This window comes from Paraburkholderia fungorum, assembly GCF_900099835.1.
In the GTDB taxonomy this organism is placed as follows: domain Bacteria; phylum Pseudomonadota; class Gammaproteobacteria; order Burkholderiales; family Burkholderiaceae; genus Paraburkholderia; species Paraburkholderia fungorum_A.
Genome location: NZ_FNKP01000001.1, coordinates 2,993,889 through 3,051,559 on the forward strand (window position 1 = coordinate 2,993,889; position 57,671 = coordinate 3,051,559).

50 protein-coding genes and 1 tRNA gene (2 of these 51 cut by a window edge) are annotated in these 57,671 nt (G+C 63.5%); 22 read left to right on the top strand and 29 right to left on the bottom strand.

All coding sequences use genetic code 11. The features are described from left to right. Together fdhF and BLS41_RS13220 are read left to right on the top strand one after the other, a co-directional pair. Positions 1-1,867: the 3' portion of a formate dehydrogenase subunit alpha gene (gene fdhF / locus BLS41_RS13215; RefSeq protein WP_074765135.1), read on the top strand. It extends 1,097 nt beyond the left edge of the window; the window shows 1,867 of its 2,964 coding nt (coding positions 1,098-2,964); its start codon lies off the left edge, out of view; its stop codon occupies positions 1,865-1,867. An 8-nt stretch (positions 1,868-1,875) separates the two neighbouring features. Further along, entirely contained in the window at positions 1,876-2,127 is a 252-nt protein-coding gene (locus BLS41_RS13220; RefSeq protein ID WP_074765137.1) for a formate dehydrogenase subunit delta, read from the top strand. A 31-nt stretch (positions 2,128-2,158) separates the two neighbouring features. Here BLS41_RS13220 and BLS41_RS13225 read toward each other — a convergent pair whose 3' ends face one another. Continuing rightward, on the bottom strand, positions 2,159-3,883 hold the full coding sequence (locus tag BLS41_RS13225) for an FAD-dependent monooxygenase (RefSeq protein ID WP_074765139.1): 1,725 nt from the start codon (positions 3,881-3,883) through the stop codon (positions 2,159-2,161). Positions 3,884-4,068: 185 nt separating this feature from the next. Here BLS41_RS13225 and BLS41_RS13230 point away from each other — a divergent pair, with 185 nt between their 5' ends. Beyond that, positions 4,069-5,916 carry a tetratricopeptide repeat protein gene (locus BLS41_RS13230; RefSeq protein ID WP_074765141.1) on the top strand — a complete coding sequence of 616 codons (1,848 nt, stop codon included), beginning with the start codon at positions 4,069-4,071 and terminating at the stop codon, positions 5,914-5,916. A 102-nt stretch (positions 5,917-6,018) separates the two neighbouring features. On the opposite strand, the gene BLS41_RS13235 is transcribed toward BLS41_RS13230, so the two are convergent. After that, positions 6,019-7,320 (bottom strand): MFS transporter, encoded by a 1,302-nt coding sequence (locus BLS41_RS13235; protein ID WP_074765143.1) that lies wholly within the window; start codon positions 7,318-7,320, stop codon positions 6,019-6,021. Positions 7,321-7,623: 303 nt separating this feature from the next. On the opposite strand from BLS41_RS13235, the gene BLS41_RS13240 reads away from it, so the two are divergent. Both BLS41_RS13240 and BLS41_RS13245 read left to right on the top strand, forming a co-directional pair. Continuing rightward, positions 7,624-8,154 (top strand): GNAT family N-acetyltransferase, encoded by a 531-nt coding sequence (locus BLS41_RS13240; protein WP_074766521.1) that lies wholly within the window; start codon positions 7,624-7,626, stop codon positions 8,152-8,154. Between the two features lie 334 nt (positions 8,155-8,488). Further along, positions 8,489-9,571 carry a hypothetical protein gene (locus tag BLS41_RS13245; protein WP_074765145.1) on the top strand — a complete coding sequence of 361 codons (1,083 nt, stop codon included), beginning with the start codon at positions 8,489-8,491 and terminating at the stop codon, positions 9,569-9,571. 82 nt (positions 9,572-9,653) lie between these two features. Here BLS41_RS13245 and BLS41_RS13250 read toward each other — a convergent pair whose 3' ends face one another. The 3 genes from BLS41_RS13250 to BLS41_RS13260 form a co-directional block, all read right to left on the bottom strand. Then, positions 9,654-10,376 (bottom strand): DUF2968 domain-containing protein, encoded by a 723-nt coding sequence (locus tag BLS41_RS13250; RefSeq protein ID WP_074765147.1) that lies wholly within the window; start codon positions 10,374-10,376, stop codon positions 9,654-9,656. Positions 10,377-10,814: 438 nt separating this feature from the next. Then, positions 10,815-12,470, bottom strand: coding sequence for a gamma-glutamyl-gamma-aminobutyrate hydrolase family protein (locus tag BLS41_RS13255; RefSeq protein ID WP_074765149.1), 1,656 nt, complete (start codon positions 12,468-12,470; stop codon positions 10,815-10,817). Positions 12,471-12,666: 196 nt separating this feature from the next. Continuing rightward, the gene (locus tag BLS41_RS13260) at positions 12,667-14,424 is read right to left on the bottom strand and encodes a cation:proton antiporter (RefSeq protein ID WP_074765151.1); all 1,758 of its coding nucleotides are present in this window, start codon (positions 14,422-14,424) and stop codon (positions 12,667-12,669) included. Positions 14,425-14,645: 221 nt separating this feature from the next. Between BLS41_RS13260 and BLS41_RS13265 the strand changes: the two genes are divergently transcribed. From BLS41_RS13265 to guaD, 8 genes are all read left to right on the top strand, one after another. Continuing rightward, positions 14,646-15,317, top strand: a complete 672-nt coding sequence (locus tag BLS41_RS13265; RefSeq protein ID WP_074765153.1) for a GntR family transcriptional regulator — start codon at positions 14,646-14,648, stop codon at positions 15,315-15,317. A 111-nt stretch (positions 15,318-15,428) separates the two neighbouring features. Beyond that, complete coding sequence (locus BLS41_RS13270; protein WP_074765155.1) at positions 15,429-16,808, top strand: amidase; 1,380 nt, start codon at positions 15,429-15,431, stop codon at positions 16,806-16,808. A 111-nt stretch (positions 16,809-16,919) separates the two neighbouring features. Next, positions 16,920-17,429: a disulfide bond formation protein B gene (locus tag BLS41_RS13275; RefSeq protein ID WP_074765157.1), complete on the top strand. Its 510-nt coding sequence runs from the start codon at positions 16,920-16,922 to the stop codon at positions 17,427-17,429. A 402-nt stretch (positions 17,430-17,831) separates the two neighbouring features. Continuing rightward, positions 17,832-19,379, top strand: a complete 1,548-nt coding sequence (gene xdhA, locus BLS41_RS13280) for a xanthine dehydrogenase small subunit (protein WP_074766523.1) — start codon at positions 17,832-17,834, stop codon at positions 19,377-19,379. After that, a complete protein-coding gene (gene xdhB, locus BLS41_RS13285) occupies positions 19,379-21,781 on the top strand; it encodes a xanthine dehydrogenase molybdopterin binding subunit (protein WP_074765159.1) in 2,403 nt (800 codons plus the stop codon). The genes xdhA and xdhB overlap by 1 nt, the downstream gene beginning before the upstream one ends. A 145-nt stretch (positions 21,782-21,926) precedes the next feature. Continuing rightward, positions 21,927-22,946, top strand: a complete 1,020-nt coding sequence (gene xdhC / locus BLS41_RS13290) for a xanthine dehydrogenase accessory protein XdhC (RefSeq protein ID WP_074765161.1) — start codon at positions 21,927-21,929, stop codon at positions 22,944-22,946. Positions 22,947-23,035: 89 nt separating this feature from the next. After that, on the top strand, positions 23,036-24,088 hold the full coding sequence (locus tag BLS41_RS13295; RefSeq protein ID WP_074765163.1) for an adenosine deaminase: 1,053 nt from the start codon (positions 23,036-23,038) through the stop codon (positions 24,086-24,088). A 103-nt stretch (positions 24,089-24,191) separates the two neighbouring features. Continuing rightward, positions 24,192-25,574 carry a guanine deaminase gene (gene guaD, locus BLS41_RS13300; RefSeq protein WP_074765165.1) on the top strand — a complete coding sequence of 461 codons (1,383 nt, stop codon included), beginning with the start codon at positions 24,192-24,194 and terminating at the stop codon, positions 25,572-25,574. 90 nt (positions 25,575-25,664) lie between these two features. Here the strand turns inward: guaD and BLS41_RS13305 are convergent, their stop codons facing one another. Then, positions 25,665-26,891, bottom strand: a complete 1,227-nt coding sequence (locus tag BLS41_RS13305; protein ID WP_074765167.1) for an NAD(P)/FAD-dependent oxidoreductase — start codon at positions 26,889-26,891, stop codon at positions 25,665-25,667. 129 nt (positions 26,892-27,020) lie between these two features. Here BLS41_RS13305 and BLS41_RS13310 point away from each other — a divergent pair, with 129 nt between their 5' ends. Continuing rightward, positions 27,021-27,749 carry a class I SAM-dependent methyltransferase gene (locus tag BLS41_RS13310; protein WP_074765169.1) on the top strand — a complete coding sequence of 243 codons (729 nt, stop codon included), beginning with the start codon at positions 27,021-27,023 and terminating at the stop codon, positions 27,747-27,749. An 81-nt stretch (positions 27,750-27,830) separates the two neighbouring features. On the opposite strand, the gene BLS41_RS13315 is transcribed toward BLS41_RS13310, so the two are convergent. The 19 genes from BLS41_RS13315 to BLS41_RS13405 all read right to left on the bottom strand — a co-directional run bounded on the left by BLS41_RS13315 (position 27,831) and on the right by BLS41_RS13405 (position 46,234). Beyond that, positions 27,831-28,274 (bottom strand): excinuclease ABC subunit A, encoded by a 444-nt coding sequence (locus BLS41_RS13315; RefSeq protein WP_074765171.1) that lies wholly within the window; start codon positions 28,272-28,274, stop codon positions 27,831-27,833. A 52-nt stretch (positions 28,275-28,326) separates the two neighbouring features. Beyond that, positions 28,327-28,761: a signal peptidase gene (locus BLS41_RS13320; protein ID WP_074766525.1), complete on the bottom strand. Its 435-nt coding sequence runs from the start codon at positions 28,759-28,761 to the stop codon at positions 28,327-28,329. A gap of 39 nt (positions 28,762-28,800) precedes the next feature. Then, complete coding sequence (locus tag BLS41_RS13325) at positions 28,801-30,042, bottom strand: beta-ketoacyl synthase N-terminal-like domain-containing protein (protein WP_074765173.1); 1,242 nt, start codon at positions 30,040-30,042, stop codon at positions 28,801-28,803. Next, the gene (locus BLS41_RS13330; RefSeq protein WP_074765175.1) at positions 30,039-31,265 is read right to left on the bottom strand and encodes a beta-ketoacyl-ACP synthase; all 1,227 of its coding nucleotides are present in this window, start codon (positions 31,263-31,265) and stop codon (positions 30,039-30,041) included. Before BLS41_RS13330 ends, BLS41_RS13325 begins: the two co-directional genes overlap by 4 nt. Then, positions 31,265-31,990, bottom strand: a complete 726-nt coding sequence (locus BLS41_RS13335) for a 3-ketoacyl-ACP reductase FabG2 (protein ID WP_074765177.1) — start codon at positions 31,988-31,990, stop codon at positions 31,265-31,267. The genes BLS41_RS13330 and BLS41_RS13335 overlap by 1 nt, the downstream gene beginning before the upstream one ends. Beyond that, positions 31,987-32,490, bottom strand: coding sequence for a hotdog family protein (locus BLS41_RS13340; protein ID WP_074765179.1), 504 nt, complete (start codon positions 32,488-32,490; stop codon positions 31,987-31,989). Before BLS41_RS13340 ends, BLS41_RS13335 begins: the two co-directional genes overlap by 4 nt. Positions 32,491-32,495: 5 nt before the next feature. Next, a complete protein-coding gene (locus BLS41_RS13345) occupies positions 32,496-33,680 on the bottom strand; it encodes a beta-ketoacyl-[acyl-carrier-protein] synthase family protein (protein ID WP_074765181.1) in 1,185 nt (394 codons plus the stop codon). Continuing rightward, a complete protein-coding gene (locus BLS41_RS13350) occupies positions 33,677-36,130 on the bottom strand; it encodes an MMPL family transporter (protein WP_074765183.1) in 2,454 nt (817 codons plus the stop codon). Before BLS41_RS13350 ends, BLS41_RS13345 begins: the two co-directional genes overlap by 4 nt. Further along, positions 36,130-36,810: a LolA family protein gene (locus BLS41_RS13355; protein ID WP_074765185.1), complete on the bottom strand. Its 681-nt coding sequence runs from the start codon at positions 36,808-36,810 to the stop codon at positions 36,130-36,132. The genes BLS41_RS13350 and BLS41_RS13355 overlap by 1 nt, the downstream gene beginning before the upstream one ends. Then, positions 36,798-37,229 (bottom strand): acyl-CoA thioesterase, encoded by a 432-nt coding sequence (locus BLS41_RS13360; protein WP_074765187.1) that lies wholly within the window; start codon positions 37,227-37,229, stop codon positions 36,798-36,800. The genes BLS41_RS13355 and BLS41_RS13360 overlap by 13 nt, the downstream gene beginning before the upstream one ends. Continuing rightward, the gene (locus BLS41_RS13365; protein ID WP_074765189.1) at positions 37,226-38,827 is read right to left on the bottom strand and encodes an HAL/PAL/TAL family ammonia-lyase; all 1,602 of its coding nucleotides are present in this window, start codon (positions 38,825-38,827) and stop codon (positions 37,226-37,228) included. Before BLS41_RS13365 ends, BLS41_RS13360 begins: the two co-directional genes overlap by 4 nt. Further along, positions 38,814-40,550, bottom strand: a complete 1,737-nt coding sequence (locus tag BLS41_RS13370; protein WP_436971981.1) for a glycosyltransferase family 2 protein — start codon at positions 40,548-40,550, stop codon at positions 38,814-38,816. The genes BLS41_RS13365 and BLS41_RS13370 overlap by 14 nt, the downstream gene beginning before the upstream one ends. Then, positions 40,547-42,253, bottom strand: coding sequence for an ApeI family dehydratase (locus BLS41_RS13375; protein ID WP_074765193.1), 1,707 nt, complete (start codon positions 42,251-42,253; stop codon positions 40,547-40,549). Before BLS41_RS13375 ends, BLS41_RS13370 begins: the two co-directional genes overlap by 4 nt. Continuing rightward, positions 42,250-42,924, bottom strand: coding sequence for a COG4648 family protein (locus tag BLS41_RS13380; protein ID WP_074765196.1), 675 nt, complete (start codon positions 42,922-42,924; stop codon positions 42,250-42,252). The genes BLS41_RS13375 and BLS41_RS13380 overlap by 4 nt, the downstream gene beginning before the upstream one ends. Further along, positions 42,924-43,175 (bottom strand): acyl carrier protein, encoded by a 252-nt coding sequence (locus tag BLS41_RS13385; protein WP_074765198.1) that lies wholly within the window; start codon positions 43,173-43,175, stop codon positions 42,924-42,926. Before BLS41_RS13385 ends, BLS41_RS13380 begins: the two co-directional genes overlap by 1 nt. Before the next feature lie 2 nt (positions 43,176-43,177). Continuing rightward, positions 43,178-43,480: a phosphopantetheine-binding protein gene (locus tag BLS41_RS13390; protein ID WP_074765200.1), complete on the bottom strand. Its 303-nt coding sequence runs from the start codon at positions 43,478-43,480 to the stop codon at positions 43,178-43,180. Beyond that, positions 43,455-44,249: a lysophospholipid acyltransferase family protein gene (locus BLS41_RS13395; protein ID WP_074765203.1), complete on the bottom strand. Its 795-nt coding sequence runs from the start codon at positions 44,247-44,249 to the stop codon at positions 43,455-43,457. The genes BLS41_RS13390 and BLS41_RS13395 overlap by 26 nt, the downstream gene beginning before the upstream one ends. Continuing rightward, positions 44,233-44,928 carry a beta-ketoacyl synthase chain length factor gene (locus BLS41_RS13400; protein ID WP_074765205.1) on the bottom strand — a complete coding sequence of 232 codons (696 nt, stop codon included), beginning with the start codon at positions 44,926-44,928 and terminating at the stop codon, positions 44,233-44,235. The genes BLS41_RS13395 and BLS41_RS13400 overlap by 17 nt, the downstream gene beginning before the upstream one ends. Before the next feature lie 601 nt (positions 44,929-45,529). Then, the gene (locus BLS41_RS13405; RefSeq protein WP_074765207.1) at positions 45,530-46,234 is read right to left on the bottom strand and encodes a DUF4136 domain-containing protein; all 705 of its coding nucleotides are present in this window, start codon (positions 46,232-46,234) and stop codon (positions 45,530-45,532) included. 264 nt (positions 46,235-46,498) lie between these two features. On the opposite strand from BLS41_RS13405, the gene pepN reads away from it, so the two are divergent. The 3 genes from pepN to BLS41_RS13420 all read left to right on the top strand — a co-directional run bounded on the left by pepN (position 46,499) and on the right by BLS41_RS13420 (position 50,671). Continuing rightward, positions 46,499-49,195 (top strand): aminopeptidase N, encoded by a 2,697-nt coding sequence (gene pepN, locus BLS41_RS13410; protein ID WP_074765209.1) that lies wholly within the window; start codon positions 46,499-46,501, stop codon positions 49,193-49,195. A gap of 318 nt (positions 49,196-49,513) precedes the next feature. Continuing rightward, complete coding sequence (locus tag BLS41_RS13415; RefSeq protein ID WP_074765211.1) at positions 49,514-50,530, top strand: class 1 fructose-bisphosphatase; 1,017 nt, start codon at positions 49,514-49,516, stop codon at positions 50,528-50,530. 65 nt (positions 50,531-50,595) lie between these two features. Beyond that, a tRNA-Thr gene (locus tag BLS41_RS13420) sits at positions 50,596-50,671 on the top strand. Positions 50,672-50,929: 258 nt separating this feature from the next. Here the strand turns inward: BLS41_RS13420 and BLS41_RS13425 are convergent. Continuing rightward, entirely contained in the window at positions 50,930-51,130 is a 201-nt protein-coding gene (locus BLS41_RS13425; RefSeq protein ID WP_083379967.1) for a hypothetical protein, read from the bottom strand. A gap of 670 nt (positions 51,131-51,800) precedes the next feature. Here BLS41_RS13425 and BLS41_RS39015 point away from each other — a divergent pair. Next, complete coding sequence (locus tag BLS41_RS39015; RefSeq protein WP_042321669.1) at positions 51,801-51,950, top strand: hypothetical protein; 150 nt, start codon at positions 51,801-51,803, stop codon at positions 51,948-51,950. Positions 51,951-52,235: 285 nt separating this feature from the next. Next, complete coding sequence (locus tag BLS41_RS13430) at positions 52,236-52,832, top strand: chorismate mutase (protein WP_074765215.1); 597 nt, start codon at positions 52,236-52,238, stop codon at positions 52,830-52,832. Positions 52,833-52,942: 110 nt separating this feature from the next. Here BLS41_RS13430 and BLS41_RS13435 read toward each other — a convergent pair whose 3' ends face one another. Next, positions 52,943-54,097 carry an exonuclease domain-containing protein gene (locus tag BLS41_RS13435; RefSeq protein ID WP_074765217.1) on the bottom strand — a complete coding sequence of 385 codons (1,155 nt, stop codon included), beginning with the start codon at positions 54,095-54,097 and terminating at the stop codon, positions 52,943-52,945. A gap of 297 nt (positions 54,098-54,394) precedes the next feature. Continuing rightward, entirely contained in the window at positions 54,395-54,715 is a 321-nt protein-coding gene (locus BLS41_RS40290; RefSeq protein ID WP_436971982.1) for a cold-shock protein, read from the bottom strand. Positions 54,716-55,071: 356 nt separating this feature from the next. On the opposite strand from BLS41_RS40290, the gene BLS41_RS13445 reads away from it, so the two are divergent. From BLS41_RS13445 to BLS41_RS13455, 3 genes are all read left to right on the top strand, one after another. Further along, on the top strand, positions 55,072-55,320 hold the full coding sequence (locus BLS41_RS13445) for a hypothetical protein (protein ID WP_074765219.1): 249 nt from the start codon (positions 55,072-55,074) through the stop codon (positions 55,318-55,320). Between the two features lie 525 nt (positions 55,321-55,845). Further along, a complete protein-coding gene (locus BLS41_RS13450; RefSeq protein WP_074765221.1) occupies positions 55,846-56,994 on the top strand; it encodes a porin in 1,149 nt (382 codons plus the stop codon). A gap of 88 nt (positions 56,995-57,082) precedes the next feature. Next, entirely contained in the window at positions 57,083-57,400 is a 318-nt protein-coding gene (locus BLS41_RS13455) for a transposase (RefSeq protein WP_074765224.1), read from the top strand. A gap of 55 nt (positions 57,401-57,455) precedes the next feature. Here BLS41_RS13455 and greB read toward each other — a convergent pair whose 3' ends face one another. Continuing rightward, on the bottom strand, positions 57,456-57,671 hold the final stretch of the coding sequence (gene greB / locus BLS41_RS13460) for a transcription elongation factor GreB (protein WP_074765226.1). 354 nt of this gene lie beyond the right edge of the window; the window shows 216 of its 570 coding nt (coding positions 355-570); its start codon lies beyond the right edge, outside the window — the gene reads right to left on this strand; it ends in the stop codon at positions 57,456-57,458.

Here is a 57,671-nt window from a genome sequence, read left to right on the forward strand (position 1 = left end):
CCGCGATTCGATCGGCGGCATTACGTCGTCGCGTTGCACGAATGAAGAAACGTATCTTGTGCAGAAGCTCGTGCGCGCCGCGTTCGGCAACAACAACGTCGACACCTGTGCGCGCGTATGCCATTCGCCGACCGGCTACGGCCTGAAGGCCACGCTCGGCGAATCGGCGGGCACGCAGACCTTCGCTTCGGTCGACAAGGCCGACGTCATCATGGTGATCGGCGCGAATCCGACCGATGGCCATCCGGTGTTCGGCTCGCGTCTGAAGCGCCGCGTGCGTGACGGCGCGAAGCTGATCGTCGTCGATCCGCGCAGAATCGATATCGTCGATACGCCTCATGTGAAGGCGTCGCATCATCTGCAATTGCGGCCCGGCACCAATGTCGCGATCGTCAACGCGCTCGCGCACGTGATCGTCACCGAAGGGCTGCTGAACGAAGCGTTCGTCGCCGGGCGCTGCGAGACACGCGCGTTCGAGCAATGGCGCGATTTCGTCGCACTGCCCGAGAATGCGCCGGAATCCACCGAACCGCTGACCGGCGTGCCGGCCCAGCACGTGCGCGAAGCCGCGCGCATTTACGCGACCGGTGGCAATGCGGCGATCTACTACGGCCTCGGCGTCACCGAACACGCGCAAGGCTCGACCATGGTGATGGGCATCGCGAATCTCGCGATGGCGACCGGCAACATCGGCCGCGAAGGGGTCGGCGTGAATCCGTTGCGCGGTCAGAACAACGTGCAGGGTTCGTGCGACATGGGCTCGTTCCCGCACGAACTGCCCGGCTACCGGCATATCAGCGATACGGTCACGCGCTCGCTGTTCGAAGAAGCGTGGAATGTCACGCTGCAGCCGGAACCCGGCCTGCGTATTCCGAACATGTTCGACGCCGCCGTGCATGGCTCCTTCAAGGGTCTCTATTGCCAGGGCGAAGACATCGTTCAGTCGGACCCGAATACGCATCATGTGTCGGCGGCGTTGTCGTCGATGGAATGCATCGTCGTGCAGGATATTTTCCTGAACGAAACCGCCAAGTACGCGCACGTTCTGCTGCCCGGTTCGTCGTTCCTCGAAAAGGACGGCACGTTCACCAACGCGGAGCGCCGCATTTCGCGCGTTCGCAAAGTCATGCCGCCGGTACCCGGCTACGCCGACTGGGAAGTCACCGTCATGCTCTCGCGCGCACTCGGCTATGAGATGGACTACACGCATCCGTCGCAGATCATGGACGAGATCGCGCGTCTCACGCCGACCTTCCACGGCGTGTCGTATCGCAGGCTGGATGAACTCGGCAGCATTCAATGGCCGTGCAACGAGAATGCGCCGGACGGCACGCCGACCATGCACATCGACACCTTCGTACGCGGCAAGGGCAAGTTCGTGATTACGAAGTTCATCGCGACGCCGGAAAAGGTCACGCGTAAATTCCCGCTGCTGCTGACCACCGGCCGCATCCTGTCGCAATACAACGTGGGGGCGCAAACGCGCCGGACCGAGAACTCTCGCTGGCACGACGAGGACCGGCTGGAACTGCATCCGCACGATGCCGAGGAGCGCGGCATCAAGACCGACGACTGGGTCGGCATCGAATCGCGCGCGGGACAAACCGTGCTGCGCGCGAAAGTGACTGAGCGGATGCAGCCGGGCGTGGTCTATACGACGTTCCACTTCCCCGAATCGGGCGCGAACGTGATCACCACCGACAGCTCCGACTGGGCGACCAATTGCCCCGAATACAAGGTGACCGCCGTGCAGGTGATGCCGGTCGAACAGCCGTCGCAATGGCAGAAAGACTATTCGCGCTTCAACAGCGAGCAACTCGATCTGCTGAAGCAGCGCGAGTTGACCAACGCCGGTTCGGGCAAGTGAGATAGCGCATGGACAATCAGAATCTGATCGACATGGCGAACCGGATCGGCGATTTCTTCGATTCGATGCCGGATCGCGACGAAGCGCTGGCGGGCGTGGCCGATCACATCCGCCGCTTCTGGGAGCCGCGCATGCGGCGAGCGTTGCTGACGTCGCTGGATCAACCGGACGGGAACGACGTGGCGATGTCGGCGTTCGTCAGGGAAGCGCTCGTCAAACATCGGGACCAGTTGATGCCCGCCGCGCCCTCGCCGGCCTGAACAGCCGCACAGCACGCGTCAGGCGGCTTCTTTAAAGCGCCGCCTGCTCCGGTATCTCGCCGCCCACCGCGAACCACGCCTCGACATGCCGCAACAAGCCGTGCAGATCGGAACCGGTGCGCCCGCGCGCGCTGATATAGCCGTCCGGGCGCACGAGGTAGAACGACGGCCGCGTGCGTCCATACGACTCCGACAGCGCTGGACCGCCGTCGCCGGTCGTATCGGTGATGCGCCAGATCCGCACCGCGCCCGGCAACAATCGCTCGACTTCGGCGGTGAGCCGCTCCAGTTCCGGGTCCGATGGAGGCGCATGTTTGGCGGCTGGATCCAGTGGCGTGTCGTCTACCGGCAACGGTGGCACCAGCAGAAACAGCGAGAAAAACGCCGGATCGTGCAGATCGAAAATGCAGCCGACACCCGGCGCGCGCCCGAGCGGGCCGTCGACGACATGCACCAGCGCATCCGGCGCGCGTTCGCCCGCGCGCGGGCCGCCGTCGAGCACCCGTTCGAGCGTCAGCGGACTGCGCCGGTACTGAATCGACAACTCGCTGATCGTCGCACGCGCCGCGTCCCGCAGTGGCCCTAGCGCGGCGAGCACCGGCATCACGCGCTCGCGCAGCAGCTTAAGCGGACCGTGATCGGCCTCGGCCATCTGCGTGATGAAACCGGTTTGCCGCAACACGTCGCGCTCGATCGGATGCCGCTCCATGTGATACGTGTCGAGCAGCCGGTCCGGCGCCGCGCCGTTCAGCACGCGCGCGAGCTTCCAGCCGAGATTGAACGCTTCCTGAATGCCGGTGTTCATCCCTTGCGCGCCGGCCGGGCTGTGCACATGCGCGGCATCGCCGGCGAGGAAAATGCGGCCGACCCGCAGCTTGTCGACCATCCGGCTATTCAGATGAAAATACGACGACCACGCGAGGTCCGATACATCGACCCGCTCCCGCACGCGCCGGGCGATCAACGCCTTGCATTGTTCGAGCGACGGCGGCGGCACCTGATCGAGCGGCGGCTCGCCGAGCACAGCAGGCGTCGGCGGCGCGGCCACGGCGGCGGGTTCGGTCGCCTGATCCGCGATCAGACGATGCCGGCCGTGCCCCATCGGAAACAGCGCCACCAGACCTTCGCCCGACGCGAAGATATGGAATTCGTCTTCGGGCCAGTCGGTTTCGGCGTGCAGATCGGCGAGCAGGAAAGTCTGCTCGAACGTCTTACCCTCGAAGCTCAAGCCCAGCCGGTGGCGAATCGAGCTATGCGCGCCGTCGGCGGCGATCATGTAGGACGGGCGCACGGTCTCGGTATGGCCGTCCGCGCGACGCAGCGTCGCCTGAATGCTCGCCGCGCCCTGCGAGAACATGGTCAGTTCGACGCCCCGCTCGATGGTCACGCCGTACGTGGCGAGATGCTCGGTGAGCAGACGCTCGGTCACCGACTGATCGAGAAACAGCAGATACGGATAGCGCGTGTGCAGCGGATCGAAGTCGAGTTGCGCGAGCCGCATGCCGTTCGAAAACAGATTGGCGATACGCGCGCGATGACCGAGTTCGAGAAACGGTTCGATCAGCCGGTGCTGTTCGAGCAGTTCGAGCGTCCGCGCCTGGATGCCGATGGCGCGCGAGTACGGGTTCGGTTGCGGCGCCTTGTCGATCAGGCGAACGGGGATGTGGGCGCGCGCAAGGCTCATCGCAGCGGCAAGTCCGGTTGGACCGGCCCCGACGATCAGCACTGGCGACGCATCGGTTGCAGCAGCGTCCATGCGGAACTCCGGCAGACAACAGTGCGCTCTAGTGTACGCCGCTGAATTTGGGGTCAAAGGTGCGCTGCATCATTGGCGCGGTTTTGCGGCCGCCAGCGCCCTCTCCCGCCAAGCCGATTTCGGGCGCACTCCGCCGAGTGTGGGAAAATGCGGCCTCTGCCTCACCGAAATGCCATCCCCCCGTCATGCAACAAGTTTTTGACCGCGCTTACGCGGCGCATCGTGACGGCCGCCTCGACGACGCCGAACGCGACTATCGCGCGACGCTCGACGGCAATCCCTCGCACGTCGATGCGTTGCATCTGCTGGGCGTTCTGCGCCACCAGCAGGGCCAGCACGCCGAAGCCGCCGCCCTCGTGCGGCGCGCGGTGAACCTGCGCCCGGAGGATGCCGCGCTGCAACTGAATCTGGGCAACGCGCTGAAGGCGCTGGGTCAGATCGACGACGCCATCGAACAGTTTCGCAATGCGCTGACGCTCGCGCCGTCGTTCCCGATGGCGCATTACAACCTGGGCAATGCTTACGCGTCGGTGGGACGTCACGAAGACGCCGCCGACTCGTTCGAGAAATCGCTGCGTCTGCAACCGAACGATGCGTCGTCGCACAACAACCTGGGCAACGCGCTGCACGCGCTCGGGCGTCACGAGCAGGCTATCGCGTCGTTCCAGCGCGCGCTCGAACTACGCCCCGGGCACGCGGGCGCGTTGAACAACATGGGGATGTCGCTGAACGCGCTGGGGCGCGCCAGCGAGGCGATTCCATGCTTCCAGGAGGCGCTGGCCGCCGAGCCGCGCTTCGTCGCTGCGCACTTCAATCTCGCCAATACCTTCGACGCCACCGGCCGTCATGCGGAAGCGGTTGCTGCGTTCGAGCGCTCGCTCGCGTTGCAGCCCAATCTGCCGCCCGCGATCTTCGGGATGGGCAACGCGCTTGCGTCGCTGGGGCGTCACGCGCAGGCGCTGCCGTATCTGGAGCGCGCGGTCGGGCTCGATCCGCAGTTCGCGCTCGCGTGGTTGAGTCTGGGCACCGCGCACCAGGCGCTGGGCGCGCATGCGCCCGCCGTGCGCGCCTTCGATCAGGCGTTGCGGCTGCGCCCCGATCTCGCGTCGGCGCACATGAACCGCGCGCTCGCCTGGCTCGCGCAGGGAAATTTCGCGCGCGGGCTGCCAGGATACGAATGGCGTTTGCAGGCGATGGCGCAGCCGGTCATCCAGACCTTGCCGCGCTGGCATGGCGAGCCGATCGAGCAACGCACGCTGCTGATCCACGCCGAGCAAGGTTTCGGCGACACGCTGCAGTTCGTGCGCTTCGTGCCGCTGGCCGCGCAGCGCGCCGCGCGCGTCGTGCTCGAAGTGCAGCCGCCATTGCTGCCGTTGCTGGCGCCCGCCGCGCAGGCGTGGCGCGTTACGCTGATTGCACAGGGTTCGCCGCGTCCGGCTGCGGATCTGCAATGCCCACTGCTGAGCTTGCCGCTTGCGCTCGGCACGACGTTCGACACGATTCCGTCGCGCACGCCCTATCTCAGCGTGCCCCCCGCTTATGGCCGCAAATGGCGCGGCTCGCTCGGCGGTCAGGCCAAGCGGAAGATCGGTATTGCGTGGTCGGGACGCGTACAGCAAAACGAAACCCGCTCGATGCCGCTCGCCGAACTCGATCCGCTGTTCGCGCTCGACGGCATCGACTGGATCGTGCTGCAACCCGCGCTGAGCGCCGACGAGCGCGCGGCTCTGGACGCGCATCCGCGCACGGCGTCGATTCACCGGTTCGATACGCGTATCGGCGACTTCGCCGATACCGCCGCGATCATCGAACGGCTCGACGCGGTCGTGTCGATCGATACGTCGATCGCTCATCTCGCCGGTGCCATGCGCAAGCCGCTGTGGTTGATGCTGCCGTTCGCCGCCGACTGGCGCTGGTTCGACGGCGACGCGCGGAGCCCGTGGTATCCGGGCGCGGCGCTGGTGCGGCAACCACGTCCGGGTGCATGGAGCGAGGTCGTGAATGCGGTGGCGAAGCAACTGCGCGAAAGCTGATCCAGGCTCATGCCAACCCAAACAAAAAACCCCGCGTTCTCACGAACTCGGGGTTTTTCTTTATCTGGACAGCCGCCCGAGCCGGGCGGCCAATGCCAGCCGCTACGCCGCCCGATACTGGTTGCGCGCTTCCGGCGTGCGATACAGCACCAGCGTCGCGATCAGCCCGCAGATCGCCGCCACGCCGAGGAACAGGCCAGGCGCCGCCTTGTTATTCGTGACGTGGATCAGCAAGGTTGCGATTGCCGGCGTGAAGCCGCCGATCGTCGTCGCCAGGCTATACGCCAGCGAGAAACCAGCGGTACGCACTTCGACCGGCATCACTTCGGTCAGCGCCACGACCATCGCGCCGTTATAGCTGCCGTACAGGAACGACAGCCACAACTGAACCGCCAGCAGACGCGCGAACGACGGCTCGCCGACCAGCCATTGCAGCGCCGGATACGCGGTGAGAATGGTGAGGATCGTGAACGTCAGCAACACCGGACGGCGGCCGATCCGATCCGACAGCGCGCCCGCGAGCGGCAACCAGACCAGGTTCGACAAGCCGACGCAGACCGTCACGACGAGCGTATCGATCGACGACAGCTTCAGCACTTCCTTGCCGAAGGTCGGCGTGTACGCGGTGATCATGTAGAACGACACCGTGGTCATGATCACCATGCCCATGCCGCCCAGCACGACGCCCCAGTTCGCGGCCATCGACTTCATGATCTCGCCCATGCTCGGACGATGCTTGCGCGCCTTGAACTCCTCGGTTTCCTGCAGCGAACGACGGATCAGGAACAGGAACGGCACGATCAGGCAGCCGATCAGGAACGGCACGCGCCAGCCCCAGGCGAACATCTGCTCGGCGGGCAACAGCTTGTTGAGCATCACGCCGATCAGTGCGGCGAACACCACCGCGACCTGCTGGCTACCCGACTGCCACGAGCAATAGAAGCCCTTGTTGCCCTTGGTCGCGATCTCCGACAGATACACGGACACGCCGCCGAGTTCGACGCCCGCCGAGAAGCCTTGCAGCAGCCGCCCGAACAGCACCAGAACCGGCGCGAGTATGCCGATGGTCGCGTAACCTGGAATTGCCGCGACCGTCAGCGTGCCGAGCGCCATCAGGCCGAGCGTGAGGATCAGGCCTTTGCGACGGCCGTGATGGTCGATATACGCGCCGAGAATGATCGCGCCGAGCGGGCGCATCAGGAAGCCCGCGCCGAACACGGACAGCGACAGCATCAGCGAGGCAAATTCATTGCCGCTCGGGAAGTAGGTCTTGGCAATCGCCGACGCGTAGTAGCCGTAGACCATGAAATCGTACATCTCAAGAAAGTTGCCGCTGACCACGCGGAAAACTGTCTTGACCTTGGATTCTTCCGATGCGGAAGTGGCGTGTGACGCAGTAGACATGACTTTCTCTGATAAGCCCGCCGCCAGGTGAGCGGTGGCGTCGGGCAGTTGAAACGAACCGTTGCATGTGGCAAGCGGGACCGGCTGTCGGACTCAAAAAGTAACGCGCCGGGGGCGCTGCATTTTCATGCCTCGTGGATCAGTACGGAATCAGGGTAAACGTTGTAAATCGCGCCGTGTTCACACCATCTAATGTTGGCGTTGATGATGTTGCCGCGAAATGCATACAGAAAGCTTACGGACAATATCCGCAGGCGGCGCGGTAGACTTTGCGGCCTGGCACTTCCGTTGATCGATCTCCCGATGCGAACCACCTCCGTCCCCACCCTTTCATTGCGACCCGCGACCCTCGACGACGCCGCGCTGATCGCGTCGATCCACAGCACCAGCTGGCAGGCCACCTATCGCGGCCTGTTGCCCGACGCGTTTCTCGACGGTGAAGTCACGCGCGACCGTGCCGCGTATTGGGAAGCACGGCTCGGCGCGCCGGGTGGCGAACGCCGTATCGTGCTGATCGCCGAGCTTGGCGGCACGGCTGTCGGCTTCATGTGCGTCGAACGACAACCGGAATCGGCATGGGGCGTGCTGCTCGATAACCTGCATGCGTTGCCGGGATATCAGGGCATCGGCGCAGGCAAGCTGTTGATGCGCGCCGCCGAGGATTGGGCGCGCGCTCAAGGCGAGACGCAGTTGTATCTGTACGTGCTCGAAGGCAACACGCCCGCCATCGGTTTCTATGAACGGCAGGGCTGGCAGTTTGCGGGCGCCGAACCGGACCGGATGGGCGGCGTGGATATCACCGCGTTGCGTTACGTGTATCGGCTGGATTGCTAGACAACGACGCGTGCGGTCGATTGCCGGGCGCCGAACAGCGGCGCATTGCGCATGATCGGCCCTTTCCCTCGCCTCTTTTCAGAGCTGTCTGATCAATATAGGGGCAGCGCCCCGGCATCATCTTCCGCACTCGATGGCTTCGCCGTATAGCGTTCACGGAACTTGCAACGGGAGTCGAGCGCGGCACTTGTTTGCGTCCGGCCCGCCGTGTTTCCTTCAGGTTCCATAAGCCGCGCACAGAACGCGTTTCACCCGTACCGCCCCGAGGCCCGAGTCCCACGCAGACCCCGCAACCGCCAGCCGGCGGCCCTACTACGAGGCGCTGGAAGAGACCATGTCCACCATTCCGCTTACCCTGATCGAAGGTGCCGTCGCCATGCCGCGCGTGCGCCCGCTTCGCCATGTCCCGACGTCGTTCGGCCGCGACTGGGCATTGCTTCCACCGCCGCGCAACTGGAGAGCGGAACTCAAGGCGCTCTATGCCGCCGTCCTGCATACGTTCTGCCTCACCGATCAGGCCATTCTCTCGCTCTGCAAATGGGTGCCGCTGGATACGCGGCGTGCGGCGGCGGGTCTGGCGTCTTCGGCGTCTGCCCTCAAGCGTGCAACCGTGGATGCAGCCGCCCGCGAGCCGACCGCTCGCGTGGTCGACGAGGGTGTGATTCAGTCCACGACGATCGAAGCGCCGGTGTATCGCCAGCCGAATGGCCGCTCGGTTCGCCTGGGTGCGGTAGCGGGCGGCGCGTGCGCGATTGGCGGCGTGGCGGTGCTTGCGTGGGTGGCGTTCGGTCATCCGCAGCAGCGCTATCCGGCCAGCAGTGTTAAGTCTGCCGATGTGGCGATCGTCAGTCCGGGATCGGAGCCGACGAAACATCGGGCGACCGAAGCGGCAGCGACTACCGGGCCGCATGTCGGCGACGCGAGCGCGAAGGTTCGTAGCACCACGGTGGCTCGTGTGGAGGCGAAGCCTGTCGTTCCGCCAGCTTCAATTGCAGCGCCGGCTTCGGCATCCAGAGACGTTTCCCGCGACGACGCGATCGCGCGTCGCAACAGCAGTACATCTACATTCGGCGGAAAGTCGCTTAGCCTGCGCGAAAACGCACGCCACGGCATCGAACGAAAAGTCCGCGTCACTACAACGCGTCATGACCGATCACGCAGCGCCGTGCCGCAAATCGCGTCGCGCAAATCGCCAGCACCGTCGGCCGCGGGCGACTATTCGCCGCTCATGCCAGCAGACCTCGGTATCGACGAATACGAGTCGGTGACGATGTCCGCGGCAACTCATCTCCGCCCTATCGCGCAGCGCTCACGGATTGCAACGTCCGCCGATCTCACAGACCCGGGCGGTACGAGATGGTCGGGACGTATGTCTCAGCGTCGCGTGACGGATATCCCCGAGCAGTTCTCGAAATAAGCCCGCTCATACGCGCCGCCGCAAAAAGGTCGCGGCATAAAAAAACCCGGTCACAGAAACCGGGTTTTTTGCGTTCATGCCGTCACTTCTGGATCGGCAATCCGGATTCGGTCTGCCGCTGCAACTGCGAGACTTCGCTTTGCACCTGTCGCAATTGCGCCTGCGCCTTCGCCTTTTCCGCGCTCAGCACAGCCGCTTCGCCTTGCGTCTGACGCTGGTAATCATCGACCTTGGCCTGCTGCGCGCGCGCCACGTTCAGATCGGCCTGCAAGCGTTTTGCGCGATCCTCAGACAACGCGATCACGTCCTGGATGTACGCCTTCTGCGCCTGCAACTGCGTGCGACGAATCTCGATATCTGCAAGTTGCACCGTCTGCTTCGCAAAGCCGGAGTAAATGGCCTCGGCCCTCTCGGCATCGCCGGTCTTGATCACCCGCCAGAAATGTTTGTCCTGAAATAACGCGACGTAGTACGCCATATCATCCGGATAGAAAAACAGACTCGCGCCGTAGCTGCCGTTGTACGTGGTGCGCAGTTCGCTCAGCTTTTCGTCGTGAATCATCCGCATGAGCTCGGCGACGTTGCCTTGCGCATCGGCGGCCGCGTCGGGAGTGCTCGCCGTCGCGTTGGACAAAGCCGTGGTGGCCGCGTCAGGCTGCGGCGTTAGCGCGCTCATGGCCGGGCGCGTGCCGGCGAGCGGCGCGGTCTCGTCGGTTTGCATCGCCAGCACGAGACCGGCGTGTTGCAACAATGCGCACGAGGTCGCAAGCAACGCGGCGCGCCGCACGATTGAGGGATACGTCATACGTCCTTGCTCCAGGCTGATTCCAAAACAGCCGGCGATTATCGCGCGGATCGGCCGTTAAGCGAAGCACTCAGATACGGCCTGGATCAGGCTCAAATCAAGATAAACGGGCGCCGGATCATTCCGTGTAAATGCATGGCCTATCGCGAAATAAATTGGCTCGGATGCGGCCAAAATAACGCGATCCGCCCTAGTGCGGACGAATCCACCCACCACGTAGATTCGCGTGAATGCGGCTCTCAGCGAGTCCGCAATATCGGGATGTCGGGCGCTTGCGAAAATTCTTTGCTGGCTATCGCGCTTTCGGGAATCAGACCGGAAAAAACCAAGCTTTAGTCAGGCATCAACCTGACTAAAGCTTTATCCGCGCGAGGGAAGGTGCAAGGTAGAAATGCAAGCGCGGCCCGAGTCCGAGGCCGCGCCTAAAAAATCACCGCGTTAAAAACGCGTTTCGCGCGCGACTCGCAGGAACGTGTCGAGCAGCGGCGTGCAATCGAGCAATTCCGGGCCGCCCGCGCGATGAAATTCGGGATGCCACTGCACGCCCATCACGAAAGGTGCGCGCCGGTAACGCACGGCTTCGATGATGCCGTCCGATGCCGATACAGCCTCGATATTGAGATCGCGGCCCAGCGTCTTGACCGCCTGATGGTGGATCGAGTTGACGATCGCGTCGCGGCGGCCCGGGAACATGTTGACCAGCGTCGAGCCGTCCGGGAAATGGATTCCATGACGATGCTGATCGTAGTTCTCATTGACGTGCGCGCCCGCTGTCGGCACATCGGTGGCGATGTCCTGATACAGCGTGCCGCCGAATGCAACGTTGATCAGCTGACATCCACGGCACACGCCCAGCACCGGCTTGCCCGACTCGATGAACTCATGCAGCAGTTCGAGTTCGTACATGTCGCGCACGCGGTCGCCCGGCCATTCGTGGCTGGTCGCCGCTTCGGCATACGACTGCGGCGACACGTCGGCGCCACCTTGCAGCAGCAGTCCGTCGAGATGCTTTGCATAGTCGCGCAAACGGATGTTGCTCGGATGCAGCATGCCCTGATGACCGACCGTCGGGATCATGAACACGAGCACGTCGCGCGACATCACCCAATGTGCGATCGACTCTTCCAGGTACTGCAGTGTCTTGCCGCGCAAACCCTTCGCGCCGGGTTCCGGGTGGAAGATCCGCGCCGACACGCCGATGCGCAACGTGCGCTGCGTGATCCGCTGACCGGCGCGATCGAACAGCTGCCGCGCGCGCGCCGCGATGATTCGTCCGAACACGGTCCACGCCGAATCGTTCTGCTTCAGATAGCGCGGCGGCGACGGCGGCAACGCGTTGGGCGGCGGCGGATTGGTCGCGGTGAAATCGGGGGCCGCGCCGAATCCGCGCGGCGGTGCGCCAGCGGGACGCGACGCAGGCGCTGCGTCGGCTTCCGTCGCGGCAACGTCTTCGGCCTCGATGGTGGTGGTCAGTTCGCCGGCAATCGGGTCGCTGCTGGCAAGGGTCGGCGCAACGGGCGGGACGGTTTTCGTCGCTGCGGCGGGTTCGGCATTCGTCGACGTGACGGGTTCGGAATGACCGCGGCCATGCCGTGCGTCACGTTCATGAACCGCCGCCTCCTGCTTCGCCGTGGACGCCGCAGCCGAGCTACGCGCTTCGGCGGCATCACGTTGACGGGCGCTTTGCGGGTCGGTTGGCGTGACAGCGGACGCGCTATCGGGATCGTCGGTCGACGACCTCACAGCCGCCTCCTCCGCCGCTTCCGACGGAGTTGATGCGAGATGCGCATTGGCCGATGCGTCGTCTGGTAACGAGGTGGAGCGCGCCGTGCCCGTCGCCGGCGCAACCGGCGATGCAGGCGAAGCTGAAGCCGTGGCGCCCTCACCCGCCGATTTTGCGGCGATGTCTTTCATCGGCGACTGGATCGCATCTTCATGTGACGGAGGTAGCGAAGCCGCCGGTTCGACCGGCGTGGTGCCTGGCGTCGGCACGCCGGGAGCGGCGCTGGAGGGAACGCCGGCATTGGCACCGGACGGCGCAGGCGACGATGGGCTGCCGGGCGTACCGGCGTTTTCAGGTTTGTTTTCGCTCATGACAGTCAGACAGGCGCCTTCCACGCGAACGAATGAATATGCCCTGATTATCCGCCAGCCCCGCTAGCCCGGCAAACCCGCACACAATTGCTCACATTGTTGGCCCTGGCGTGGGGAACTCGCTTTTTTGCGGCGGCGGGCGCGGCGAAGCGGGATCCGCCAGAGATTGTCGGAACGAGCCAGACCGGGCCGCAACTCAAGGATCCGGCTGTTCGTTGAACGTGTCGCGCAACGCAATCTGCATCGACGCATGAATCTTCACACACCAGCGCCACACCAGCGCCAGCAGCAGCGCCGCGCAGATCAGCACCGCGGCGAGCAACCCGGTCGGCGGCAAAATGCTGCCCGACAGCGCCGCGACCAGCAGGAAGACGCCGACCATCGACACCACTGGCACCAGGTCAGAAATCGCGTAACGCAACGCACTCGTGAGACGCCCCGCCGTCGCCGGTTGCACGCTGACTTCGGCGAGCAGCAGCGCGAGGGACTTGGTCTTGCGATACACCGCGACCAGAAACGGCATCGACACCACCAGCGCCAGACTCCACAGCACCACGCGCTGCATCGGCTCGGAACTCAGCCAGCGCCCAAGAAACTTCGCCGAATAAGGCGCGCTATACGACACGATCAGAAAGATCGCAGCGACCAGAGCCAGATTGACCGCAATCTGCAGAATGATCCGCCGCGTCATGCTGAATAGCGTCGGTTCGTCGGTGCCGGTGCTCAGGCTGCGCAGCCATTGCCCGTACAGGCCGAACATGTTGGCGAGCATCGGCGGCACGGCGTGGCCGAGGCGGCGCGTCAGCGGATCGGCGGCGCGGATCAGATACGGCGTGCACAGCGTGGTCAGCGCCGACACGGCCACCGCGATCGGATACAGAAACGCGCTGGTCACCTTCAGCGTCAAGCCGAGCGACGCGATGATGAACGAGAACTCGCCGATCTGCGAAACGGTCATGCCGACCCGCATCGCGGTGCGCCCGTCCTTACCCGCCAGGAAGGTGCCGAGCCCGCACGAGATCAGCTTGCCGAAGATCACGGCCACCGTGATCACCGCGATCGGCCACGCATAGTCGAGCAGCACGGCAGGGTTCAGCATCAGGCCGATCGTCACGAAGAAGATCGCGGAAAACGCGTCGCGCAGCGGCGCGATCAGATGCTCGATGCGATGCAGATGGCGCGATTCGGCCATGATCGCGCCGATCAGAAACGCGCCGAGCGCAATGCTGTAGTCGAGCTTGACGACCAGCAGACAGAAGCCGAAGCAGAAGCCCAGCACCGACACCAGCAGCATCTCGTCGCTACGCGTGCGTGCCACGTAGTTCAGCACGCGCGGCACCACCAGAAGGCCGACCACCAGCGACACCGTCATGAACAGCAGCAGTTTGCCGAGCGTCACCATCGCGAGCCCGGCGCTCAGTTGCCCGGTCTGGGCGATGCCGGTGAGCAGCACCAGCATTGCAATCGCGAGAATGTCCTCGACGATCAGAATGCCGAACACGAGTTGCGCGAAGTTCTCGCGCTTGAGGCCCAGATCGGACAGCGCCTTGACGATGATGGTGGTCGACGAAATCGCCAGAATCGCGCCGAGGAACAGCGAATCCATCGAATTCCAGCCGAACGCGCGGCCGATCTCGTAGCCGATCCACAGCATCAGCACGATTTCGGAGAGCGCCGCGACGATTGCCGTCGCGCCGACCTGAAAGAGCTTGCGCAGACTGAATTCGAGGCCGAGCGAAAACATCAGGAATACGACGCCGAGTTCGCCGAGCGTCTGAATGGTCTGCTCGTCGTGGATCAGCTGGAACGGCGGCGTGTACGGACCGATGATCAACCCGGCGGCGATATAGCCCAGCACCACCGGCTGTTTCAGGCGATGGAACAGCACCGTGACGACGCCCGCGAGCGCCATCACGACCGCCAGATCCTGAATGAAACCGATGCCCTGATGCATAAACTGGCCCTTACAAAAAGTAATGTTGCGAAGGCGCAGTGTAACAAACGAAAAAGCCAGGCTTGATCCGCGTGAAGCCTTGAGGGCGTTGAATTTGGCCGTCTGAGTGTGGGGCCGGATTCGACCTGCCGGTCCAGCGATATTTTTGATTAATTGGACGGCTGTGAAATATCACAATAATATTTGGCCGAGATTTTTGGCCTGATCACACTTTTTTGCCCATGACTTCTGGCCCCGACCTATCCCGTCAAGCAGACAACACCGCCGCGAGCCTCGCCGGGCAGGCGTATGCGTTCGTCAAGCGCGAGATCATCACGATGCGGCTGCGACCGGGCGAGGTGCTCAACGAAGCTGAATTGATGGCGCGGACCGGCATCGGCAGAACGCCGGTTCATCAGGCGCTGCACCGGCTGGAGCACGAAGGGATGCTGACCATCATGCCGAGAAAAGGCGTGATGGTCCGGCCGGTCTCGCTTGACGATGTGCTGGCGATTATCGACGTGCGGCTCGTCAACGAGAGCTACTGCGTCGAACTGGCCGCGCGCCACGCGCAGCAATCCGATTACGACGCGATGCAGGCGCTGCTGGACCGTTCGGCCGTGTGCGTCGCCGCGCACGACGTGGAAGGCATGATGGACATCGACCGCGAGTTTCATCTGGCGATCTCGGCGGCCGCGCGCAACCCGGTGCTCGCCGAGATATTGCGCGGTCTGCATGAGCGCTCGCTGCGCTTCTGGTTCATTTCGTTATCCGCGCCGCATCATCTGGAAGACGTCCACGACGAGCATCTCGAACTGTTCCGTCTGCTGCGCGAGCGCGATGCCGACGGCGCCCGCCAGGCGGTGCAAAAGCATATCGAGTCGTTTCGCGCGACGTTTTTCAGGCGGCTTTGAACCGGCTCATTTCATAGAATGGGTTGATTCGAAGCGTCATCTTCGGCACCCCAACCCTTTTTCCATCGACCAACCGGCTTCACGCCATTCAACCGGATTTCCACCGACATCATGGCCACCGAATTCACGCCCTTCCCGCCGCTTGCCCAGCTTGGCGCCGACCTCGCCGCCGGACGCACCACGAGCCGCGCGCTCGTCGAAACCGCGCTCGAACGGATCGCCGATCCGGCCGGCCAGGGCGCGGTCGCCTTCATGCATGTCGACGCCGATAACGCCCGCGCCGCCGCCGACGCGCACGACCGTCTGCGCGCGGCGGGCACGGTGCTGTCGCCGCTCGCCGGGATTCCGGTGTCGGTGAAAGACCTGTTCGACATCGAAGGACAGCCGACCCGCGCAGGCTCGATCGCGCTCGCCGACGCGCCGCCGGCCAAGGCCGATGCGGTGGCCGTCGCGCGCCTGAAGCGGGCGGGCGCGGTGATCGTCGGGCGGACCAACATGAGCGAGTTCGCGTTCTCCGGGCTCGGCCTGAATCCGCACTATGGACACCCGCTGTCGCCGTACCGGCGCGGCATCAAGGGCGACGAGCGGATTTCGGGCGGTTCGTCGTCGGGCGCGGCGGCCTCGGTCGCGGACGGCATGGCGGCCGTCGCGCTCGGCACCGACACCGGCGGGTCGATTCGCATTCCCGCCGCGCTCTGCGGATTGACCGGCTTCAAACCGACCGCTTCGCGCATCCCCAAACAGGGCGGCGTGCCGCTTTCGCCGACGCTCGATTCGTTCGGACCGATCGGCGTCTCGGTGGCGTGCTGCGCGCTGGTCGACCGGATGCTGGCGGGGCTGGAGCCGCGAATTCCGGCAGCCAGGCCGCTCGAAGGTGTGCGCCTCGGCGTGCTGACTAATTTCGTCACCGATGGTGTCGAGCCGACTGTCGCCGCCGCAATCGACACCGCGCTCAAACATCTGGAAGCGGCCGGCGCGATTGTCAGCGAGGTGCGGTTCGCGCCGCTCGACCGTTTGCCCGAGATCAACCGTTTCGGTTTTTCGCCGATCGAGGCGTATGCGTGGCATCGTCCGCTGCTGGAAAATCATCGCGAACAATATGATCCGCGCGTGCTGGTGCGGATTCTGAAAGGCCTGCCGGCCAGCGCAATCGACTATCTGGACCTGCTCGCCGAGCGTGAGGCGATGCTCGACGAAGCCGCCCGCACGCTGTGGCAGCGCTTCGACGCGGTGGTTGCGCCGACGGTGCCGGTCGTGCCGCCTCGCGTAGCCGATCTGATTCACGACGACGACGCGTTCGGCCGCACCAACGCGTTGATCCTGCGCAATCCGAGCGCGTTCAACTTCCTCGATAGCTGCGCGCTGTCGCTGCCCTGCCATCTGCGCGGCGACGCGCCGGTCGGGCTGATGCTCGCGGCCGCGCCGCATGCGGACGACTCGCTGCTGGCGATCGGCCGCGGCGCCGAAGCGGTGCTCAACGCGATCCGCTAATCGAGGCTGACGACCGGGTTACGCCGTAATAGTGCGATAAGCGCCGGGGCGGGGGTTCGCGCTAGAATCGCGGGCACCCGACCCTTTTGGTTTCCAGACCGCTACCGATCCATGAATAACGATAATGCGATGCTGCGCCGCGAGCGCTCCCTGCTGGTTCTGCTTGGCCTGATCTGCGTCGCCCTGGTGGGCGGTGCGCTGTACCTGCAATACTTCCTGCACGAAGACCCGTGCCCGTTGTGCATCATCCAGCGTTATTTTTTCCTGCTGATCGCGATTTTTGCGTTCCTCGGCGCGCGTTTCAATAGCTGGCGCGGCGTACGGCTGCTGGAAACCATGGCGGCGTTGTCGGCGTTGGCGGGCATCGTGACTGCCGCGCGGCACGTTTATGTGCAGGCCAATCCGGGTTTCAGCTGCGGCTTCGACGCGTTGCAGCCGGTAGTCGACAGCTTGCCGCCCGCGCATTGGCTGCCGGGCGTGTTCAAGGTCGCCGGGCTGTGTGAAACCGCCTATCCGCCGATTCTCGGCCTGACGCTGCCGATGTGGGCGCTGGTCGCATTCGTGGTCGCGTTTATTCCGCTGGCGCTCAGCCTCGTGCGTAATCGCCGCCGGTTCGCCTGAATACGTTTGATGCGTTGAGAAAACGCCGGATTTCGCACCCTTGACGGGCAACGCGAAATCCGGCGTTTTTTATTGGCTCAGTGGGTTGCGCGGCTGTTCGCCTTTGCGTCTGACAAAAGCCTGACCCAAGCAATCCACCGCCGCGCCGCGCGCCGGTCACGCCCCCATCCCCCGCCCTACTTGGCTTTGCGCCATTTCCGACGTATCGCAACTTATCGCTGCGCCGCGAATCGTACTGATTGCATGGGCGCCGCCGAATAAGCTTCATGCGACATGGGAAATATTTTCGAGACGATGTAATGCTATCTTCGGATCTGGATGGCGATCTACGTGCGCGAGGCCGGCTTTGGCACGACCCCATGCGTAACGCGCGCCCGGTCCGCACTGTCTTTCGGATTCGCCATGACAACGCAAACCATCCGCTTTTATCACCAGGGGTCCGTCCGTGAGGTCGAGGGCGTCCCGGCGACGCGCACCGTGCTTCAGCACCTGCGCGAGGATCTGCATTGCACCGGCACCAAGGAAGGCTGCGCGGAAGGCGATTGCGGCGCGTGCACAGTGGTTGTCGGCGAACTCGACGCGCATGGCGCGCTGGCGCTGAAAGCGGTCAACGCGTGCATCCAGTTTCTGCCGACGCTCGACGGCCGCGCCCTCTTCACCGTCGAAGACCTGCGCGCCGCCGACGGCACGCTGCATCCGGTGCAACAGACGATGGTCGATTGCCACGGCTCCCAGTGCGGTTTCTGCACCCCCGGTTTCATCATGTCGATGTGGGCGCTGTACGAAAACCAGCCCGCCGATGCAGGCCTCCCCACCCGCGACGAAATCAACGCAGCGCTGTCCGGCAATCTGTGCCGCTGTACTGGCTACCGGCCGATTGTCGACGCATCGCAGAAAATGTTCGACTATCCGCATTACCCGCGCGTGGCGCTGGACCGCGAGGCCGTCGCCGAAGCATTAACCGGGCTGCAACGCAAAGACACCTTCGAATACCACGCGTCCGACACGCGCGGCGCGGCCTTCGGCACGCACACTTTTCACGCGCCGGTTTCGCTCGACGCCTTCGCCCGGCTGCGCGCGGCCAACACCCAGGCAAGGCTGCTGGCGGGCAGCACCGACGTAGGCCTGTGGGTCACCAAGCAGTTCCGCGATCTCGGCGACATCCTGTACATCGGCAACGTCGCCGAACTGAAGGGCATCGAGCGCGATGCGCAGACGTTGACCATCGGGGCGGCCGTCACGCTGGAAGACGCATACGCCGCCCTCGCCGCCGACTACCCCGAACTCGCCGAACTGTGGACGCGCTTCGCGTCGCGGCCGATCCGCAACGCGGGCACGCTCGGCGGCAATGTCGCGAACGGCTCGCCGATTGGCGATTCGATGCCGGCGCTGCTCGCGCTCGACGCGGAAATCGTGCTGCGCCACGGCCCGACAACGCGCACGCTGCCGCTCGACGCGTTCTATCTCGGCTATCAGAAGACCGCGCTCGCAGCCGGAGAGTTTGTCGTGGCGCTGCGCGTGCCGCGTCCGGCGGGCAATCTGCGGTTTCGTACTTACAAGGTCTCGAAACGCTACGATCAGGACATTTCGGCGGTTTGCGCCGCATTCTCGCTGCACCTCGGCGACGACGGCACGATCCGCGAAGCCCGCATCGCGTTCGGCGGGATGGCGGCCACGCCGAAGCGGGCCGCGCAAACCGAAGCCGTGCTGAACGGCGCAACATGGGACGAAAGCACAGCGCGCCAGGCGATGAACGCACTCGTCGCCGATTACCAGCCGCTCACCGACATGCGCGCGTCGAGCGCGTACCGGCTGAAGGTGGCGCGCAACCTGCTGTGGCGCTTTCACCTCGAAACGCGCAATGACGCGCCGCTCGCGCTGTTCGACGTGAATGCGTTCGCGTTCGACCTCGGTGCGCACGAGGCGCCGGTCGCGCAGGAGTCGCCGTGATGAACCGCACCGATACTTTCGTTGAACACGCCGTTGCCCAATCCAGCGACGACACTGCCATCGGCGTCTCTCTGCCGCATGAATCGGCCGCGCTGCACGTGAGTGGCGAAGCAACCTACACCGACGACATCGCCGAATTGCACCGCACGCTGCACGCGGCGCTCGGGCTCTCGCGCCATGCACACGCGCGAATCGTGTCGATCGATCTGGACGCGGTCAGGAACGCACCCGGCGTGGTCGCGGTGCTGACCGCCGACGACATCCCCGGTGAAAACAATTGCGGCCCGGTGCTGCACGACGACCCGATTCTCGCGGTCGATGAAGTGCTGTATCTCGGCCAGCCGGTGTTCGCGGTGATCGCGGAAACTCATGAGCTCGCCCGCCGCGCGGCGGCGCTCGCGAAAAGCGACGACGTGATCCGCTACGAGCCGCTCGAAGCGATCCTCACGCCCGCCGATGCGAAAGCCGCGAAACAGTTTGTGCTGCCGCCGCTGCATCTGAAGCGCGGCGATCCCGACGCGAAAATCGCGAGCGCGCCGCACAAGATCAAAGGCACGTTCGAAGTCGGCGGCCAGGAACAGTTCTATCTCGAAGGACAGATCGCGTACGCCGTGCCGAAGGAAATGGACGGCATGCTCGTCTACAGTTCGACGCAGCATCCGAGCGAAATGCAGCAGGTCGTCGCACATATGCTCGACTGGCCCGCGCACAACGTCGTGTGCGAATGCCGACGGATGGGCGGCGGCTTTGGCGGCAAGGAATCGCAATCGGCGCTGTTCGCGTGCGTCGCGGCGCTGTCGGCAAAACGGCTGCGTCGTCCGGTCAAGTTGCGCGCCGATCGCGACGACGATTTCATGATCACCGGCAAGCGCCACGACGCGGTCTACGAATACGAAGCGGGTTTCGACGACAGCGGCCGGATCCTCGGCGCGCGCGTCGAAATTGCGTTGCGCGCGGGCTATTCCGCCGATCTTTCGGGTGCCGTCGCGACCCGCGCCGTGTGTCACTTCGACAACGCGTACTACCTCGGCGACGTCGATATCGTCGCGCTGTGCTGCAAGACCAATACGCAGTCGAACACCGCGTTTCGCGGCTTCGGCGGACCGCAAGGCGCGCTGGTGATGGAGGTGATGCTCGACAGCATCGCGCGTCAGTTGCACTGCGATCCGCTCGACGTACGGCTCGCCAACTACTACGGCATCGGCGAACGCGATACGACGCCGTACGGGCAGCGCGTCGAGGACAACATCATCGCCCCGCTCACCGACGAGCTGCTCGACACCAGCGACTATCGCGCGCGCCGCGAGGCCATTGCGGCCTTCAACGCAGGCAGTCCGGTGCTCAAGCGCGGGCTCGCGTTTTCGCCGGTCAAGTTCGGTATTTCGTTCAACGTGCCGTTTCTGAATCAGGCCGGCGCGCTGGTGCATGTGTACAAGGACGGCTCGGTGCTCGTGAATCACGGCGGCACCGAAATGGGCCAGGGCTTGAACACCAAGGTCGCGCAGGTGGTCGCCAATCAGCTTGGCTTGCCGTTGTCGCGCGTGCGGGTCACGGCGACCGACACGTCCAAGATTGCGAATACGTCGGCGACAGCGGCGTCCACCGGCAGCGATCTGAACGGCAAGGCGGCCGAGGCCGCCGCGCGCACGATTCGCTTAAGGCTCGCGGAACTCGCGGCGAAGCAACTCGGCGGCCACGCGGACGACGTGCAGTTCGCGCACGGCACGGTGTCGGTCAATGAAGGCGCGATGCCGTTCGAACAGCTGGTCGGCGCGGCGTATCTCGCGCGCGTGCAGTTGTGGTCGGACGGTTTCTACACGACGCCGAAAGTACACTGGGATGCGAAAACGCTGACCGGTCACCCGTTTTATTACTTCGCGTATGGCGCGGCCGTGTCCGAAGTCGTGATCGACACGTTGACCGGCGAATGGAAACTCGTGCGCGCCGACGTGCTGCACGACGCCGGTCAGTCGATCAACCCGGCTATCGACATCGGTCAGGTGGAAGGCGGCTTTATTCAGGGCATGGGCTGGCTCACCACCGAAGAACTGTGGTGGAACCGCGATGGCCGTCTGATGACGCATGCGCCGTCCACGTACAAGATTCCCGCTGTCAGCGACACGCCCGCCGCATTTCGCGTGCAGCTTTACCAGAATCAGAACGCCGAGCCGACTGTGTTCCGTTCGAAGGCTGTCGGCGAGCCGCCTTTGCTACTGCCGTTCTCGGTGTTTCTGGCGATCCGCGATGCCATCGCAGCGGCTGTGCCGGGCGCGGAAGATGCTCCGCCGTTGCGGGCGCCCGCCACACCCGAAGCGATACTCGATGCGCTGGACGCGTTGCAATCCGCGAGCACGAGTGAAGACCATGCAGCGGAGCCGGTCACAACGGACACGACCGCCTGACGGAAACGGTCAACAAGGAAAGCAACCCGAATAGCCCATCGGCATAACGCGACACCCAGGCAACACTGAAGCAACACAACCGCATCACGCCACAAGCAACCCGCCGCACGGACACCCCGCGCGGCCCAGTATGGAGAACCGCCGGATGCAAGCCTGGCTACCTGACCTGCAGCACCTCCTCGCTCACGGCGACGCCGCCGTGCTGGTGACGGTCGCGCGCGTCGAAGGTTCGGTGCCCCGCGAAGCCGGCACCAGGATGATCGTCACGCGCGAATCGGCGAAATATACGATTGGCGGCGGCCATCTCGAGTGGAAAGCCATCGAGACCGCGCGCCAGGTGTTGCGCGACGGCATGCGCTCGCCGCATATGCGTCGGCTGGAGCGTTTCGCGCTCGGTCCGAGCCTCGGCCAATGCTGCGGCGGCGCGGTGATTCTCGCGTTCGAACGGCTCGATATCGCCGACCTCGGCTGGATCACGTCGCTCGCGAAACGCACGGCTGCCGGCCTTTCGACGGTGCGTAGCGTATCATTCGGCCCCGCACCGGATGCGGTGATGCTGTCTGACCCCGAACCGGGCGTCGACGCGGCGGACTGTCTGCTGTGGGACGGCGCAGGCTTCGACGACAGCGGTGCGCTGCTCACCGAAACCATCGCGCCAGGCGACTTCTCCGTCGTGCTGTTCGGCGCCGGTCACGTGGGCGCCGCGCTGGTTCGCGTGCTCGCCACGCTGCCCTGCACCGTGCGCTGGGTCGACGAACGCGACGCGCAGTTTCCGCCGCTGGAATCGCTGCACGCGCCGAACCTCAAGATCGATGCCAACGACGCGCCCGACGAAGCGATCGACCAGGCCACGCCGAACACGTACTTCATCGTGATGACGCACAACCATGCGCTCGATCTCGACCTGGCCGAGCGCATCTTGCGGCGTGGCGATTTCGCGTTCTTCGGCATGATCGGCTCGCATAGCAAGCGCAAGCAGTTCGAACATAGGCTGGCCGCACGCGGCATCGACCCGTCGCAGGTTGCGCGGATGAAGTGTCCGCTCGGCGTCGACGGAATCGTCGACAAGTCGCCGGAAGTCATTGCGATTTCGGCGGCCGCGCAGGTGTTGCAGGCGGTCGAGGCAAACGCGGGCACGCACCACGCGACCCAGCAGACGGTTTGACGCAAGGGCACGGGTTGATCGAACTGACCAGCGCTTCGGGCTGAATCGAACGCATCCGGCGAACCGACTCTAACAAACGCAAATTCATCATGACTACAACGACTGCACCCTCCACGACGCTGATTGAAAAAGCTGCACGTGCCCCGAAGGCCGAACTGCACATTCACATCGAAGGCTCGCTCGAACCCGAACTGATTTTCGCGTTGGCCGAACGCAACGGCGTGAAGCTCGCGTACGACTCGATCGACGCGCTGCGCGCCGCGTACGCGTTCACCGATCTGCAATCGTTCCTCGATATTTACTACGCGGGCGCGAGCGTGCTGCTGCACGAGCAGGACTTCTACGACATGACCATGGCGTACGTCGAACGCTGCCTCGCCGACAACGTGATCCACAGCGAAATCTTCTTCGATCCGCAGACGCACACCGAACGCGGTGTCGCGATCGCGACTGTGGTCGCGGGGATCGAACGCGCGCTCGCCGACGCGGAAAAGCGCGGCATGACGAGCAAGCTGATTCTGTGCTTCCTGCGCCATCTGTCCGAAGACGATGCGCTCGCCACGTTCGAAGAAGCGCGGCCTTTGTTCGACCAGTACGAGCATCGGCTGATCGGGGTCGGGCTGGATTCGTCGGAACGCGGCCATCCGCCTTCGAAGTTCGAGCGCGTGTTTGCCAAGGCGCGCGCGCTGGGTCTGAAGCTCGTCGCGCATGCCGGTGAAGAAGGCCCGCCGTCGTATATCTACGAAGCGCTCGATCTGCTGAAAGTGGACCGCGTCGATCACGGCGTGCGCAGCATCGAAGACGCCGCGCTGGTCACGCGTCTTGCCGATACGCGCGTCGCGCTGACCGTGTGCCCGCTGTCGAACCTCAAGCTCTGCGTGTTCGACGACATGACCAAGCACACGCTGAAGGACCTGCTCGATCGCGGCGTCGCCGTCACGGTGAACTCCGACGACCCGGCCTACTTCGGCGGCTACGTGAACGCCAACTATTTCGCCATCATCGACGCGTTGAAGTTGAACGATGCCGAGGTCTACACGATCATCCGCAACAGCTTCGAAGCGTCGTTCGTGACGCCTGAGCAACGCAGCGAACTGATCGCGAAGCTCGACGCGCACTGGCATCAAAGCGGCCCGCAATGACGGGCTGGTAATGGACAGCCGGCGGCGTCACGGGCTTTTCGACAGCGCGTGAACGAAGCGCCGCCCGCGCTGTCCGGTTCCCACATCTGGAGACGGTTTTTCCATGACTCAATCGACTAACCCGGCCGTGAAGGCTCAATCGGGCCAATCCGGCCAGGCCGCGTTCCGCGCGCAATTGCTGACCTTCAACGGCGACCCTGCACAATCGCCCGACGCGGCGGTGTTCAACGAAGACGGTCTGCTGATCGTCGAAGACGGCCATGTCGTCGCGGCGGGCGCATATGCGGCGCTCGCGTCGCGACTCGCGCCCGGCACGCAGGTGCAGGAGATGCGCGACAAGCTGATCGTGCCGGGTTTTATCGATACGCACATCCACTATCCGCAGACGGACATGATCGCGTCGCCGGCGCCGGGTTTGTTGCCGTGGCTCGACACGTACACGTTCCCGACCGAGCGCCGCTTCGGCGACCCGGCAATCGCGCGCGACACGGCGAGCTTTTTCATCGACGAACTGCTGGCTTGCGGGACGACGACGGCGCTCGTGTATTGCACGGTCCACAAGGAATCCGCCGACGCGCTGTTCACCGAAAGCGAAGCGCGCAATTTGCGGATGGTGGCGGGCAAGGTGCTGATGGACCGCAACTGTCCCGAGTTTTTGCGCGACACCGCGCAATCGGGTTATGACGACAGCGCCGAGCTGATCGGCCGCTGGCACAATCGCGGCCGCCAGATGTACGCGCTGACGCCGCGCTTCGCGCCGACCTCGACCGAAGCGCAACTGGAAGCGTGCGGCGTGCTGGCGGGTCAGCACCCGGACATCTTCATCCAGAGCCACGTCGCGGAAAATACCGACGAAGTGAAGTGGGTCGCCGATCTGTTTCCGGGTCACCGCAGCTATCTGGACATTTACGACCACTACGGCCTGCTGCGCCGCCGCGCGGTGTACGGCCATTGCATCTACCTCGACGAGGAAGACCGCAAACGCATGGCGCAAACCGGCACGGTCGCGTCGCACTGCCCGACCTCGAATCTGTTTCTCGGCAGCGGTCTGTTCGATTTCGACAAGGCCGACGAAGCGGGCATGCCGGTCGCGCTGGCGACCGACGTCGGCGGCGGCACGTCGTTCTCGATGCTGCAGACGATGAACGAAGCGCATAAGGTCGCGCGCCTCGGCGGCCATCATCTGACAGCTACGCGGATGTTCTATCTGGCGACTGCGGGCGCAGCCAAGGCGCTCGATCTCGCGGACAAGGTCGGCACGTTGAAGCCGTCGACGGAAGCGGACTTCGTGGTGCTCGATCCGCAGGCGACGCCGTTGCTCGCGCGACGTACCGCGCGTACGGAGTCGCTGGAGGAATTGCTGTTCGCGTTTGCACTGCTCGGCGACGACCGCGCGATTTATGAAACGTATGCGGCGGGCAAGCGGGTGCATCGACGGGATGCGGGGCGGCAGAACGCGACAGGCGCGGCGAGGATCGCGGCTTGATCTGTCCCGATCCCGCTCACGCGGGCCAATAAAAAACGGCGCTCCGTTTCACGGAAGCGCCGTTTTCATTTCAACGTCGGCATTGCATCGTCACCGCTGCGTGCAAACCTCATGCAACGCAGTCAATCGGCGGACCGGATCGGCCACGTACGGATTCGATTCATCCCACGCATACCCCGCCAGAACCGCGCTGATCATCCGGCGGATGGACGGCGTCTGCTCCGGGTAATAGATGATGTCCTGCAACTCGCCGGTGTACCAGCGTTCGACGAATGCGCGGAACGCATCGATCCCCTTGCGCAACGGCCGGTCGTAAGCGGTCGCCCAGTCAACCGGCTCGCCATCGAGCTGGCGGTTCAAGGTCTGCACGGCAAGCTGCGCCGAGCGCAGCGCAATCGTCACCCCTGACGAAAACACCGGATCGAGGAATTCGCCCGCATTGCCGAGCAACGCGTAACCCGGCCCATGCAGACGTTCGACGTTCGCCGAGTAGCCGCCGATATGCCGCACTGGCATCAGGAACGGCGCGTTGCCGATCAATCGGTTCAGCGTCGGCTCCTGCTGGATCAGCGTGCGCAACGCCGCTTCACGCTCCGCTTCCGGCATGCCGAGGAAGCTCGCCTCGGCGACACATCCCACCGACGAGCGGCCGCCCGCCAGCGGAATCATCCAGAACCACACGTCGCGGCGCTCCGGGTGCGTGGCGACGCAGATCTTGTTGCGATCGCTCGCGTCGACCGGAATACCGTCGCGGACATGCGTGAAAAGCGCGGCGCGCGTAGGCATCCGGGTGGGCGCTTCGAGATTCAGCAGACGCGGCAGCACACGGCCAAAGCCGCTCGCATCCAGCACGAAACGCGCTTCGATCTGATGAGCATTGCCCGCCTCGTCGACCACCTCGACGACCGGCGCGTCCCCCGTGCGAACCGACGTCACCGTTTGACCGAAGCGCACGTCGGCGCCCTGCTGCGCCGCGCAGCGAATCAGGATGTCGTCGAACGCGGCACGCTCGACCTGATACGTGGTGCCCCAGCCGGGCGAATGCTTATCGCGGAAATCGAACGTGGACGACTTGTCGCGATAAATAAAATGCGCGCCGTTCTTGTACTGAAAACCGGCCTCGACCACTGCCTGCAGCATGCCGGCCTCTTCCAGATAAGCCATGCTTTGCGGCAAAAGGCTCTCTCCGATGGAGAAGCGCGGAAAATGCTGGCGCTCCAGCACGAGCACCGAACGGCCGGCCTTACGCAACAGCGCAGCAGCAACCGCGCCCGCCGGTCCCGCGCCGATAATCGCGACGTCGACCGACGACGGCATTGCCAAATGTTTGCTCAATTCTTCCCTCGATTGTTTATAAGTTATGTACAGCGTTTCGCTGTATCTTCAGTTCTCGCTACAATCGCGCCTGCCAGCAGGATCAAAAAATCTCCCCGAGGAAAACGCGATATGTCGTCATCCGAATCATCCACTGTGCCGTTCGTCCCGGAGACGGCATTCGGCACCTGGTTTCTGCGAACCCACACATGGGAACATCATGTGCTGAGAGTCGCGATCAACGATCTGAAAGACCTGATCGGCACTCCGTTGCCCGTCGCGCCGGTCATCGTCGACGTGGGTTGCGGGCAAGGCATTTCGTTTCGCCTGCTTGCCGAAGCGTTCAAGCCGCGCCGCATAGTCGGGATCGATTTTCATGAGCCTTCGCTGACGCTGGCAGCCGCTGCGGCCAATGCGTGCCGTCCGCTGGTTGCCGATATCGAATTGATGCACGGCGACTGCGCGCAGCTGTCGTTGCCGGACGCCAGCGCGGATATCGTGTTCTGTCATCAAACGTTTCATCATCTGGTCGAACAGGAACGCGCACTCGCCGAATTCCACCGCGTACTGAAACCGGGCGGCATTCTGCTGTTCGCGGAATCGACCGACGCGTATATCAAATCGTGGGTGATCCGGCTGCTGTTCCGTCATCCGATGCAGGTGCAAAAAAGCGCCGACGGTTATCTCGACATGCTTCGCCACGGCGGCTTCCGGTTCGGCAAACACAACATCTCGCTGCCGTACCTGTGGTGGAGCCGCGCGAAAGATTTCGGTCTGCTCGAACGGCTCGGGCTATACCGTCCGCGACCCGGCAAGCGTCGTGAGACGCTCGTCAATGTCGCGGCGGTCAAGCCAGGTTAAAGCGCGCGAAGCACAGTGCACGATTGACAGACAAAGGCGGCGACTCGCCGCCTTGCTGTTACTCCGGCATCCGCTGTCGCCTTACTTGCGCAACGTCACCACGTCGCCTTTCAGCGCGACGCCCGCGACCATCGCACCTGCTCCGCACGTGTATTCGGTCGCGCTCTCGCGCACGTCTTTCTTGTAGTTGCTCTTGATGTTGATCACCGCGTTGCCGCCTTCCTTGCGCGCGCGCTCCTGCAACTCCTGCACCGCCGAAAGGAACACGTGCTGACATGCATCCAGGTCGCTGCGGCCGAATGCATTGGTCTTCTTGTTGGTCGAGAATTCACCCATCGTCTTGTCGACGCGCGGATGCGACTGTCCGGCGAAATACAGGGCGACGTCGTCGCCGACCTTGCCCGGCTCGCTATGCAATGCCTGATCGATCGGATAGGTAGAGACGGTGTCGCGTGCAAAAGCCGGCGCGGCGGTGAGCGTAGCGACAGAAGCAAACAATGCGGCGAACATCAGATGGCGTTTCATTGAGACCCCCAGGTAGTCGTTATTGCGTTGATGAGTTCTATTTGATTGCAGCTTAATTCGCTTCCAGTACGACGAGTCGTCCGCGCACCGCAACTGCGGCGGCACTCGAACTGACGCCGCACGTGAAGGCGTCGGGTGACGTGCTTTCGGTACTGTGAAAGCGCGTCGATACATCGATGACGGCATTGGCGTGTTGCGCGCGTGCTGCTTCGCGCAGCTTGTGCATCCCTTCGGCGAGCGCGTCCGAGCATACCTGCTCGGCGGTCGCGACATTGCGCGCAACCCGCACCGAATAGTTCACGTCGCCCAACTGACGCCCCACCGCCGGATGATTCTGCTGGCCGAAGTACACCTGCACGCCATCGTGCGACTGACTCGCTGCGGACGACAGCGGCAGCGATTTCACCTGCGTGGCGCAGCCCGTTTGCGTCGCCGCGACGATCGCGAATGCACCGGATGCGGCCAGCTTCTTTACTGTTGTCGTTATCACTTTTGTTGTCCCTGAAGTTAAGCCGGCTTGCACCGTTTAATCGCCCTTCCACGCGTCGAACATCAAGCTCGCGCAACTGCCGCCGAAACCGAACGACACCGACATCGCCGTGTCGATACGCGCGTCGCGGGTGGCTCGCACAAGCGGCATGCCGAGCACTTCGGGGACCGGCGCGCCCTTGTCCGCCGTGCCCGCGATAAACCCGTCGCGCATCATCAGCAGCGTGTAGATCGCCTCGTGCGCGCCGCATGCGCCGAGCGAATGCCCGGTCATCCCTTTCGTCGACGAAAAAGCCGGCACGCCCTCACCGGATTTCGCGCCGAACACGTCGTTCAGTGCGCGCAGTTCTTCCAGATCGCCAAGCGGCGTCGACGGTGCGTGCGTGTTGATGTAATCAGGACGCCGGCCCGCTTCGTTCAACGCACTGCGCATGGCCCGCGCAATGCCACCCGCGCGCGGCGCGACCATTCCGGCTGCGTCCGTGCAATCGCCGTAACCGCTCAGCTCCGCGTAGATGCGCGCACCGCGCGCCAACGCGTGATCGAGCGCTTCGAGCACCAGCACGCCGCCACCCGACGCGATCACGAAGCCGTCGCGCTGCATGTCGTACGGACGCGACGCGTCTTCCGGCGTCTCGCTGAAACCGCGCGACAACGCGCCCATCGCGTCGAACATCAGCGTCATGTTGTCGTGCAGCGACTCGCTGCCGCCGGCCAGCACGATCTGCTGTCGGCCGGTCTGGATCAGCTGCATCGCCTGGCCGAGCGCGAGCGCCGAAGTCGTGCACGCCGACGACGGCGAATAGCTCACGCCCTCGAGCCCAAATGCCTGCGCGACATTCGCCGATGCGGTGCTGCTCATCGCGTGCGGCACGATATACGGCGGCACTTTTTCGACGCCGCGCGCGTGGGCAATCGAGAGCGCCACGTCATAGCTCGACATCGTGCCGACGCCCGAGCCGATCACCGCACCCGCTTGCGGCGAACGCAACGCGGACGTCGCGAGTCCTGCGTCGTCGATGGCGTTGCGCGCTGCGTGGCACGCAAAGCGCGCCGTGTCGCCCATGAAGCGTTCGAGTTTGCGATCGAACGGCGGCTCGTTCGCCGCCGATGCAACGCCCGCCACTTGCGAGCCGAAACCGCGTTCCCGCCATGCCTCGATCCGCTCGAGTCGCGAACGGCCCGCGCGCAACGCGGCGGCTACGTCGTCGAGCGTATTGCCCAGGCACGAGACGATCCCCATGCCGGTGATCACCACCCTTTGCAGCGCCACGCTCATCGAACGCGCCTGAAAATCAGCGATGTATTGATGCCGCCGAATGCGAAGTTATTGCTCATCACATGCTCAGCGTCGAGCTCGCGAGCCGCGCCGGCGATGTAGTCGAGCGACGCACACGCCGGATCGACGTTCTCCAGATTCAGCGTCGGCGCATACCAGTTGCGCTTCATCATCTCGATGGTCCACCACGCTTCAATCGCACCGCATGCGCCGAGCGTATGACCCACGTAGCTTTTCAGCGAACTGATCGGCATGCGCTCGCCGAAGGTCTGCGCGGTGGCATGACTTTCGGCGATGTCGCCGCGATCCGTCGAGGTGCCGTGCGCGTTCACGTAGGCAATCGCTTCCGGTGGCAATTGCGCGTCACGCAGCGCGAACTGCATCGCAAGCGCCATCGTTTCAGCGGTCGGCTGGGTCATGTGCGCGCCGTCCGAATTGCAGCCGAAGCCGACGATCTCCGCGTGAATCCGCGCGCCGCGCGCGACCGCATGTTCGTACTCTTCGAGCACCAGCGTGGCCGCCCCTTCTCCGACCACGAGACCGTCGCGCCGGGCGTCGAAAGGACGCGGCGTCAGATGCGGTTCGTCGTTGCGGGTGCTGGTCGCGTACAGCGTGTCGAACACCGCGACCGCCGGGCCCGACAGTTCTTCCGCGCCGCCCGCCAGCATCAGCGTCTGCTTGCCGGTCTGGATCGCTTCGTACGCGTAGCCGATCGCCTGGCTGCCCGACGCGCACGCGCACGAGGTCGGAATGATCCGCCCTTTCAGGTCCCAGAACAGGCTGACGTTGACCGCCGTCGTGTGCGGCATCATCTGCACGTAGCTGTTCGATGTGACCGTGCTCATCGAGCCGGTTTCGAGCATCGTGCCGAAGGCGCGGATCGGTTGCACCGAGCCCGACGACGAGCCATACGCGACGCCCATGCGGCCGTCGGCGATGCTCGGGTCGTCGGCGAGACCGGCGTCGGCAAGCGCCAGCTCGCTTGCGCGCACCGAGTACATGGAGACCGGTCCCATCGACCGGGTTTTCTTGCGCGGATAGTGCGCGGGCAAGCTGAAGCCGGGCAACGGACACGCGAGCCGCGTATGCAGCGACTCGAAGTAATCCCATTCGGCCATGCGCCGTACCGCGTTTTCGCCGCTTTTCAAGCGCGCTTCGATGGCGTCCCAGTGGTCGCCGAAGGCGGTGACGCCGCCCATGCCGGTAATGACGACGCGCTTCATCACACCATCCCGCCATTCACGCCGATCACCTGGCGAGTCACGTACGAAGCCGCGTCGGACATCAGGAAGCCCACCACCGACGCCACTTCGGCCGGTTCGCCGACGCGGTTCATCGGCACGGTCTTCAATGCCTGGTCGAGCGGCATCTGATCGAGCATGCCCGTGTCGATCAGACCCGGCGCGACACAGTTGACGGTGATGCCGCGCGTCGCCAGTTCCACCGCGAGCGCCTTGGTCGCGCCGATCAGACCGGCCTTCGCCGCGCTGTAGTTGACCTGGCCGCGATTGCCCATCACGCCCGATACCGATGCGATCGTGACGATGCGCCCGCCGCTGCGCGCGCGCACCATCGGCATGGTCAGCGGATGGACGACGTTGTAGAACGAGTCGAGACCGGTCTCGATCACGATGTCCCAATCTTCCTCGGTGAGCGCGGGAAACGCCGCGTCGCGGGTCACGCCCGCGCTGCACACGATTCCGTAGTACGGGCCGTGTGCGGCGACATCCGCTTCCAGCACCTCACGGCACGCAGCGCGTTCGCGCACGTCGAACTGCAACACGCGCGCCGTGCCGCCCTGGGCGGCGATGCCCGTCGCGACGGCGTCCGCTTCGCTGCGTCCGGTGCGGCAATGCACGGAGACCGCGAAACCGTCGGCCGCCAATTTGTACGCAATCGCGCGGCCAATGCCGCGGCTTGCGCCGGTAACCAGAACGCGCCGGCTCATGAACTGAAACTCCCCTCAATGAATGACTGAAAATCGCGCGGTTGAAACACCTTGATGACGGCCTCGGCACAACCCACATCGCGGTCGTGGATGGTGCATTCGTAAGCGCCGTGTCCTTCTTCGCTGCGCAGCAACTCGGTGACGTGAATCGACAGACGCGCGCCGCCCGCGAACACCTGCTGCAACGCCTTGTAGCTGCGCGAACCGAGCAGCACGCCCGGTCGCGCGCGGCCGCCGCTGCGCATTGCCAGCAACGAGACGTGCGCGGCAATCGCCTGCGCCATCAATTCGATGCCGATCCACGCGGGCATCGCGCCATCGGCATCGGCGTACCACGCGTGCGGGTCGACAGTGGCGTGCACGCTCAGCGTCTGTTCGTCGAAACGGTCGACGGCGTCGATCAGCAGCATGGTGCCGCGATGCGGGATGATCGCCTCGACCGGCTGCCGTGCCAGCTGCTCGTTGCCGAGTGGCTCGTTAATTAATGTAGTAGTCGTCATAAGCGTCACCGGGCGAGGATCAGGCTGGCATTGCTGCCGCCAAAAGCAAACGAATTGCTCATCACGTGTTGCGTGCCGCCATTGCGCGGCAGGAAGCGTTCGCTTTCGACCAGATCCAGCGCAGGCAACGCGGAATCGGCTTCGCCGTCCCACAGATGACGCGGCAACGGCACGTCGTCGCGGGCGAGCGTCAGCCATGCAAAGCCGAGTTCGGTAGCGCCCGCCGCGCCGAGTTGATGCCCGGTCAACGGCTTGGTGCCGCTGGTCGCCACGCCGTCCGGGAACACGCGCGCCATCAGCTTCGCTTCCATGTCGTCGTTCTTGCGCGTCGCGGTCGCGTGCAGATTCACGTACGCCACCGCCGAAGCGCCAATGCCCGCGTCGGCGAGCGCTTCCCGCAACGCGAGTTCGCCGCCCGCGCCTTCCGGGTCCGGCGACGAAATGTGATACGCGTCGCTCGATTCGCCGACGCCCGCGAGCCTCACCGCCGCTTCGTCGCGACTCAGCAGAAAAACCGCTGCCCCTTCGCCGACATTGATCCCGCAACGATTCGCGCTCATCGGATTCGTGCGTGCACTGCTGGTCGATTCGAGCGATGCGAATCCCTGAACCGTCAACTCGCACAACGAATCGACGCCGCCCACCACGACCGCGTCGCACAGTTGCAATTGCAGCAACCGTCGCGCGGACGCGAATGCTTTGGCGCTCGATGTACACGCGGTCGATATCGTGAAAGCGGGCCCCCGCACGCCAAGCGCTGCGGCGGCGAACGGCGCGGCGGTGCCGATTTCCATTTGCCGGTAGTCGAAGTTTCCGGGTAATCGGCCGGCTTGCGCCTGAAGCGTCAACGCGGCTTCCGCAGCCTGAATGCCAGAAGTGCTGGTGCCGAGCACGACGCCGATGCGGTCTGCGCCGTAACGTTCGCGCGCGGCATCGATGGCGGGTGCGATCTGTGCGAGCGCCGCCAGCAGCAGGCGATTGTTGCGGCAATCGTAGTGCGCCAGCGCCGCGGACGGCGCGAGATCCAGCGGCGTGAGCACACTGCCCACATACGCGTCGCCGGTTCGGGTACGCACGGCCCCCATGCCTGGCGAGCGCGTGGCCGCGAGCGCCCGAACGATCTCGCCGACATCGGCGCCAAGCGCATTGATCATGCCGAGCGCATGTAGATAAACCGACGGCGCTTTCATCGCCCTCTCCTTGACTCCACCGGCATGCCGATCGGCGCAAGCAGCACCGACACGGCGATACCGAGCGCGAGCGTCGTGCCGAAACTCTTCAGCGCGGGCATCTCGCTCATGCCGAGCATGCCGAACGACAGCAGCGTGGTCGCCGCCGACAACAGCACGCCGGTCCACACCGCGCCGAGATCGGCGCGTGCACGCAGACAGCCTTCGCGCAGAAACACCGCGTAGTTCGCGCCGACGCCGAGCACGAGCATCAGCGCGAGCCAGTTGAACAGATTGAGCGGCATGCCGAGGTAGCCGAACACCGCGAGCGTGACGCCGACCGCGAGCAGCACCGGCAGCGTCGTGGTGATGCCGCCGCGCAAACGGTCCGCGAGCGAGGCGTCCTTCGATGCGTAGCGCAAGGTCAGCAGCAGCAACACGAGCGCGAGCGCGCCGCCGAGCCACCAGCCGCTATCGACGCGATATTCGCCGAACAGCTTCGACACGCTGGCGGCCTTGTCGACGAACGTGACGCCCGGCAATGCCTGCGCGAGCGCGATCAGCGCGGGCGTGTTGTGCGGCGTCACCCCTTCCGGAATCACGACAGCCGCATACGACTTCGTGATCGAGCCGACCTGGCCGAGCCACAAATGGCGATACGGTTGCGACCACGGCGCGGCCAGCCATCGCCCGATGCTGAGCGGCGGCTGCGGTTGCGTGTACGCGGCGAGCCACGCATCGGCGACATCGTCCTTGAAGCCCGCACGCAGCAGCGTCGCGCGCAACGCGGCGGGGTCGGCGAACACATGCTGCGCGAGCAACTCGCGGTCGCGGCCCTGCTGTTGCGCGGACGGCACGAACTGCGCGACCGACTGATAGCCGCTCAGCCGCTCAGGCGTGCTGTTCAACGCGTCAAGTTTTGCGCCCAGCGCTTCGGCCCGTTGCAGCACGGCTTCCGCCGTGTCGCCGCGCACCACGAAAAACTGCGCGCTGTTGTCGACGCCCACCGCTTCGCGCACCTTGTCTTCCTGCGCGACGAGCGACGGATCGCGCTGGATCAGCAGATGGATATCGTCGTCGCTGGTCAGCCGCAGCCAGCCAGGAATCGCCGCGAGCAGCAACACGGCGGCGACGAGCCACGCGCGCTTTCCGCCGATCACGCGATGCCAGCGCATCAGCAGATGCGCCGAGCGGGCGAACAGACGGCGCGGGCTACGCGTCGGCGCGCGCGTCAGCAACGCGGGCAGCAGCCACAGCACCGAGGCGAACGCGGTCAAGATGCCGACCATCGCGAAACAGGCGATCTGCTTGAGCGCGGGGAACGGCACCCACAACAGGATCGCGTAGCCGAGCAGGCTCGTTATCAACGCGACGCCCAGCGCGGGACGAACGGTTCTCGCACCGTGCCGCGCGTCCCAGTCGCGCCGCGCGCCGAGATAGACGACGAAGTACTGAATCGAATAATCGACCGCTTCGCCGATCAGGCTCGCGCCGAACACCAGCGTCAGCAGATGCAGCTTGCCGAATACCAGCAGCGTCGCCGCGAGTGCGAAAACGATGCCGAGCGCCGTCGATACGAAACCGAGCAATAACAGACGCGGCGAGCGGAACACCGACATCAGCAACAGCGCAATCCCGCACAACGAGGCAATGCCGATCAGATGCACCTCGCGCTCCGATGCGCTGCGCGCCGACTCCGCGTAAAACACCGCGCCGGCTCGCGCAATCGACACGTCGGGGAAGGCTGCGTGCAATGCGCGTTCGCCGTCGCCGACGGCGGCGTGAACCGCGCGTTGAGTGCCGGTTTCGTACGCCGAACCGCGCAGCGTGGAGACGATCAGCACGCTGGTCGCCGCGCCGCGATGCGCAACCAGCAGGTTGTCCTCGACGTCGAGATTCGACGTGGCGAGCGGCAAGCCGCCGAGCCAGTGTTCGAGCCAGCCGAACGGATCGTCGGCGAGCGGCGTGGTCAGGCCGCCGCGCAACGGGTTGTAGAGACGTTGCGCGAGCGTGTCGCCGAGCGTCGCGGACGAGCCGCCTGCGGCGAGCGCCGCGCGGTCGTCGGCCGACAGCAGGCCGAAGCGATACGGCATGTATAAATCGGCGATTTTGGCGAGATCGAATGGCGGTAATTCCGCCGTCACCGAGCTGAACGCGCCGCTGTTGCGCAACGACGCGCCGAGTTGCTTCGCCGCCGCTTTCGCGTGCGCGTCGTCGTTGCTGGTGACGAGCAGCACGGTGCGATCGCCCAGCGCGCTCGCCAGCGTCTCGACCGCTTTTTCGGCGACGGGGTCGGCTTCGGTCTCGGGCAGCAGTGCGAGCAGGTTGGTCTGCAACGGCGACGCTTCGGTGAAACGCCAGCCGCAATACGCTGCGGCGCTCAGCGCGAGCAGCAGCCATACAACGAGTACGCCCCAAATCTGCACCGCGGACCGCTGACCCGGCTCGCTGCGTAAATCCCGCGCGCCCATCAAGGCGCTCCGAGCAGGCTGCGCTCAGCCGGCGTAGGTTCGGCAACGGCCACGCTGTTGATGAAGTCGAGCTTCGTCACGTCGCCGTTTGCGAGCGTGATGCGCAGGCCTTGCAGATAATCGCCACCGTCCATCTCGAGACTTTTGATGGCCTGGGCGATCTGCGGCTGGTTCGGCGTGAGCCGCATGCGCCATTGCGCCGGCGTGCCGTCGGCCTGCACATCGAATTGAGAGTACAGCGCCGACAGATCGCCGCCGAGCATCGCGCGCATCATTTTCGACACCTGCGCGACGCCGCGCGCGCCTTGCGCGCTGCGAGTGCTCACGCGTTGGCCGGCGGCGTTCAACTGCGTGACGCCTGCGTCGGTGATGACGTAGGTGGCTTTGTACGGTGTGTCGATCTGCCAGATCGCGCCGCGTTCGCGAAAGAACAGCAACGCGCCGCTGCTGACGAGCGGCTGTTTCATCGCGGCCAGCGTCTGCGTCTGCGTGAATTGCGCGCGAATGCCCTTCGCCTGCGCGAGATGAGCCGCGATCTGCGACACCAGCGCGGTGTTCCCGGCGGTTGCAGTCGTTGCCGATGCCGATGCCGATGCCGATGCCGACAACGGTAACGCCGCCGCGCCAGCCAACGCGATCGCGAGCACCATCGCCGCGCGCCGCCCATTCACCGTTGCCATACACGCTCCAGCTTGTCGAATACGATGGGCGGCGAGACGAATTGCAGCTCCTGAGTCGCGGCATCGACCGCGACCTGGATCGTGTAACCCTTCGTCAAACGCGTACCCGTTTCGCAATCGACAATTTCATAGCCTATTTTCAGGCGGTTTTCGTGTTCGAGCAGTTGCGTGCGCACGTCGAGCTTCTGACCGTACACGGCCGGCCGCACGTACTTGAGATGCACCTCGACGATCGGCCACACATAGCCCGACGCCTGCATCTCGCGATAGTCGTAGTCGAACGCGCGCAGCAGCGCCGCGCGGCCAATCTCGAAGTACTTCAGGTAATTGCCGTGCCAGCACACGTTCATCGCGTCGACATCGTGGAAGGCCACTTCCACCGGTGCGCTCGCACTCAGCACATTTGACGTCGCGTTCATGCGCGCGCTCCTTTGCGATAGTCGTCGAGCAGTTCGCACGCGGCGATACGCGAAGTCAGCGCGCGCAGGTCGCGTTCCAGCGCGCGGTCTTCGTCGACAAACGGCGACTGCGCGGCCACCCGGTCGATGAATGCCCGCAGCGGCGCGGGCACCGGCGTCGCGCTGTCGATCCGCAACCGCAGCTGCGCGGCCTGCACCGTGGCCAGCGTATGCGCGGCCGCCACCTGCTCAGTCAACTCCAGCACACGCAGACAATCGCGCGCGGCGATCGTGCCCATGCTCACCTTGTCCTGGTTGTGCGACTCGGTCGAGCGCGAAAACACGCTCGCGGGCATGGTGTTTTTCAACGCCTCGGCGGTCCATGCGGACGACGAAATCTGCACCGCCTTGAAGCCATGATTGATCGGCGCGCGTGCAGGCGCGGCGCCCGACAGGTTGCGCGGCAAACCGTTGTTGAAGTTCACGTCGACCAGCAGCGCCAGTTGCCGGTCCATCAGATCGGCGAGATTGGCGACCGCGACTTTCAGCGCGTCCATCGCGAACGCAATGTGGCCGCCGTAGAAGTTGCCGCCGTGCAGCACGCGTTCGTTGTCCGGGTCGATCAACGGGTTGTCGTTCGCGCTGTTCAATTCGTTTTCGACGTCGCGGCGCACCCACGTCAGCGCATCGCGCGCGACTCCGATCACGTGCGGCGCGCAGCGAATCGAATAGCGATCCTGCAGACGATGCCCCGGCGTATCGTCGCGACCGGCGAGATCGTCGCGAATCCATCCGGCCGCTTCGGCCTGGCCTGCGTGCGGCTTCACGTCGAACAAGGTTGCGTCGAAGTGCGCGGCGCGGCCGTCGAGCGCGACGGTCGACAGCGCCGTCAGACGCGCGGCCAGCCGTGTCAGATGATCGGCGCGGGCAAACGCGAGGCACGCGAGGCCGGTCATGACCGCCGTGCCGTTCATCAGCGCGAGACCTTCTTTCGGTGCAAGCGACAGCGGCGCGATGCCGAGTTCGGCCCACACGTCGCGCACGTTGCGCAACGCACCGTCGAACTTCACATCGCGCTCGCCTGCGAGTGCGGCGGCGACATACGACAGCGGCGTCAGATCGCCGCTCGCCCCCACCGAGCCTTCAGACGGAATTTGCGGCAGCACGCGATGATTGATCAGATCGGCCAGCCGTTCGAGCAGCACCGGACGCACGCCGGAGAAACCATAGGCGAGCGAGTTGAGCCGCGCCGCGATCACCGCGAGCGTTTGTGCGTCGTCGAGATACTGACCCATTCCGCAGCCGTGATAACGCGTGAGTTGCAGCGGCAATGCTTCGACCAGTTCCATCGGCACATCGACCACGCACGCGTCGCCGTAGCCGGTATTGACGCCGTACACCGTTGCGCCCGCCGCGAGATGACGGCGCAAAAAATCTGCGCCGCGCTGAATCCGCGCGCGCCATTCGGGATCGGTGTTCAACGCGACCGGTGTGCGCTGCTGCGCAATCGCGACGACCTCTTCGATCGTCAGCTTGCGCGCGCCGAATACGATGGCGGTGCTGTGTGCATCCAGGTTTGCGTGTGCAGCATGCACGTCGATCAGATCATGTTCGGCCATTCGCGCCTCGTTTGGGGCTGGCCCAGAAATCGAAAAAGTTGAACCATTGATAGGGTGCCTTGCGGCAATAGTGTTCGAGGCGTCCCGCGTATCGCTGCGCCCACGTCGCCAGATGGCTGGCGCGCTCGCGGCGCGGCAACTCGATGCGCTCGGCGAACGGCTCGAAATACAGCTTGTAGCCGTCACGCTCTTTCAGACAGAAGAACAGGTAGACCGGACAGCCCAACGCGTGCGCGAGCACGTACGGGCCTTGTGCGAACGGCGCCGTCGCGCCGAGGAACTGCGCGTCGGTGGTGCGGCCGGCTTCGTGCGCGGGCACCCGGTCGCCGACGATCACCAGCAGCTCGCCGGCATCGACGCGCTGCTGCATCAGCATCGCGGTCTCAGGACCGAAGTCGCTGACTTCGAGCAGATGTCGCCTGAATTCGCTATTCGCCGACGCCAGCACGCTATTGAAGCGCCGCGCATGCCCCGTATAGACGACCGCCGTGACCTTCGCGTGCGCGCCTTGCGCGGCGAGTGCGCGGGTCATCTCCAGATTGCCGAGATGCGCGCCGATCACGAGCGCGCCCTTGCCGCTCGCCACGAGCGAATCGAATGCCGAACGGTCTTCGAACGTCACGTCGCCGTCATGGACCCGCCCGGACCACGCGGCGAGTTTGTCGAAGCCCGATTGCGCGAACGCGAGCATGTGCCGGTAGGCGGACCACCAGCCGGGACGCGGAGTCCCGTCCTGCGCGCTGGCCGCGCCGAGATGCCGGAAGTAGTTGCCGGACGCCTCGCGTGCGGCACGGTCCGTCAGCAGAAAATACGCGACGACCGGATGCAGCCAGAGCGCCGTGAAGCGCCGGCCAAACAGCTTGCAACTGAGCGCGAGCAGCGCCATGCCGAGATGGCTGCCGCGTTCCGCGATTCGCCACCAGTCCTGCGCACCGGGCTCATGTCGCGGATGCGCGTCGTCGGCGGGCAACTTGCGGCGCGGCATCAGCTTGTGCGCGAGCAGCATCGGCAACCGCGCCAGCATCCCGCACACAAGCCGCGTGTGGCTGCGGCTGATACGCACGTTGTCCCACAGCACGTCGAAATGCGACACGCCGTCGGCGGCGTAAGTGACGCGCGTCGGAATCGAACGGAACGCTGCGCGCCGCCAGTGCAGGCGCACCAGAATCTCGATGTCGAAGTCCATGCGCGTGGGCAACTGCACCCGGTCGATCAACTCGCAAGCCAGCGCCAGCGGATAAAGGCGAAAGCCGCACATCGAATCGCGGATCGTCAGCGAAAGCGTTTCGATCCACACCCACACGTGCGTCAGATAGCGGCCATAGAGACGCGCTTTCGGCACGCTCTCGTCGTAGACCGGTCGGCCGAGGATCACCGCCGCCGGTTCGGCGCGCGACGCATCGATGAAACGCGGTACGTCGGCGGCATCGTGCTGGCCGTCGGCGTCGATCTGCAACGCGTGCGTGTAGCCCGCGCCGCGAGCCGCGCGCAACCCGGCCATCACCGCCGCGCCCTTGCCGCCGTTCACCGGCAGACGCAGCAGCACGAACTGCCCGGCGTACTGATGTGCGAGCGCGGCGAGCACCTGCTGGGTCGCGTCGTCGCTGCCATCGTCGACGACGAAAATCGGCAGGCCGTGAACCGCCAGATGAGCGACGGTCGCGCCGATCGCGTCCTTGTGGTTGTAAATCGGAATGACGATGCAAGGAGCGAACTTCTTCACACGGGCTCCCGGTAGACGATCACGCCCGACGCACATTCGCGGCCGTCGACGCGATATACGAACTGCACGCGACGACGCGCGGCATCGTGAGCGAGCGTGAGTTTCAGCACGGCTCCCGGCGCGACGGGGGCCATGAACTTCAGCCGATCGACCGACGCGACCGCGCGAACGTCCGGCAGATGATCGACCGCGAGACGCACGGCCCAGTCGACCTGAACCACGCCAGGAAGAATCGGCAGTCCCGGAAAGTGACCGGCGAAATGCACGAGCGAAGGCGGCACGCGCAACTCGTAGTACAGCGTGTCGCCGCTACGCGCTTCAGCCAGCACTTCCATGCCTTCGGCGCGCGCCGCGAATGCCGCCGCGACCGCGCTGGCCGGCAGCTTGCCACGCGCGTCGAATGGCAACGTGAGCCGGAAGCGCCACTGACGCGGCAGCACGACGACATCGAAGAAACCGGCGAGGTGCCGCCGCAAGCCGCGCGCGAACAGCACACGGCCTTCGTCCCGCAACGCTTCGCAGCCCGCTTCGGTCAGCGCCACCAGCGCGCCCACCTGTTCGCGCGATCCGCGTTCGAGCGGCACGACCGCCGCCTGTGCAACATAGGGATGCAGCGCGAGGCGCGTTTCCAGTTCGGTCAGCGACACGCGTTTGCCGCCGAGCTTCAGCACGCGGTCGAGCCGGCCTTGCAGCCGGAAGCGGCCCTCGTCGTCGCAGGCAATCTGATCGTCGGTGCGATACCAGTCGGCGTGACCGAGATGCGGCGAACTCACGCTCAACGCGCCGTCGTCGTCGCGACGCACGTCGATACCGGTCAACGGTTGCCACGCATCGGTCTGATCCTGCCGCCGCCACGCGATACCGCCAGTCTCCGTGCTGCCGTAGATTTCGACCGGCGCGGCGCCGTAACTCGCGGCGTATTGCAACGCGGCGTCGTACGCGAGCGGGCCGCCCGATGAAAAGAACACACGCGGCGCGGGCGTCAACGCGGCGAAGCCTGGCAACGCGGGCCAGCGCGACAGTTGCGCAGGCGTCGATACGACGACGCTCGCTCGCCCATTCCCCTGCCCGATCCGGCTTTGCAGATGCAACGGTTCGAGACTGGTCGAGCGGTCGAATGCACGTCCCGCAGCAAGCGGCCAGAGCACGCGAAACAGCAGGCCGTAAATATGGTGATGCGGCACGCTCGCGAGTATCGTCGCGTCGCCGACCAGCGCACCCCACTGCTTCTCCAGCGTATGCACTTCGGCGTTGAACTGCGCAAGGGTCTTGCGGATCGGCTTCGGACTGCCGCTGCTGCCCGAGGTGTACAGCGTCAACGGAGCTTGCGGGTCGATCGCGTAAGCGCGCGCCGCAATTTCGTCCGTACTCAGGTGCTGTGCAATGGACGCCACGTCCGCATCGGTCAGCATCGCTTCGTAGGCGTGTGCGAGGTCCGCGAGATAACCCGGCGTCGCATTGGCCGGGATTACCGGTTCCTTGCCGCACGCGAGCAGTGCGAACAACGCGCACGCAAAATCGAACGGATCGTCGATACACAGCGCGTAGCGTTGCGCAGGCTGGCTTTGCAGCAGCGCGATCAGCGCAGCGACACGCGCGCGGAATGCGGCGCGGCCCAGCATCGCCTCGCCGTCGAAACAAACAGGGGTATCGGGCAAACCGGCGTCGCCGGTTGCCGACAACAGATCGTGCAGGTCGATCACGGCGCCTCCGAACGCGCCGCTCGCGGCAACACCACAAGATAACGCCAGATAATTTCAGCCACGAGCAACACGCCAATCAGCCCGTAGGCAATCACGCCGTTGTACAAAGCCCAGCTTGCGCGGCTCCAGTACAACGCGGTGTAAGCGGAAAACACGCCGTTCGCTATAAAGAACGCGCACCAGACCTGCGTCACGCGACGCGTATGGCGCACGCCCGCCGGCGGCAGATTGGGATTGCCGAGCCGCGCGAACTTTTCGACCATCGACGGGCCGCGCACGAGGGTCGCGCCAAATGCGATCAGCAAACCGAGATTGACGAGCGACGGATACAGCCGTAGCAACGCCTCGCTGCTCGTTACAACGATCGCCGCCGACGCCACGCTCAGAAGTCCGGCCACAGTCCAGTCGACCGTTGACAGGCGCCGCAGCGAAGCCGCCACGGGTCCGCTGCCGGCCCAACGCTGCAGCCACAACAACGCAAACAGCATGCAGCCGACGAGGCGCGGCGCGTCCCAGCGCCACGCGCACAGGATCAGCACCGGATACGCAAGCTTCAGCAGCACCTGCACGACAGCATTGCCCCAATGACGCCGCTTGCCGGACACGCCCCCGGACCCGGGCGCGCCCGCCTCCGGTTCGCCCGCCGGCATTCGTGAGCGCACTGCCGCCATCAGTCCTGAGCCGCGAGCAGGGATTCGACCGCAGCGATCACGTCGCCGACCGTGCGTACCGATTTGAACTCTTCCGGCTTGATGCGGCGGCCGGTCATTTCCTGCAATTTGATCGCGAGATCGACGGCGTCGATGCTGTCGAGATCGAGGTCTTCGAACAGATGGGCCTCGGGCGTGACACGCTCGGGTTCGATGGCGAAGTTTTCTTCGAAGATCGCGCGGATGCGTTCAAGGATCTCGGTATCGGACATGGTTATTCCCCGTTTTCTTTTGTGGTTTCGTTCACAGCCTGCGCCGCTTCGCGCTGACTCTCGACCAGCGCGGCCAGCGTGCTGATCGAGCGGAAATGTTCGCGCGTGCGTTCGTCGTTGGCTGCGATGGTCAGTTGATATTGTTTGCGCAGCACGATGCCGATCTCGAGCGCGTCGATCGAATCGAGGCCGATACCGTCGGTGTCGAACAACGGCGCATCGTCGTCGATATCGGCCGGGCTCAGGTCTTCGAGATCGAGGGCTTCGATCAGGAGCTGCTTAATTTCGAGTTTTAAAGAATCCATAGTCGAACAGGTGCTGGGTAATGTGGGCTTCAACAGCGTTCGTCACGCTGCGCGCCGCGAGAGCCGGAGTGGTGTCATGCTCGACGAATTGCCCGATGCCGAGCGGCTCGAGCACGTTCACGCGCATCCGGAATGCACGCGCGGGCACGTCGTACCAGCGCATCTGCTTGGTAAAAACTGGTGGATCGCAGTCGATCAGCACCGGCACGATCGGCGCACCGACCTTCAGCGCCATATGCGCGAAGCCGCGCGAGAACGCATGCAGGCGGTTCGGCGCGGGGCTGCGGGTGCCCTCGGGAAAAATGATCATCGTGTAACCGGCGGCCAGTTGCTGCGCGCCGGCCTCGATCAGCTGCGAAGGGTCCGCATTGCTGATGTATTCCGCCGAGCGCACGATCCCCCAGAAACAGGGGTTGCTCCAGTGCGCGTTCTTGACGACGCAACAGGCGCGCGGCGTGAGCGAGAGCAGCACCATCACATCGAGATAGGTTGGATGATTGGCGACCACGATCGACGGACCGTGGGCACGCAGAGCTTTTGCGCCCGCCACGTCGAGTTCCATCACGCCGGCGCAGCGCAACACGGCAACCAGCGCGCGGAAAAACCAGTGGATCACGCCCGCCACCGCGCGCTGGCGCGACGCACGATGCGGCCACGCCCACGCAAGCGGAAACACCAGCATCGAAAACAGCACGCCGCAGATGCCGAACACGATCAGCGCCATCGCGGTCGCGAAGAGGCGCCACAGGTAGTCAAACCGCTCGGTCATGCCAGGTCCAATGCCAGAGGGCGTCAGCACTTCGCCAGCACGCGGGCTGACGGGTGTTCAGACAGTGCAGCAATGCCTCCGCCTGAGTGGCGAAGTGCGTGTGCTGGTCGATGGGATGGGTGTCGTCCGCGTGGCGCACAGAACATTCGATGTCACCGGTCGCCCCTTCCTGATCCAGCAGGATGGCCAGCGCGCCTGCGGCGGCGTCTTCGATTGGGCCGTATGCCGGATCGGCCGGCTCATCGGCATAGACGAGCAATACCGGCGAGCCCGGTTGCGTCGTGTATTGCGCGTGCGCTTCCAGTAACGCATAGCCGAGCGTTTGCGGACCGGCCGACATGGCACTCGCTGCACAGCGATCGCCGCGAGCAATGCCGAATATGCCCGTCATCGCGTTCAGCACCGACAGGCTGAATGCCGTCGGCGATACCGGCTCGGCCGCAGTCATGCTGTGCAGAATCTCGGTGGTGCGGCGCAATTCGCCGTGACGCGAAGCGAACACGACGCGCGCGGGTTCCTGTGCGACGCAATCGTGCGCGACCTTTAACGCGGCTTTGGACAGCGTGCTCAGCCGACGCCGCACCATTGGCTCGATAAAGCCAATCGCGGGAGCGACAGATGCGGTTGCCGGCCAGCTAGACCAACGACCGACTGGAATGGTCCAGTTCAGATCGGGCATTTGGATGTGTGCGTGGAAACGGAGAGAAGCCCTGGCGGGTGACGGAATCAGCAGCCGTCACGTCGTGCGACGCGGAAGTCTTCAGGGGGCAATCCAGTGTTGTCCAGTCTTGTTATAAGGAGCTCAACGAATTAACGGCAGCTGGCTGGAATTATTTAGACCGATTTTGATTGATCGGGCCTGTTTGCTCAGCGGGCCGAATCATACTGAATATTCGAGGTTAAATCAGCCGTCTAGAGTTATCTCTTTATAAACGTGTCGTCAGCGCTACGTTTTATGCAAAACAACATAGACGCGTAAATATGCAATCTGAATCGTTTGCGCGAATGGTGGAATGAGTGGAACGTGTTCGCGATTCAGGATGACGACTGTTTGGTCCGTCGTCCGCCGGGCAAACGCTTGCCCGGCATCGCGGCGCTTCTGTTCGCGATGCCGGCCGCGAAGGCTTGCTTTGGGATTGGAGTTTGACGGGTCTTCACGCTATGTCCTTAGCGCGCTCATCGTTATCTTGATCCATAAAAAAGGCCCGGCAGAAACACCTGCCGGGCCTTTTGCCTGTTGCGCCGTAGCGCGTATTGATCAGCGGATCAGAGGCACCACTCTACTGCGCGGCATTCGCTCCCGACGCCGCGGCCGGAGCCGAAGCCGGCACCGCACCCGCCGCCGCCATTTCATTCGCCGGTGCAGGGCCACCGCCCGTACCCAACGGAATCTTCACCGTATGCACCGCGCCGTTGCCGAGCGGGAAATCGGCGAACGCACTGCGCGCCAGATACGGCATCGCCCTGACCAGTGACGACTCCGCGCCGGAATTGCGCGCGGTCACGTTATAAACCTCCTTGCCGCTGACACGCTCAGTAATGCGCACGCCCAGCAGGTGCGTGAAGATCGGATAGCTCTGATTCACGTAAGCGGTCGGAAACGGGCCCCACGGACCCCACGGGTCGAACGGCCGTCCCCAGTAAGGCGACGGCCACGGGTTGTAGTACACCGGCTCCGCAACCGTCACCATGTCCGAGCGGATGCCATAAGACAGCCCGACCAGATACCGCGCCTGATCGCTGTCGACTTCGCGGAACGAGTGCACCGCCAGTTCACCCGCAACGATGCGCTCGTACGTGCTGAGTTCGAGATTGCTCTGCTGACCCGGCGCCCGCGTGAATGCAAAGGTGCGGTTCGCGTCGCCGCTCGCCCAGTCGGAGAATGCGGTGACCTGGGTGGTCACGTATGTCGTGCAGCCGGACAGCAGCACCGTCAACGTCGCCAGCAGCAGCGTCGCGCGACGGGTCCATCGATTGATATTCATGGTCTACCTCGTAAGGCCTTGAGTTTGCTTCTGGATTGTGCGCATTGCGCCCGTCATCACCCGATTTCAACGACGCGCCGGCCTTTTTTATTCCAACCGCGCGTCGATCGTTATTCCACGCGCGCGCCGATATTACGCTGACCTGGCGAGCCGGTAAAAAGTTCGCTCCGCACGATTCCCGGAGGCTTTGTACAATGGCTCGACAAGCCCGGCTCACGTGCCCTTGCGCGCCTGACCGCTCGAGTTCCTACCCTACAGAATGCCATGGCCGATACCGCAACGCCCAATGTGATCCGCCGCGCCGATTACGCGCCGCCCGCCTTCCTGATCGACACCGTCGCCCTCGAGTTCGATCTGGTCCCCGACCGTACGGTTGTCAGGAATACGATGCGCGTGCGCCGCAATCCGGACGCATCGCGCGCGCTGCATCTGGAGCTGATGGGCGAACAGCTGGAGTTCGTCAGCGCCGAGATCGACGGCCAGCCGTTCGCGAACGCGCATGCGCACGACCACGGCCTGCTGCTCGACAACGTGCCGGATAACTTCGAACTGACGCTCACCAGCATCTGCAATCCGGCCGCGAATACCACGCTGTCCGGCCTGTATGTGTCGGGCGGCAACTTCTTTACCCAGTGCGAAGCCGAGGGCTTTCGCCGCATCACCTACTTCCTCGACCGCCCGGACGTGATGGCGACCTTCACGGTCACGCTGCGCGCGAGCAAGGCCGATTACCCGGTGCTGCTGTCGAACGGCAATCTGCTCGAAGAAGGCGAGTTGCCGGACGGCCGCCACTTCGCGCGCTGGGAAGACCCGTTCCGCAAACCGAGTTATCTGTTCGCGCTGGTCGCGGGCAAGCTGGTCGCGCTCGAAGAACGCGTGAGGAGCGGCTCGGGCAAGGAAAAGCTGTTGCAGGTGTGGGTCGAACCGCACGATCTCGACAAGACCCGTCACGCGATGGACTCGCTGATCAACTCGATCCGCTGGGACGAAGAACGTTTCGGGCTCGAACTCGATCTGGACCGCTTCATGATCGTCGCGGTGAGCGACTTCAACATGGGCGCGATGGAAAACAAGGGGCTCAACATCTTCAACACGAAGTACGTGCTGGCGAACCCCGAAACCGCGACCGACACCGACTTCGCGAACATCGAGGCGGTGGTCGGCCACGAGTATTTCCACAACTGGACCGGCAACCGCGTGACCTGCCGCGACTGGTTCCAGCTAAGCCTGAAAGAAGGCCTGACGGTGTTCCGCGACCAGGAGTTCTCGGCGGACATGGCGGGCGGCGCCACCGACGAAGCCGCCCGTGCCACCAAGCGTATCGAAGACGTGCGCGTGCTGCGCCAGATGCAGTTCGCCGAAGACGCGGGTCCGATGGCGCACCCGGTGCGTCCGGAAAGCTACGTCGAGATCAACAACTTTTACACGATGACGGTCTACGAGAAAGGCTCGGAAGTCGTGCGGATGTATCAGACGCTGTTCGGCCGCGACGGCTTCCGCAAAGGCATGGACCTGTACTTCAAGCGGCACGACGGCCAGGCAGTGACCTGCGACGATTTCCGTCACGCGCTCGCCGACGCAAACGGCCGCGATCTCGCGCAGTTCGAGCGCTGGTATAGCCAGGCCGGCACGCCGCGCGTGTCCGTGCGTACCCGTTACGACGCCGCGCAGCAGCGCTACAGTGTGACGCTGCGCCAGGGTTACGGCGACGCCGCACCGGCCGCCCGCGAAACGCAAAAGGGTCCGCTGCTGATTCCGTTCGCGATCGGCCTGATCGGCAAGGACGGTCTGGATCTGCCGCTGCAACTGGAAGGCGAAGCGAAGGCGTCGGCGGCGACCACGCGCGTGCTGGAGTTCACGCAGACCGAACAGACCTTCACGTTCGTCAACGTCGCGCAGGAACCGCTGCCGTCGCTGCTGCGCAATTTCTCGGCACCGGTGATCGTCGAGTACGACTATTCGGCCGATCAACTCGCGTTCCTGCTCGCGCATGACAGCGATCCGTTCAACCGCTGGGAAGCCGGTCAGCGCCTCGCCACGCGCGAGTTGCTGACGCTGGCCGAGCGCGCTGCTACGGGCGCCGCGCTGCAACTTGACGACTCGGTGGTGGCCGCGTTCGCGCGTGTGCTCACCGACGAATCGTTGTCGCCGTCGTTCCGCGAACTCGCGTTGATGCTGCCTTCCGAAGCGTATCTGGCCGAGCAGATGGGCGAATCGAATCCGGCCGCCGTGCACGCGGCTCGCCAGTTCGTGCGCAAACGTCTCGCCAACGCGCTCAAGAACGACTGGCTGAAGGTGTACGAACAGCACCGCACGCCGGGCGCGTACGAAGCAACGCCCGAAGCTTCCGGCCATCGCGCGCTGAAAAATCTCGCGCTCTCGTATCTTGCGGAACTGGACGATCCGGCCGAAGCTGTGCGCCTCGCGTCCGCGCAATACGACGCCGCGAACAACATGACCGACCGTGCAGCAGCGCTCTCCGCGCTGCTCAACGCGGCCGCAGCCAAGGGCGGCAGCACCGAAGCGCAGCAGGCACTGGACGATTTCTACCAGCGCTTCGAAAAGGAACCGCTCGTGATCGACAAGTGGTTCGCGTTGCAGGCCACGCAGCGCGGCAGCGCGCAGCGTCCGGTGATCGATATCGTGCGCAAGCTGATGGCGCATCCGGCGTTCAATCTGAAAAATCCCAATCGCGCACGCTCGCTGATTTTCAGCTTCTGCGCGGCGAATCCCGCGCAATTCCACGCTGAAGATGGTTCGGGGTATGCGTTCTGGGCCGATCAGGTGATTGCGCTCGATGCGATCAATCCGCAAGTGGCTGCACGACTCGCCCGCTCGCTCGAATTGTGGCGCCGCTTCACGCCGGCTTTGCGCGACGGCATGCGCGCGGCGCTGGAGAAAGTGGCCGCGCAGGTGAAATCGCGCGACGTGCGCGAAATCGTCGAGAAGGCGCTGGCGTAAAGCCTTCTACAAATAGCAGTCGCTTCGAAAGGCCGGCACGGGTTGCCGGCTTTTTTTCGTTCCGAAGTCGTGAATATCGCTGCGCGCGCGGCCTGCACAACGGCTGCGCGTTAGCCGTCTGGCCGACTATTCGAACCACGCAGCGGGCGATGGAACATCCGTATCAATGCGCCGCAAAGCCTGAGCGGCGGGCGTAATTTTGCCGTGCCATGCTGAGCACGGAGCCATCGTCACGTGAGGTTCGTACTCAAAAGCACGGGCCCGACACACGCAGCGGTTAAAATCGACTCATTCCTCTAGCCTTCCCGGAGTACAGCAATGGCTTTGCAACGTCGTACCACTCTCTCGAAGTACCTGATCGAACAGCAGCGCGAGACCAATAACCTGCCGGCCGACCTGCGCCTGCTGATCGAAGTCGTCGCGCGTGCGTGCAAGGCGATCAGCTATCACGTCAGCAAGGGCGCACTCGGCGACGCGCTCGGCACGGCGGGTAGCGAGAATGTCCAGGGTGAAGTGCAGAAGAAGCTCGACATTCTGTCGAACGAAATCCTGCTCGAAGCGAACGAATGGGGCGGCAACCTGGCCGGCATGGCGTCCGAGGAAATGGAACAGTTCTTCCCGATCCCAGCGAACTATCCGAAGGGCGAATACCTGCTGGTGTTCGATCCGCTCGACGGCTCGTCGAACATCGACGTCAACGTGTCGATCGGCACGATCTTCTCGGTGCTGCGCTGCCCGGACGGCCAGCAGCCCACCGAGCAATCGTTCCTGCAACCCGGCACGCAGCAGGTTGCAGCGGGTTATGCGGTGTATGGTCCGCAAACCGTGCTCGTGCTGACCACCGGCAACGGCGTGAACTGCTTCACGCTCGACCGCGAACTCGGCTCGTGGGTGCTCACGCAAAGCGACATGCGCATTCCGGTCGAAACGCGTGAGTACGCGATCAACGCGTCGAACGAGCGCCACTGGTATCCGCCGGTCGAGCAATACGTCGACGAACTGAAGGCAGGCAAGGAAGGCGCGCGTCAGAGCGATTTCAACATGCGCTGGATCGCCTCGATGGTCGCCGACGTGCATCGCATTCTGAATCGCGGCGGCATCTTCATGTATCCCGCCGACAAGCGCACGCCGGACAAGCCGGGCAAGCTGCGTCTGATGTACGAGGCGAATCCGATGGCATTTATCGTCGAGCAGGCAGGCGGTGCTGCGACCAACGGCGAAAAACGCATTCTCGACATCCAGCCGAAGAGCCTGCACGAGCGTGTTGCGGTCTTCCTTGGCTCGAAGAATGAGGTCGATCGCGTGACCCGATATCACCTCGAAGCAAAAAAATGAAAAAAGTGAGCGAGAGGGGCTTGCCAAGCCGGTAAAGAAGTCCCTATAATCTCGTTTCTCCTGATGCCGGAATAGCTCAGACGGTAGAGCAGCGCATTCGTAATGCGAAGGTCGGGGGTTCGATTCCTCTTTCCGGCACCACAAGATTCAAGCAAAAAGCCCAGTCCTCGTGACTGGGCTTTTTGTTTTTCTGCTTCGGATTGCACGGGGAAGATCCACGCTGTTTTTCCCGAGGCACGTCACGCCAACAACAGCACTCTCTGTCGAGCCCTACCGAGGCAAAGCGTCGGCCGGAAACTTCAAACTTTCACGCGCAGCGACAGCACTCATCAATACGCATACCCTGATACTCGCGCCGCACGAGGCCGGACACGGCCAGCGAAACGCAGACCACCCCACTCAACCCTGGCGGTCAAACCGATCGTAGGCCGGCGTCATCACGAGATTGCGAGCCACGACTGACTCTTCTCCCACCATCGGCTTAGGTCGAGGCGCGGAATACTCGGCAATCGCTTCTTGCGGCGCCGACGAAAACCATGAAATCCGGCCCGCACATTCAATTCCGACCTGACGTCCTTTCCAATAGACGGCGTTTTCCATAGCAATCTCCGTGAGCGGCGAAATTGACATCTTGGCCTCGCGCGCAGCGCCTGTTAGTTAGCCAATGCACGTAACGCGACAGATCACCGCTTCCAGCTTAGGTGGCAATTACCTTGCCGACCTGTTTGTCATCCATTGACGAGGTTTTGGCATAAAACCACGAGCTCCCTCTTTCGCTCCAATTCAAAACAAACTCACAAGTTAGTTAATTCGCGCTAAAAATCTTTAAAAAGTGTTCGGACCCGTCAACGAATTCTGCAAATGGATCGTTTACGAAAGAATCGCGGTCGAAACTCATCAGCCGAGCTGAACGGTAAATAACGAACGTTCAGTCAGTTATGAGGGAAATTCTGCCGATGCCGCATTGCATCAATAGCAGCATGATTTATTCACATGAGACGATGTGATGCGCATGGGGTTTGAGCAACACGGGTCAATTGACTGGATAGCCCACGGGGCAAGGCTGGGAAGGAAACAGCGAGGGAATTGAAGCGATTTGATTTGCCCGGAAGAAAACCGCGCAGCTGCAGCAAGACGATAAATTTTATTCAAACACTCTGTTGAAGTGTTGTCTTGTGCCGTTAAAGCAACAGAGAAGATACGACGCACATCGGACACTGGTGCGAAGTGGGGACTGAGGCCGATAATCGGTTTGTAAAGGAGAAAGATCATGGATGCCAAACCAACGAAGATTCCGACCCCGGATAAAGTCTTTTGCCCGGATCCGGAACCCGCTGGCGTCGAGTTTCTGGGTGCCGAACTGCCGGAGCACGTTCGCGCATTTTTCGACGAACAACGTAAATCGTGTGATTCGAAGTAATTGCGCGGTGGCGCGATGCAGCATCGCGGTCCGTACGTCGAGCGTGCGGTGACTGTACGCGCCCTATTGCGCAGTTTTACGTCCACATCATGACGCTGAATCGGCTCGTCTGATTCCAGCAACCCTTTGGCGCGCACTCGCGCTTCTGATTTTGCTCGGCTGAAAACCGCCGTGCCGTCGACGCCCCCGTCTGCCAACTTTCGTTTAACTAAAACGTTCTGACGGCCGGCATCATTTATCCTTCCTGTTTTCGTCTGCGGTCGCCCCCGGCCTCCCTCAATCTCCATGAACCGATCGTTTCGCCTCGGCGCATCATGCGCGCTCGCGTTAGCCGCCTGTGTTGCACTCGCGCCCGCCCCCGCTGTCGCCGATGGCGACGACACCGCGCTCACCAATCTGATCGCACTGGCTTCGCAGCGCCTCGCGCTCGCGGAACCGGTGGCTCGCTGGAAATGGGCCAACCATCAGGCGATCACCGATACACCGCGCGAAAATGCGCTGCTCGCCGATGTGGAAAAACGCGCCGTGGCCGCCAATGTCGATCCAGCTTTCGCGCGAGCGTTCTTCCAGGACCAGATCGACGCCAGCAAGGACGTACAGAATGCGCTCTTTGCCACATGGCGCAACGGGCAGCCCCCGCAAGGACCCGCTCCCGACCTCGCCACCAGCACCCGCCCGCAACTGGACCGGCTGACGCAATCCCTCGTCGCCGGCCTCGCGCGCGTGCAGCCGATTCGCGCGACGGAAGATTGTCCGTCGCGTGTCGCTCAATCGCTTGCTAGCTGGAAATCGCTGACGCGTTACGACTCGACTCATTCGAGCGCGTTGAACCACGCGTTGGGGCACGTCTGCGAAACGGGTGGTGTCGGCGCGACCGGTTGATCCCGGCTGCGCATGAAACGAAGCGGCGCGGCGTTTGGGGCGAATTACTTGCCTCAAACGCCGCGCCACGAATTGAAAAAATTGCGTCGGCCTTAAACCGGCGACGACAATCAGTCGAGACTCGACAACGCCGGTGCGACACTCGTCACGCTAAGCGGCATCACGCGCAGTCCGCGCGCCAGATGACTCTGCAAGAGCCGATACGTCGATAGTTCGAACGGCCCCGCGATACTCGTCGCGTGCAACTCGGTCGCCTGATCCAGCGACGACGCGTGCCCCACGTACCGCCAACGGTCGACGACATGGAAAGTCCGTGCCTGCGACGCCTCCTCTCGCTCCTCGAAAACGATCGGTCCCTGGAACGGCCACGGCGCATCGGTGGGATCGCTCTTGGCGACACGCGGCACCCGGTTATGGCCAGGACGCAACGTCGCGATCCACTGCGCCTCGACCAGCATCGCGCCCAATTCGCCACCGGTCGCACGCCACTCGACCCGCCGCACCTGCTGCGCCAGCCGGATGTCCTTCGACGAACGCCGCTCGCCGGTCAGATGCGAACGCAGCCGCTGCCGCACGCGCACACTTCGCCCGACATACAGCGGCGCGTCCTCCTCGCCATAAAACGCATAGACGCCGCAGCCGGCCGGCGCGGTGTCGAGCAGATCTTCCGTGATATCGCCGGCAAGCCGGTAACGCCGTGTGGTGCGCTCGATTTGCGCGCGCAGCACGTCGATCGGCACAAGGCCATGCAGACGTTGCCAGAATTGCCAGATCAGATCGGCGTCGGCCAGTGCGCGGTGACGGTCAGACGGCACGAGCGCATGACGCTCCATCAGCGCGTCCAGTCCGTGACGTTTTTCAGCAGGAAACAGCGCACGCGACAGACGTACGGTGCAGAGCACGTCAGGATCGAACGCGATCCCGGCGCGGCGAAATTCGCCACGCAGAAAACCCCGGTCGAAGCTGGCGTTGTGCGCAATGAACAGCTTGCCGTTCAGTCGCTCGAACAGTGCGGGCGCGATGGCCTCGAACGTGGGCGCGCCGCGCACCATTGCATTCGTGATGCCGGTGAGTTGCTGGATGAACGACGGGATGGGCTGCTGCGGGTCGACCAGGCTACTCCAGCGCGACACACCGGCCGGCCCTACTTCGACGACACCGACTTCGGTGATGCGATGCTCGCTGGTGGAACCGCCAGTGGTTTCGAGATCGACGAAGACAATAGGTACATCCAGGGCCGGTTCCGGCAAAAGCTGTTCAGACATGAAAGGGATACTTTAGACGCGTGACTTGGCAGCAAGTATGCACCAGTTGGCCACGGCTTACCCGGATTACATAGCTCTGAGCGGTGAGATTGATGCACGAAACCGGTATTGGCGGGCGACTCACCGTTCGCCAGTTAATCGGGGTTTATTATCTTTTGACGCAGGCGGATAAAATCTGGACACAATCGGCTTGTGCGATTTATTTTTCAACCAAAGAACTTCAGGTTGGATAATTACGCAAACCACTTTTAACGAAAGCCTGCTGAAAAAAACCTTCGCCTCGTAGAAATAGCCTCCTCACACCCTGCTCGTACCCCACCCGCGTGCGGCTTCGCGCTTTGACAGCGGCTGAATATTCGCTGCCTGCTTGCTCTTGGAACTGGCCCTGAGGTCGAAGGAAACGCGCTGGCTTTCCTTCCGCGATTTAACGCTTTCTGCCCGAATTCCCGAGAAGTGCGCGAACAGGTCGTCGTCGCCCCGAATCGGAGGCAATGAAGCCAAAGTCCTTAGCATCGTTGCACTACTTGACGATAACCGGTTCCATTTCCAATTATCCCTTGATGATCTATCAAAATCGGGGGCGTCATCAGGCCAGATAATTCTTTTGCTTTGCTTCATGATCTATGGAGACTCGACGGTTTAAACACACCGGAATGGGCAACTAAAACTTTGCTTCACCATTATATGGAGATCCGATAATCTCCTTCAACTGAATTTCAATCTTCACGTAGCAGACTTGATGCCAATGCAATGCGAATCGCACCCTAAAATAATATTAACTAACTGGCGAATACCACTCAGGTCATTGTTACTTGAATTGCTTTAGTTCACGCCGAGTGACGGAAATAATTTCGGCCATCCCAATAAAATGTAACAAAATATGTTTTTAGTAAGTGTTTTTCCGACTGGTGACGCCGCATTCACGTCGGCATGATTGGAAGCGTAATGGTAGTAACGAGTATGAGGAGATTGCCATGCTGCTTACCGAAATTCGCCGCCTCGTCACCTGGCTCACTCAATCGCACACGAAGACGGCTGCCTCCAGCGCTTCGTCAACGGCGGAAACATCGTCTGCTTTCGAATTCGATCCGATGTGGCACGGGGATCATTGGAAAAACCTGCTGTCGTCGCCAATGGACGCGCGTCGCTACGTGATGGAAGACTGGAGCCTCCCCGCATCGGAAGACTGGACCGATGTCGACGGCACAGCGCCCGCGCACTGACGTTCGTCACTAACGCCGAAAATGGACCAAAAAAAGCGCGACGATGAAGTCGCGCTGACAAAGGTTTGGAGATCTTTTTCGTCAACGAAAAAGTCTGCTTCGAAAAGCAGAACTTTCAGTATAGCCGCCCGACGAATTTCCATTATTCACACAATTAACAAGCATCTATTGCAGCATTAACAACAATCGCCTTTTTGATTTAATTGCGTTGCTTTTTCGCATCGGTTAGTGTCGCAAATGAGCAACGCGCCTCAAATCTCCTCTGCTTTTCTTTCCTTCAAAATCGCTGCACGCCTTTATTTATAAGGGCCGCGCGGATTTTATCCATAATTTCCAATCACGTAATACTTTATTGCGGAAATCGGAATGCCCGTTTCGCGGAGTGTCTCTTTACACTCTGCTTAACCGGAAACCGACGCGCTTACTGATCGGCGCGATTCAAATACGAGTCCATCTCTCGCGAGCACCCGCCTCAAGGTTTCCCAAAGCCAGGTTCAGTATCTCTATCGTTCTCGGAGTTACGAAATGAAGAAGACACTCATGGTCGCGGCCCTTGCGGGCGTTTTTGCATCCGCTGCGCAGGCTCAAAGCAGCGTGACGTTATACGGCCTGATCGACGCCGGCATCACTTACACAAATAATCAGCAAGGCCACAGCAACTGGCAGATGACCAGCGGCCAGGTCAACGGCAGCCGGTTCGGTCTGCGTGGTTCTGAAGATCTGGGCGGCGGCCTGAAGGCGATTTTCACGTTGGAAAACGGCTTCAGCATCGCTAACGGCACCCTCGGGCAAAACGGTCGCCTGTTCGGGCGGCAAGCGTTTGTCGGGCTGTCGAGTTCCGATTTCGGCTCTGTGACCCTCGGTCGCCAATATGACAGCATGGTCGACTACGTCGGCCCGCTGACGCTGACAGGCACCCAGTACGGCGGCACGCAGTTCGCGCACCCGTTCGACAACGACAACCTGAACAACTCGTTCCGCATCAATAACTCGGTCAAATATCAGAGCGCCAACTATGGCGGCCTCCAGTTCGGCGCGTTGTACGGCTTCTCGAATCAGGCCGACGGCTTTGCCAACAACCGCGCGTACAGTGCGGGCGTGTCGTACAACTGGGGCGGCCTGAACCTCGCCGGCGCTTACATGCAACTGAACAGCAACGGCGCCGCCAGCGCCGCAGCGGCGTTCAACTCGGGTGGTGCGGTCAACGGCGACAACACGTTCTTCGCCGGCCGCCAGCAAACGTGGGGCGCGGGCGCGAACTACGCGATTGGGCCGGCTACTCTCGGCCTCGTCTATTCGCAGACGAACCTGGGCAGCCTCGTAGGCATCGGCGCGGGGGCGTCGGGTGAATCGGGCGGGATTGGCTTTCCCAGCAACAGCGCGCGCTTCCAGAATTTTGAAGCCAACGCGCGCTACTCTTTGACGCCAGCGGTCAGCATCGCGGGCGCCTACACCTACACCCGCGGAAGCCTGGCCGGCACGAGTCCGCACTGGAACCAGTTCAATCTGCAAACGGCCTACGCGCTGTCCAAGCGGACGGACGTGTATCTGCAAGGCGTCTATCAGCAAACCAACGAGGGCGCGATTGTCGACGCCAATATCAATGGCCTCGGCTCCGCGTCGAGCAGCAACAAACAGATTGCCGTGACTGCAGGTCTGCGTCACCGCTTCTAAAAACCCGCGAGACAACTCGCCGGGTCGAAGGCGCCGTCCGCGGCGCCTTTTTTAATGTCGCGTCGCACAATTCGAGGAGGAGACAAAGATGAACCGGCTGTCAGACGTCGAATGGGCGTGCATTCAACACCTGTTTTCGCAACCGGGCGCGCAAAAGGCCACCGGCCGACCGGCCGCCGACTCGCGCGCTGTCATCGATGCCATTCTGTGGATCGAGCGTACCGGCGAGCGCTGGATGTACCTGCCCACGCACTTTCCGCCGCAGCAGACCTGCTATGCGAGGTATTTGACCTGGAAGCGCAATGGCGTGCTGGAGCAGGTGCGCGCGCTGTTGGCGGAATCACCGGCAGGCGCTGGAGAGCACCCTGCTCTGCGCGAAGAATCCGACCTGATCGAGACGGTTTGATTGGCGTGGTTTTTTGTGTTTTTCCCGCTCGATACGCTCGATGCGCGGACGCCCTTCAGCCGCCCGGATCAGGCGGCGGATATTTGACGTCGATGATATCGATCGGCTGCGGGCCGGCCGGCGTGTACAACGTCACAGTGTCGCCGACCTTTGCTTTTAGCAGCGCGCGCGCAATCGGCGAAATCCAGCTCACGTAGCCAATATCCAGATCGACCTCGTCGACACCGACGATCGTCACCGTACGGTCCTCGCCGTCTTCGGTCGAATAGTC

Excerpts from the sequence above, each read along its gene's own strand:
- BLS41_RS13220 (WP_074765137.1), top strand. The coding sequence starts at position 1,876 with ATGGACAATCAGAATCTGATCGACATGGCGAACCGGATCGGCGATTTC.
- BLS41_RS13225 (WP_074765139.1), bottom strand. The coding sequence starts at position 3,883 with ATGGACGCTGCTGCAACCGATGCGTCGCCAGTGCTGATCGTCGGGGCC.
- BLS41_RS13230 (WP_074765141.1), top strand. The coding sequence starts at position 4,069 with ATGCAACAAGTTTTTGACCGCGCTTACGCGGCGCATCGTGACGGCCGC.
- BLS41_RS13235 (WP_074765143.1), bottom strand. The coding sequence starts at position 7,320 with ATGTCTACTGCGTCACACGCCACTTCCGCATCGGAAGAATCCAAGGTC.
- BLS41_RS13240 (WP_074766521.1), top strand. The coding sequence starts at position 7,624 with ATGCGAACCACCTCCGTCCCCACCCTTTCATTGCGACCCGCGACCCTC.
- BLS41_RS13245 (WP_074765145.1), top strand. The coding sequence starts at position 8,489 with ATGTCCACCATTCCGCTTACCCTGATCGAAGGTGCCGTCGCCATGCCG.
- BLS41_RS13250 (WP_074765147.1), bottom strand. The coding sequence starts at position 10,376 with ATGACGTATCCCTCAATCGTGCGGCGCGCCGCGTTGCTTGCGACCTCG.
- BLS41_RS13255 (WP_074765149.1), bottom strand. The coding sequence starts at position 12,470 with ATGAGCGAAAACAAACCTGAAAACGCCGGTACGCCCGGCAGCCCATCG.
- BLS41_RS13260 (WP_074765151.1), bottom strand. The coding sequence starts at position 14,424 with ATGCATCAGGGCATCGGTTTCATTCAGGATCTGGCGGTCGTGATGGCG.
- BLS41_RS13265 (WP_074765153.1), top strand. The coding sequence starts at position 14,646 with ATGACTTCTGGCCCCGACCTATCCCGTCAAGCAGACAACACCGCCGCG.
- BLS41_RS13270 (WP_074765155.1), top strand. The coding sequence starts at position 15,429 with ATGGCCACCGAATTCACGCCCTTCCCGCCGCTTGCCCAGCTTGGCGCC.
- BLS41_RS13275 (WP_074765157.1), top strand. The coding sequence starts at position 16,920 with ATGAATAACGATAATGCGATGCTGCGCCGCGAGCGCTCCCTGCTGGTT.
- xdhA (WP_074766523.1), top strand. The coding sequence starts at position 17,832 with ATGACAACGCAAACCATCCGCTTTTATCACCAGGGGTCCGTCCGTGAG.
- xdhB (WP_074765159.1), top strand. The coding sequence starts at position 19,379 with ATGAACCGCACCGATACTTTCGTTGAACACGCCGTTGCCCAATCCAGC.
- xdhC (WP_074765161.1), top strand. The coding sequence starts at position 21,927 with ATGCAAGCCTGGCTACCTGACCTGCAGCACCTCCTCGCTCACGGCGAC.
- BLS41_RS13295 (WP_074765163.1), top strand. The coding sequence starts at position 23,036 with ATGACTACAACGACTGCACCCTCCACGACGCTGATTGAAAAAGCTGCA.
- guaD (WP_074765165.1), top strand. The coding sequence starts at position 24,192 with ATGACTCAATCGACTAACCCGGCCGTGAAGGCTCAATCGGGCCAATCC.
- BLS41_RS13305 (WP_074765167.1), bottom strand. The coding sequence starts at position 26,891 with ATGCCGTCGTCGGTCGACGTCGCGATTATCGGCGCGGGACCGGCGGGC.
- BLS41_RS13310 (WP_074765169.1), top strand. The coding sequence starts at position 27,021 with ATGTCGTCATCCGAATCATCCACTGTGCCGTTCGTCCCGGAGACGGCA.
- BLS41_RS13315 (WP_074765171.1), bottom strand. The coding sequence starts at position 28,274 with ATGAAACGCCATCTGATGTTCGCCGCATTGTTTGCTTCTGTCGCTACG.
- BLS41_RS13325 (WP_074765173.1), bottom strand. The coding sequence starts at position 30,042 with ATGAGCGTGGCGCTGCAAAGGGTGGTGATCACCGGCATGGGGATCGTC.
- BLS41_RS13330 (WP_074765175.1), bottom strand. The coding sequence starts at position 31,265 with ATGAAGCGCGTCGTCATTACCGGCATGGGCGGCGTCACCGCCTTCGGC.
- BLS41_RS13335 (WP_074765177.1), bottom strand. The coding sequence starts at position 31,990 with ATGAGCCGGCGCGTTCTGGTTACCGGCGCAAGCCGCGGCATTGGCCGC.
- BLS41_RS13340 (WP_074765179.1), bottom strand. The coding sequence starts at position 32,490 with ATGACGACTACTACATTAATTAACGAGCCACTCGGCAACGAGCAGCTG.
- BLS41_RS13345 (WP_074765181.1), bottom strand. The coding sequence starts at position 33,680 with ATGAAAGCGCCGTCGGTTTATCTACATGCGCTCGGCATGATCAATGCG.
- BLS41_RS13350 (WP_074765183.1), bottom strand. The coding sequence starts at position 36,130 with ATGGGCGCGCGGGATTTACGCAGCGAGCCGGGTCAGCGGTCCGCGGTG.
- BLS41_RS13355 (WP_074765185.1), bottom strand. The coding sequence starts at position 36,810 with ATGGCAACGGTGAATGGGCGGCGCGCGGCGATGGTGCTCGCGATCGCG.
- BLS41_RS13360 (WP_074765187.1), bottom strand. The coding sequence starts at position 37,229 with ATGAACGCGACGTCAAATGTGCTGAGTGCGAGCGCACCGGTGGAAGTG.
- BLS41_RS13365 (WP_074765189.1), bottom strand. The coding sequence starts at position 38,827 with ATGGCCGAACATGATCTGATCGACGTGCATGCTGCACACGCAAACCTG.
- BLS41_RS13380 (WP_074765196.1), bottom strand. The coding sequence starts at position 42,924 with ATGGCGGCAGTGCGCTCACGAATGCCGGCGGGCGAACCGGAGGCGGGC.
- BLS41_RS13385 (WP_074765198.1), bottom strand. The coding sequence starts at position 43,175 with ATGTCCGATACCGAGATCCTTGAACGCATCCGCGCGATCTTCGAAGAA.
- BLS41_RS13390 (WP_074765200.1), bottom strand. The coding sequence starts at position 43,480 with ATGGATTCTTTAAAACTCGAAATTAAGCAGCTCCTGATCGAAGCCCTC.
- BLS41_RS13395 (WP_074765203.1), bottom strand. The coding sequence starts at position 44,249 with ATGACCGAGCGGTTTGACTACCTGTGGCGCCTCTTCGCGACCGCGATG.
- BLS41_RS13400 (WP_074765205.1), bottom strand. The coding sequence starts at position 44,928 with ATGCCCGATCTGAACTGGACCATTCCAGTCGGTCGTTGGTCTAGCTGG.
- BLS41_RS13405 (WP_074765207.1), bottom strand. The coding sequence starts at position 46,234 with ATGAATATCAATCGATGGACCCGTCGCGCGACGCTGCTGCTGGCGACG.
- pepN (WP_074765209.1), top strand. The coding sequence starts at position 46,499 with ATGGCCGATACCGCAACGCCCAATGTGATCCGCCGCGCCGATTACGCG.
- BLS41_RS13415 (WP_074765211.1), top strand. The coding sequence starts at position 49,514 with ATGGCTTTGCAACGTCGTACCACTCTCTCGAAGTACCTGATCGAACAG.
- BLS41_RS13425 (WP_083379967.1), bottom strand. The coding sequence starts at position 51,130 with ATGGAAAACGCCGTCTATTGGAAAGGACGTCAGGTCGGAATTGAATGT.
- BLS41_RS39015 (WP_042321669.1), top strand. The coding sequence starts at position 51,801 with ATGGATGCCAAACCAACGAAGATTCCGACCCCGGATAAAGTCTTTTGC.
- BLS41_RS13430 (WP_074765215.1), top strand. The coding sequence starts at position 52,236 with ATGAACCGATCGTTTCGCCTCGGCGCATCATGCGCGCTCGCGTTAGCC.
- BLS41_RS13435 (WP_074765217.1), bottom strand. The coding sequence starts at position 54,097 with ATGTCTGAACAGCTTTTGCCGGAACCGGCCCTGGATGTACCTATTGTC.
- BLS41_RS40290 (WP_436971982.1), bottom strand. The coding sequence starts at position 54,715 with ATGAAGCAAAGCAAAAGAATTATCTGGCCTGATGACGCCCCCGATTTT.
- BLS41_RS13445 (WP_074765219.1), top strand. The coding sequence starts at position 55,072 with ATGCTGCTTACCGAAATTCGCCGCCTCGTCACCTGGCTCACTCAATCG.
- BLS41_RS13450 (WP_074765221.1), top strand. The coding sequence starts at position 55,846 with ATGAAGAAGACACTCATGGTCGCGGCCCTTGCGGGCGTTTTTGCATCC.
- BLS41_RS13455 (WP_074765224.1), top strand. The coding sequence starts at position 57,083 with ATGAACCGGCTGTCAGACGTCGAATGGGCGTGCATTCAACACCTGTTT.